Genomic DNA, 57,671 nt, shown 5'->3' with positions numbered 1-57,671 from the left:
AACGGCACGATTGAGCTGTCGCAGGCCACGGTTGACGCCCTGCGCATTGGCCTGCCGAAGGGATCGGTTTTTGGTCGCGGTGAGGGCCGCTATGAGGTGGTGATCGACAAGGGGTCTGCGCCAAGGCTGACACTGGAGAGCGATCTGGCCGGGCTTGGCCTGCGGATCCCGGCGCTGAGCTGGCGGCTGAGCGAGGCGGGCACCGGTCGGCTGCAACTGCGCGCGCTGCTGGGAGAGCCGCCGCAGGTGGAGGCGCTGTCGCTAGAGGGGGCGGGGTTGCAGGCCTCTGGCCGTGTCACGCTGGAACCGGGGGGTGGCCTTCGCCGGGCGCTGTTTGACCGGGTGGACTTGCGAGGCTGGTTCCGAGGGGCGGTTGAGCTGGTCGGGCGTGGCGCGCGGGCGCCAGGCATCAACATCCGCAGCGGTGTGCTTGATTTGCGCCGGATGCCGGATGGATCCGGCGGCAGTGGCAGCAGTGGTGGCTCCTCTGGCGGAACGGGGCCAATTACGCTGCAATTGGACCGAATGCAGGTCACCGACAGTATTGCGCTGACTGGTTTTCGCGGCCGGTTTTCCACCACCGGCGGGTTGAACGGTGATTTTACCGCAGCATTGAACGGACAGACCGGCGTCAGCGGTGTCGTGGTGCCAAAGGACGGCGGCTTTGCCACCCGGATCCAGTCAGAAGACGCAGGCGGGGTGTTCCGCGCGGCGGGCGTGCTGCGTCATGGCTCCGGCGGCACCTTTGATATGTCGCTGGTCCCGGCCCCCGGCGCGCCCGGTGAATATGACGGCCAGATCGAGGTGAAGAACACCCGCATCAAAGACGCGCCATCAATGGCGGCGCTGCTCAATGCGGTGAGCGTGGTCGGGCTGATCGATGCGCTGGCGGGGCAGGGCATTCTGTTCACCACGGTGGAAGCCAAGTTCCGGCTGGGCGCGACCCATCTGATTGTCCATGAGAGCAGCGCGGTGGGGCCGTCGATTGGTCTCTCCATGGATGGCAATTACGATCTGGAGCGCAGCGTGCTGAACATGCGGGGGGTGATTTCTCCGATCTATCTGCTCAATGCGGTTGGCCGGGTGTTCACCCGCAAGGGCGAGGGGCTGATTGGCTTTGCCTTCACGTTGAAGGGGGCGGCGGATGATCCGCGCGTACAGGTAAACCCGCTGTCGGGACTGGCACCGGGGATTTTCCGCGAGCTGTTCCGGGGTCCGGCGCCGCGCCTGCCGGGGGAGGAGCCGCCCAGCACCGTGGTGCCACGGGCTGAGCGGGAAAGGCCGCCCTATTCCGTCTCACCCGGCGAAGATCGTTAAGCGAGCTGCATCTTGGTCGGGGGCTGGTTTCGGCACGGCGTTTGGCGGTTTTCTGGACAAAACCTATTGGCCAAGTGCGGCGCAACAGCCTATATCGCAGCTTATGAAACTCAGTGATTTTGACTTCGATCTTCCCGATGACCGCATTGCCACCCGTCCGGCGGTGCCGCGCAGTTCCGCGCGGCTGCTGGTGGCGGAGGGCGACCGTATCAGCGATGCCCGCGTGGCCAATCTGGGCCAGTGGCTGCGGCCCGGCGACCGGCTGGTGCTGAATGACACCAAGGTGATCCCCGCGCGGCTCAGCGGGCTGCGTCACCGCGACACCGCACAGGGGCCGATGGCCGCCAAGGTGGAGGTGACACTGCTGGATCCGGGCGCCGATGGCAGCTGGGCGGCGCTGTTGAAGCCGCTGAAGAAGGTCAAGCTGGGCGAAGAGATCATTTTCTCCGACGCGCTGAGCGCGACATTGGAGCGGATTGAGGATGGGCAGGGGCATCTGGCGTTCAATCTGAGTGGGACCGATTTTGATGCCGCTCTGGCGGAGGCGGGGGCAATGCCGCTGCCGCCTTATATCGCGGCCAAACGGCCTGCAGATGAGCAGGATAAAACCGACTATCAGACGGTCTGGGCGCGCAACTCCGGCGCGGTTGCGGCCCCGACGGCATCCCTGCATTTTGACGACGCGCTGTTGGCGGAATTGCAGGCCAAGGGTGTCGAGATCAGCTATGTGACGCTGCATGTGGGCGCAGGGACCTTCCTGCCGGTGAAGGTGGAGGATGTGACCACCCACCGGATGCATGCCGAATGGGGCCGCGTCAGCGCCGAGGCGGCGGCGGAGATTGCCGCGACCAAGGCGGCAGGCGGGCGGGTGATCCCGGTTGGCACCACGGCGCTGCGTCTGATCGAAAGTGCGGCACAATCGGGTGCGATCCAGCCTTGGGAGGGGGATACGGATATCTTTATCTATCCCGGCTTCACCTTCCATGTGGTCGACGCGCTGATGACGAATTTCCACCTGCCGAAGTCGACGCTGCTGATGTTGGTATCGGCGCTGATGGGGCAGGACAGGATCAGGGCAATTTATGATCATGCCCTGGCAGAGGAATACCGGTTCTTTTCCTATGGCGATGCGTCGCTTTTGATCCCGCCGATGGCGGAGTTGTCACAGACCTGAGGCGCAATTTCAGCAAGAAGTGATTTTATCCGGTCTGACCTCTGGTCGGGTCGGGAACTGTCGTCACCGGGTCTGCCATCTGCACGCCCGGTTTTTGGGGTCGCGTGGTCATCAAACTGCCATGAGGCCCGGTCCATAACGGCGCGCGGCACTCGCGACGCCGATATTCATTTAAACAAGACCCCGGCGCGGGGCCGGAGCCGGATTGGCGCGCTCCGGAACAGACAAGCGAAGTAGGAGAGACGGGCAATGTGGCAGGTGCTGTCTAGCGCATGGGCGCTGCTGTTGGGCATGGGAATGCTGATGATCGGCAACGGTCTTCAGGGCACGCTCCTGGGTGTGCGCGGCGATATTGAGGGGTTCTCCACCCTTCAGATGTCCTTTGTCATGTCGGCCTATTTTGTTGGCTTTCTGGGCGGGTCGCGGCTGGCGCCGGAGATGATCCGCCGGGTGGGTCATGTGCGGGTCTTTGCGGCGCTGGCGTCGTTCATCTCCGCGGTGATGATCCTCTATCCTGCGGTCACCAACCCGGTGGCCTGGATGCTGGGCCGTGTGGTGATCGGCTTTTGCTTCTCCGGCGTGTATGTCACGGCCGAAAGCTGGCTCAACAACGCCTCCGACAATGCAAACCGGGGCAAGGCGCTGTCGCTCTATATGATCGTGCAGATGGTCGGCATTGTCAGCGCGCAGGCGCTGATGCTGGTGGGCGATCCGTCGGGCTATGAGACCTTCGTAATTGCTTCGGTGGTGGTTTCGGTGTCCTTCGCACCGATTCTGCTGTCGATTTCGCCGACGCCTGCCTTTGACCGAACCAAGCCGATGTCGTTGCGCCAGCTGATGGATGCCTCGCCCTTGGGCTGTGTTGGCATGTTCTTGCTGGGCGGTGTGTTCTCGGCCCAGTTCGGCATGAGCGCGGTCTATGCCGCCTCTGCGGGGCTGAGCCTGACGCAGATCTCGATCTTTGTTGCGACCTTCTACGTGGGGGCCGTGGTGATGCAATATCCGCTGGGCTGGATGTCGGACCGGATGGATCGCCGGGTGCTGATCCTGTTTGGTGCAGCGGTTGCCGGGGCTGCGGCCATCGGGGCGATGATACTTGGGACCGACTTCAATTTCCTGTTGGTCGCGGCCTTCCTGATCGGTGGCATGACCAACCCGCTCTACTCATTGCTGATCGCCCATACCAATGACTACCTCGACTATGACGATATGCCGGCGGCCTCTGGCGGGCTGGTGTTCATCAACGGTCTGGGGGCTGTGGCCGGGCCGCTGATCACTGGCTGGATGATGGGCGACAGTGTGTTCGGCGCGCCGGGGTTCTTCCTGTTCATGGCGGTGCTGCTGCTGCTGCTGGCGGTCTATGCCGGCTATCGCACGACTCAGCGTCCCGCCATTCCGACCGAAGAGACCGGGATCATGTCACCGATGGCGCCGACCGGGTCACCTGTTGTGGTTGAATTTGCCCAGGAATATGCAATCGAGACGGAAATCGAGGAGCAGGAAGCCGCCGCCGAAGCTGGGTGATTGCGCTAACTTGCGGGATTTGTGGTGAAATTTTCACGAAACTGTCGTGTATGACGCAAATCGTGACGCGCTTCCCCTTGTAAAATCTCTGCAAAAGCGTCTGAATTTCAGGACGGTATCTATGTGGAGGCAGACCTATGACAGGTCCTGAGGAGATCCTAGACTTCTGGCTCGTAAGCACGGGTGAGAAGGGCTGGTATATGCAGGATGACGCGCTGGATCAGGAGATCCGGCGCCGGTTCGAGACGACGTGGGAGGCCGCCTGCGAGGGCAAATGTGACCACTGGCGCAGCGGGCCGAAGGGGGTTCTGGCCTATATCATCCTGACCGACCAGTTCCCGCGCAATATGTTCCGGGGGGAGGCGCAGGCCTTTGCCACGGATACGTTGGCGCTGGCGGCGGCGAAATGTGCGATCAGCAAGTCCTGGGACATGAAGATCGACGAACCGCAGCGGCAGTTTTTCTACCTGCCGCTGATGCATTCGGAGAACCTGTGCGATCAGGAACGCTGTGTGCGGCTGATGCTGGAGCGGATGCCCAAGAACGGTGCCTCCAACCTGCTTCATGCGCGGGCCCACCGCGAGGTGATCCGGCAGTTTGGTCGCTTCCCTTATCGCAATGAGGCGCTGTCGCGCAGCAGCACGGCACCGGAAATGGATTACGTCATGGCTGGCGGCTATGGCAGCACCATGCGCAGTCTGCAGGCCGCAGGCTGAGGCAGTTGCCTTTCAGGCTTGCCTGAAACACGTCCTGACCTGACACTGGTTTTGCGCCGCGCCCCAAGGATCGGGGTGCGGCGTTGCTGTTTCTTGCATGGCGGCTATGAGCCTGCACTGGATGATTGCAGTGCAGCGAGAAATAGTTTAACGGTGAACTAGTTTTTGATCCAGCTTGGCGAGGAACCACCATGGCCGCAGAAACCTATGACGTGATCGTAATCGGCGCAGGGCCGGGGGGCTATGTGGCTGCCATCCGTGCCGCTCAGCTGGGGCTGAAGACCTGCATTGTCGAGCGTGAACATATGGGCGGCATCTGCCTGAACTGGGGCTGTATCCCGACCAAGGCGCTGTTGCGGTCGTCGGAAGTGTTTCACCTGATGGAGCGGGCCAAGGATTTCGGCCTGAAGGCCGAGAACATCGGCTATGATCTGGACGCGGTGGTGAAACGCTCGCGCGGGGTGGCGAAACAGCTGTCCTCCGGCATTGGCCACCTGATGAAGAAGAACAAGATCGCCGTTGTCATGGGCGAGGCGACGCTTCCGGCCAAGGGCAAAGTATCTGTGAAGACCGACAAGGGCACGCAGGAGCTGGCGGCGAAGAACATCGTGCTGGCCACCGGCGCCCGCGCGCGGGAATTGCCCGGGCTTGAGGCGGACGGCGATCTGGTCTGGACCTATAAGCATGCGCTGGATCCGGTGCGGATGCCGAAGAAGTTGCTGGTGATCGGATCGGGCGCCATCGGTATTGAATTTGCAAGTTTCTACAACACCCTGGGCGCTGATACGACTGTTGTCGAAGTCATGGACCGGGTGCTGCCGGTGGAAGATGCGGAGATTTCCGCCTTTGCCAAGAAGGCCTTTGTCAAACAGGGCATGAAGATCATGGAGAAAGCCATGGTCAAGCAGCTGGACCGCGGTAAGGGCAAAGTCACCGCCCATATCGAGGTCGGCGGCAAGGTCGAGAAACAGGAATTTGACACGGTGATTTCCGCCGTGGGCATCGTCGGCAACGTCGAGGGGCTGGGGCTGGAAGGTCTCGGCGTCAAAGTTGATCGCACCCATGTTGTCACGGATGAATTCTGCCGCACTGGCGTTGATGGGCTTTATGCGATTGGCGATATCGCCGGTGCGCCCTGGCTGGCGCATAAGGCCTCCCACGAGGGCGTCATGGTGGCGGAGTTGATCGCGGGCAAACACGCGCATGCCGTAAAGCCCGAGAGCATTGCCGGCTGCACCTATTGCCAGCCTCAGGTCGCCTCCGTCGGCTACACCGAGGCGAAGGCCAAGGAACTGGGCTATGACATCAAGGTCGGGCGCTTCCCCTTCATCGGCAACGGCAAGGCGATTGCCCTGGGTGAGGCCGAAGGCATGGTAAAGACCATCTTTGATGCCAAAACAGGTGAACTCTTGGGCGCCCATATGGTGGGGGCCGAGGTGACCGAGATGATTCAGGGCTATGTGGTCGGCCGCCAGCTGGAAACCACCGAGGAAGACCTGATGAACACCGTTTTCCCGCATCCGACGTTGAGCGAAATGATGCATGAGAGCGTGCTGGATGCCTTTGACCGGGTGATCCATATGTAAGCAGATCTTCTGATCTGTCTGATTAAGATCGTCAGGACGCCCGAGGCATCGCTTCGGGCGTTTTTACGTGCGGTTTTCAGGCTGAGGCGTTCAGCCCGTCTGGCGCTTCGCTATCAGGCGGGGTATGTCCTGCGCTTCGGCCGGTCCTGGCGGATTTCCTGCGCAATGCGCGATTGCAATGAGGGCAGCCTCCATGAACACACCCCATATCCATGAACCACAGACCCGCTGGGGTGTGGTAATGATCATTTGGGCCGCCGGTCTGGGCGCCGCGGCGCAATATGGCAAGATCGCGATTATTTTTGATCAGCTGGGCCTGCTATATCCGGGGGCCGGATCCTCGCTTAGCCTGGTGGTGACCATGGTTGGTGTGCTCGGCATTTTGCTTGGCGTGGTTGCGGGTGGGTTTGTCGCCTCCTTCGGGTATCGCCGCAGTCTTGTCTGGGCGCTGTGGATCGGGGCAGTGATGTCGGCGCTTCAGGCGCTGCATCTGCCCTATGGTCTGTTTCTGGCAACGCGGCTGATCGAAGGCCTGTCGCATCTGGGGATCGTGGTGGCCGCCCCAACGCTGATCCCGCAGATCTGTAGCCCGCGTCATCGGGGCACGGCACTGTCGATCTGGAGCACGTTCTTTGGTGTGTCCTTCGCGCTGCTGGTGTGGTTTGGCCTGCCGCTGGTCGCGGGGTTTGGCCTGTTGTCGCTGTTTGGCGCCCATGCGCTGATGATGGCAGGGCTGGCGCTGGTGCTGGGGCGGGTGTTGAAGACGGTGCAGGTGCCCCCCCGTTTGCCGCTGGCCAAGCTGGCGGATCTGCCGAAACTGCATCTGGAGATCTACCGCTCCCCGGCGAAAGTGGCCCCAGCGGCGGGCTGGCTGTTCTACACCACCTGTTTTGTCGCCTTGCTGACGGTGCTGCCGCCGCACCTGGATGCGGCCACGCGCGTGTGGGTGATCAGCGCCATGCCGCTGGTCAGCATCGCCACCTCAATGACACTGGGGGTCTGGCTGTTGCGTCGGATGGCGGCGGTGCGCGTGGTGCAGGCGGGGTTCCTGCTCGCGGCCGCTGGCACAATCTGGTTGCTGCTGACGCCCGGTCTGCCGCTGGCTTGCATGGCGCTGGCGGTGGCCTTCGGGCTGGTGCAGGGGGCGAGCTTTGCCTCGGTGCCGCAGCTGAACGCCGAGGCGGCGGAGCAGGCGCAGTCCAATGGCGCCATGAGCCAGGCTGGCAATCTGGGCAATGCGATCGGCACGCCGCTGATGGTGGCGGCAGTTGCCTTTGGCGGCTACCATGGGATGATGACCATGGCCCTGATGCTGTTCATCGGGGGCTTTGCCGTGCATGCGATGTTGGCCCGTCAGCGGAGGCAAACCGCAGCAATCTGAGCATGTTCGCGCTCCGTTCTCATTTTTCTATTGGAGACTCGCGATGCAGTCCCTATCTGTAGGGTCGGACACCGGCTGCAAGGGTGGCTGGCGTTGAATTTGGGGGCAGTATGGCTGAGTTGAAATCGATCGAAGTGCGCGGTGCGCGCGAGCACAATCTGAAAAACATCGACGTGGATATCCCGCGCGATCAGCTGGTGGTGATCACCGGCCTTTCCGGCTCGGGCAAGTCCAGCCTCGCATTTGACACCATCTATGCCGAAGGGCAGCGCCGTTATGTCGAGAGCTTGTCGGCCTATGCGCGCCAGTTCCTCGATATGATGGAAAAGCCGGATGTGGATCACATCAGCGGCCTGTCGCCTGCGATTTCGATTGAGCAGAAGACCACCTCGAAAAACCCGCGCTCCACCGTTGGCACGGTAACAGAGATCTATGACTATCTGCGGCTGCTGTTTGCCCGTGCTGGCACGCCCTATTCGCCTGCCACCGGGATGCCGATCGAGGCGCAGCAGGTGCAGGATATGGTCGACCGGATCATGACGCTGGAGGAGGGGACCCGTGGGTTCCTACTGGCGCCGATCGTGCGCGACCGCAAGGGCGAGTATCGCAAGGAGTTCCTGGAACTGCGCAAGCAGGGGTTCCAGCGGGTGAAGGTGGATGGCGAGTTCTACGAGTTGGACGAGCCGCCGACATTGGACAAGAAATTCCGCCATGACATCGATGTGGTGGTCGACCGTCTGGTGGTGCGTGAGGGGTTGGAGACCCGGCTGGCGGACAGTCTGCGCACCGCGCTGGATCTGGCGGATGGGATCGCCATTCTGGAAACGGCCCCCCGCGCGGCGGAGGGCGAAGAGGTGCCGGAATCCGAGCGGATCACCTTCTCAGAGAATTTTGCCTGCCCGGTCAGTGGTTTCACCATTCCTGAGATCGAACCGCGGTTGTTTTCCTTCAACGCGCCATTTGGCGCTTGCCCGGAATGTGATGGTCTGGGGGTCGAACTGTTCTTTGATGATCGGTTGGTTGTGCCAGATCAGAATCTGAAGATCTATGACGGGGCGCTGGCACCCTGGCGAAAGGGGAAATCGCCTTATTTCCTGCAAACCATCGAGGCGATTGCCAAACATTATCAGTTCGACAAGAACACCAAGTGGAAAGACCTGCCCAAGAAGGTGCAGCAGGTGTTCCTGCGTGGCTCCGGGGATGAGGAAATCAAATTCCGCTACGACGAAGGTGGCCGTGTCTATGAGGTGACCCGCGTCTTTGAAGGGGTCATTCCGAATATGGAACGGCGCTACCGCGAAACGGATTCAAGCTGGATCCGGGAAGAATTTGAACGCTATCAGAACAACCGCCCCTGTGGCAGCTGTGACGGCTACCGCCTGCGCGAAGAGGCCTTGGCGGTGAAGATCGCAGGGCTGCATGTGGGGCAGGTGGTGCAGATGTCGATCCGCGAGGCGCTGGCCTGGATCGAGGATGTGCCAAACCATCTGTCGGCGCAAAAGCAGGAGATCGCCCGCGCCATTGTGAAGGAAATCCGCGAGCGCCTGGGCTTTCTCAACAATGTGGGTCTGGAATATCTGACGCTGAGCCGCAATGCCGGGACCCTGTCCGGCGGTGAGAGCCAGCGAATCCGGCTGGCGTCGCAGATCGGCTCCGGCCTGACCGGCGTTCTCTACGTGCTGGATGAGCCTTCCATTGGATTGCACCAGCGTGACAATGATCGCCTGCTGGAGACGCTGAAAAACCTGCGCGATCAGGGCAATACGGTGATTGTCGTCGAACATGACGAGGACGCGATCCGCGAGGCGGATTACGTCTTTGACATTGGGCCGGGGGCCGGGGTGCATGGCGGGCAAGTCGTCAGCCACGGAACGCCCGATGTGATTGCCGCCGATGCCGGATCGATCACCGGGCAATATCTGTCAGGCAGCCGGGAAATCGCCATCCCTGCCGTGCGGCGCAAGGGGAATGGCAAATCGGTGAAGGTGGTCAAGGCCACCGGCAACAACCTCAAGAATGTCACGGCGGAGTTCCCGCTGGGCAAGTTCCTCTGTGTGTCTGGGGTGTCGGGCGGTGGCAAATCCACGCTGACCATTGAGACTCTGTTCAAAACCGCATCCATGCGCCTTAACGGCGCGCGTCAGACCCCGGCACCTTGCGAAACGATCAAGGGGCTGGAGCATCTGGACAAGGTGATCGACATCGACCAGCGGCCCATCGGCCGGACCCCCCGATCAAACCCGGCCACCTATACCGGCGCTTTCACCCCGATCCGCGAGTGGTTTGCCGGGCTGCCGGAGGCGAAGACACGGGGCTACAAACCGGGGCGGTTCTCCTTCAACGTGAAGGGCGGGCGCTGCGAGGCCTGTCAGGGTGATGGTGTCATCAAGATCGAGATGCACTTCCTGCCCGATGTCTATGTGGAATGCGAGACCTGTAAGGGCGCGCGCTACAATCGCGAGACGCTGGAAATCCAGTTTAAGGGCAAGTCGATCGCCGATGTGCTGGATATGACAGTGGAGGATGCGCAGCAATTTTTCCAGGCGGTGCCATCAATCCGGGACAAGATGGACGCGCTGATGCGGGTGGGCCTTGGCTATATCAAGGTGGGCCAGCAGGCGACCACCTTGTCGGGCGGTGAGGCGCAGCGGGTCAAACTGTCGAAAGAGCTGGCGAAACGCTCCACCGGGCGGACGCTCTATATTCTGGATGAACCGACGACCGGTCTGCATTTCGAAGACGTGCGTAAGCTTTTGGAAGTGCTGCATGAATTGGTCGAACAGGGCAACTCTGTTGTGGTGATCGAACATAATCTGGATGTGATCAAAACCGCCGACTGGATCATTGATATTGGCCCGGAAGGCGGCGACGGCGGCGGTGAGATCGTTGCCGCAGGCACGCCAGAGGATGTGGCCGCAGCAAAGGGCAGCCACACCGGTCACTACCTCAAAGAAATCCTCGACGCCCGCAGTCTCGCGGCGGAGTGATCCGCCGCAATGTTTGTGGTGTCCCGCGACAAATCTGACCCCAAAAAACGAAGCGCCGCCGACATTCTGTCAGCGGCGCTTTCCACAGAGCTGGATTGGGACGGCGCGACACCCGTGGAGGTGGGGAGAGCCTGCAACCGAGGATGTGCAGGCGGAAGATATCGCGACCCAAAGTCTTTAATCCAATTGGCGTGGAAGTCTTCTTTTCAGAAGTCAAACGAACCTGTGCAAATGCGACGAAATAGGTTAAACAGCTAGTGGTGTCTTATATTGAGAATTTACAGAGGTCCGCTTTTTCAATCACTTCCTTATTCCTCATTAATTCCGGTGTTAATTTCTACGCCTCAGTTCCATGCTGAAAATTCTTCAGCCGGTGACCAGACGCTGCCGGAGGGAAGGGGTGTTTGTCGCACCATAGTATGACAAACACAGATGTGTCGGTGGTTCGACGTCAGGTTTGCATATCGTTTTCCATGCGTCTAGGTGAAAGTTAACGAATTTTTGCGGTGTAAAATTGAAAATTTTAGATTTCTTAACAGCGCGCCTGGGATATTTGGGATCTGCTAACAGCAATTTTGAGATCCGTCGTTAAAAGTTTTAGAATGGTCTTTTCGGCATAAAGATTTCTGGCGGGTTTTTAATTTGAAACGGCAATGCACCGAAAAACGCCGCAGAACCAAGGCTGCGGCGTGGGTCTTTGCTGCAAAATCGCGGGCGATCTGTGCAGGCACCGCTGGCCGGTCCCCTGCGGTGGCGGCTACGCCGCAGTCTCTCGTCTCTGCTGAGCCTTTCCGCGATTGTTGGATCAATCGTGACGGCTGCGCGCCTCGAACCGGGGCAGCATGGCGCTGAAATCTTTGCCCGCGCCACCTTCTTCCTCGACAAACATGGAGTAGAGCGCCTGCGCCAATGCTCCCATGGGGGTGTCCGCATCCGCACTATGGGCGGCCTGCTGTGCCAGACGCAGATCCTTGAGCATCAGTTCTGCGGCAAAACCAGGCTGGTAGCCATTGTCAGCCGGGGAGTGCGGCCCGACGCCGGGGGCGGGGCAATAGGCGTTCATCGACCAGCTGTAACCCGAAGAGGTGGAGACCACATCAAACATCTTCTGCCGGTCGAGGCCAAGTTTGTCCGCCAAGGCAAAGGCTTCGCAGGTGCCGATCATGGTGATGCCGAGGATCATATTGTTGCAGATTTTCGCCGCCTGACCAGCGCCTGCGTCGCCACAATGCACAGCCTTCTGACCCATGATGTCAAACAACGGTTCCGCCGCCGCAAAGGCCGCAGTCGAGCCACCGGCCATAAAGGTGAGCGTGCCACCTGAGGCGCCGCCAATACCGCCGGAGACCGGTGCGTCGACAAACATCAGGTTGGCGGCCCCTGCCTGATCAGCCACCAAGCGGGCGCTGTCGACATCCACGGTGGAACAATCCACCAGCGTGGCGCCCGCGCTCATGGCGGGGATGACGTCATCCGCAACCGCGCGCAGGATCTGTCCATTGGGCAGCATGGTGATCACCACCTCAGCGTCGCTCGCGGCCTCTGCGGCGGAGGCGGCCATGGTCACCCCCTCGATGGAGACATCCGCCATGTCAAAACCAGTGACGCGATGGCCTGCCTTGGCAAGATTGGCCGCCATCGGGCCACCCATATTGCCAAGACCGATAAATCCGATGTTCATGTGTTCTCCTCCTCAAACTGCAGCGTCTGCGTCGCCAGCGGCATCAGCATCTGGCTGACCGCCGTGGCAGGCACCGTGCCGTCGGCATATTGCCATTTGGGCTGCCGGTCCTTGTCGATGATCTGGGCGCGGATGCCTTCCAGAAAGTCGCCTTTCTCCATCGCACGATGGGTGAAGCGGTATTCCAGTTCAAGCGCCTTGCGGATGCCCATATTGCCAAGGCGCAGCCGGTGCAGCAGCTCAACTGTGGCGGCCATCGACAGCGGGGCGTTGCGGCGCAGGGTTTTCAGCGTCTCATCGGCGAAGGTGCTGTTGTCCTGATCAAGTGTGGTCAGAATATCACCCAAAGTCTCCCCGGCGAAGCTGTGGTCGATGGTGTCGCGCAGCGCCTCCAGGCGGCCGTCGGGAACGGGTTCTGCGGCGTCCGCAAGCAGATCTGCGCGGCCTGAGTGTTCCAGTTCTGCAATCAGCTCGGGCCAGCGGGTTTCGGGGATGTAGTGGTCCGCAAAGCCTGCGTAAATCGCGTCCGCCGCAGACATACGCGCCCCTGTGAGGCCAAGGTATTCCCCCAGCCGCCCTGGCGCCAGGGCCAGCATCAAGGTACCGCCAACATCCGGGATAAGGCCGATGCCAACCTCGGGCATGGCGATCTTTGTGCTGTCGCCAACAACGCGATGGGTGCCGTGGCAGCCAAGACCAACACCGCCGCCCATGACAAACCCCTGCAGGAAGCTCACCACCGGTTTGGGGTATTCGAAGATCCGCGCATTCATCCGGTATTCATCGCGCCAGAACCGGCGACCATAGTCATAATCGCCACTGGTGCCGGTCTGGTACAGCTCGGCAATGTCACCGCCCGCACAGAAGGCTTTCTCGCCCTCGGCGTCCATCACCACCAGATCAACAGCGTCGTCCTTGGCCCAGGCCTTTAGCGCGGCGTCGACGGCCAAGCACATGTCATAGCTCAGCGCGTTAAGGGCCTTGCTGCGGGTGAGGGTGATCCGCCCGGCGCGGCCGGTGACGCGGATATCAATATCGCTCATGGCTGCCTCAGTGGTTTTCGGCCAGAAGATGGCGCGCGGTGATCACACGCATGATCTCATTGGTGCCCTCAAGGATCTGATGGACGCGCAGATCACGCACCAGTTTTTCGATCCCATAGTCCGCAAGATAGCCGTAACCACCATGCAGCTGCAGACATTGGTCGACCACTTTGGATCCGGCTTCGGTGACAAATTTCTTTGCCATGGCGCAGTGTTTGGACGCATCCGGCGCGCCCTGATCCAGTTTCCACGCCGCCTGACGTAGGAACACGCGGGCTGCCTGAAGTTCGATCTCCATATCCGCAAGGCGGAATTGCAGTCCCTGAAACTGATCAATGGATTTACCAAACGCCTTGCGCTCGGACATATATTGCAGCGTCATCGTCAGCGCCTGCTGGGCCGCGCCAAGGGAGCAGGAGGCGATGTTCAGACGTCCACCATCGAGACCTTTCATCGCGTAGGTGAAGCCTTTGCCCTCTTCTCCGACCAGATTGTCTGCGGGGATTTTGCAATCGTCGAATTGAACCTGGGCTGTGGGCTGGCTCTTCCAGCCCATTTTATCCTCGAGCCCGCCAAAACTGAGACCTTCGGTGCCATCCTCGACGTAGACTGTGGAGACACCTTTGGGGCCGTCCTCGCCGCTGCGGACCATGCAGACATAGGCGTCGGAATAGCCGCCGCCGGAAATGAACGCCTTGGTCCCGTTAAGGGTGTAGCCCTCGTTGGTTTTGGCGGCGCGGGTTTTCAGCGCGGCAGCATCAGAGCCGGAACCGGGTTCCGTGAGACAGTAGCTGAGCACGGTCTTCATCGACAGGATGTCCGGCATGATCCGCGCCTTCATCTCGTCACTGGCAAAACTGTCGAGCATCTTGGCGCACATATTGTGGATCGACAGGAAAGCGGCCACCGACGGGCAGGCCATCGACAGCGCTTCAAACACCAAGGTGGCATCCAGCCGCGACAGACCCGCGCCGCCGGTCTCCTCAGAGACATAAAGCGCGCCAAAGCCCAGCTCACCGATCTGCGGCCAGAGTGATTTCGGGATGGTGCCTTCAGCCTCCCACTGGCGGGCGAAGGGGGCGATATGCTCCTGTCCAAAGGCGAAAGCCATATCGAAAATGGCGGTCTGTTCCTCGGTCAATGCGAAATCCACAGTGTGTCCTCCCTCGTGTGAACGCAGCCCGGCCCGAATATGACCCGCCGGGGTCGTCATGAATTGAACGGTTGTTTATTTTTTAGCGACCCAAGTGCAGCAGGGCAAGCCGCAGCGGTGCAAAGCCGCTGTGCAGAAATGTCGGTTTATCCACAGTTCCGGCGGAAAAGTAAGGGCATTGCTGCAAGGAGTGCGGGTGACTGGGCAATGAACCGTTTCTTAGGCATTTTCTTTCAAACTGGCCGAAATTTGTCAAAAACCGTGGCGCATAGCAGTCACGGCGGATCAGCTGAGGGCAGACTCTCGATGAACAAGCCATTGCGCACCAAACATCTTTCAAAATCGGCGCGTCGCAAATTGGAGGCCGAGGCCGTATCTCCTGTGGTGCGGCTCAAGGCAGAGGCGGGCCAAGCCTTTGTCGAGGCGGATTATAAACGAGCGCGCGACTTGGCCTCGCAGGCGCTAATGTTTGAGCCGGACAATGCCACGCTGCATGCGGAGATTGCGTCAAGTTTCATGCAGGAAAAGAAATATGAACTCGCCCTGAAGCATTTGATGGGTGCGCTCAAGCTGGAACCCTTAAACCCAAAGTGGTTGAGCGCGATCGGAACCATCCTGTTTTTGATGGACAGGTTGGGCGATGCGGTGGGCTTCTTTGAGACGGTGTACCAACTGAACCCCGAAAATGCGATGAATGTTTCTCGGTTGGTACAGTCACAAATGAATCTGTGCGACTGGTCGGTCTATGACGATCAGAAAAACAAGCTGAGGATCCTAGACAATGATCCGGCCAATGGAGACCCATTCACTACACTGCTCTACGTTGACGACGGTGGCTTTCAGAAGAAACGAGTTGTTTCAAAGACAAAGAAGAAAGCGACGATCTCGGAGCGGAAGGTGACCCGCAAATTCGACCGCACGCCTGTGGCCGGTCGCAAAATCCGGGTGGGGTATTTCTCCTGTGATTTTTTCAATCACGCGACAATGTTTCTGATGGCGCGTCACTTTGAGCTGCACGACCGTGATAAATTCGAAATTTTTATCTACGACTACAGCGAAGAACCGGACAATGTGATGCGTCAGCGTGTGCTGCGCTCCGCTGACTGCTACCGGCAGATCCAAGCTCGGAAAGATGAGGACGTCGCTGTGTTGGCGCGTGAGGATGGTCTCGATATCGCCATTGATCTGAAAGGTTATACAAAAGACGCCCGCCCTGCGATCTTCGGGTTTCGCGTGGCACCGGTGCAGATTTCCTACCTGGGGTACCCGAGCACCACAGGCATGCCGACGATGGATTACTTTCTTGCTGACGCAATCACTGTCCCGAAAGAGGGGCGCCGTCATTTCTCCGAGAAGATACTCTATATGCCGAATTGTTATCAGGTGAATGACAACAGCCGGCAGTATCCCGAGACTCGGCCGACCCGGGCCGATATGGGGTTGCCGGAGGATGCGGTGGTGTTTTGCTCCTTTAACAATCACAACAAAGTTTCGCCGGTAGAATTTGATATTTGGATGGACCTGCTAAAGCAGGTGGACAACAGTGTACTGTGGTTCTTGGCTGCTTCCGATATCGTGCGCGCGAATATTCTCAAGGAAGCAGAGGCGCGGGGCGTCTTCGCGGATCGGATCGTTTTTGCCGGGCGCTGCAGCACCCCAGATCACGTAGCGCGACTGTCCTTGGCGGATATCTTCCTTGATACCTTTGCCTGTAATGCCCACACCACGGCGAGTGAGATGCTGTGGTCGGGTGTGCCTGTGGTCACGAAACCGGGGGAGCAATTCGCCGCACGTGTTGCAGCCAGCATTGTGTCGGCGGTTGGTTGCCCCGAGCTGATCGCCGAAACGGATGAGGAGTATCACGCATTGGCGTTGCGTCTGGCCACCCAGCCGGAAGAGCTTCAGGCGCTGCGTGAGAAGCTGAAGGCCAATATCGCGACGACACCGCTCTATAATACTGAACAATACGTTCGGGATTTCGAGGCGCTGATAGAAAAGGCGATCCTGCGGTATGACAACGGTTTGAAACCGGATCACCTGAGTCTCGCCGAGGGGAAGGTCTAGGCTCGGCAGAAACGCTGGCGCAATGTAACGAGACATCGGCTGTCTGGTGCTGGTCCGCGTGAGATCGAATGAGCTGGCTGACTGCAAGAAAAACGCGCCCCGGGGTGCCGGTGCGCGTTTGGTAGATCTGCAGCCGATTGGTTCCGGTTGCTCGAGGCTCGACCTAAGCCGTGACCTTGGCAGGAAATGGGCTCATTGCTGGCGCCACTCACACTACATTGGTGCAAGGGCTGCGGGGGTCTAGCTGCTGGGGTTCGTTAGCGCCTAGAGCAGGCGGACCTGGGTGCCGACCTCCACCATTTCATAGAGCGCTTCGACGTGCTGATTATAGAGGCCGATACAGCCGGAGCTGCTTTGGCGACCGATCTTGCGGGTGTCATGGGTACCGTGCACCAGATAAGCGGGCCAGCTGAGGTACATGGCGCGGGTGCCTAACGGGTTGCCGGGACCGCCATCCATCCGCAAAGGCAGCGAGGGGTCGCGTTCGCGCATTGAGGCTGTCGGGGTCCAGCTTGGGTTCTTGGCCTTGCGCACGACCTTGGTGTAACCGCGTTTGGTCAATTCCTCGGTCATTGGAACGGAGGAGGGGAACAAACGGTAAGTGACCCCATCGCCACCCCAGTAGTGCAGTGCGCGCGAGGTGATATCGGCCAGCATACAACCCACACCCAGCTCGTCAAAATGATCCTGCCAGGCCTGCTGCTGGAATGAGGAAATGTTGCGTTTGACGGGAATTTCTGTCTCGATCTTTGGCTCTTCCACCGGGAAGGCGTCGCTGGATTGCGCGCGAAGCAGGGTCGGGGTTGCCAATGTGGCGCCAAGCCCGGACAGGGCGGCACGGCGGGTCATGTGAAGTTTGCTCATGGTATCCTTCGGCGGTCTGCTCGGACGTTTGCCCCCAAATTAGGCATGGCGCGGCAATTTCCTAGGGGGCGGGCTACAATTTTTTGTCGGCCTCACAGGGTTGTGTAGAGCGAGGAGGCCTAAGCCAGCAAAATCCTGCCGCAGTTGGACCGGCGCAGAGGCATGGCGGTGCCGGGATGGCCGCGCCGGGCCTGGCCTGTGCCACTGGTGGTGATCAGCCGTAGAGCTGACGTGCTTGGGCGAAGGACAACAGGCGTTTGCTGTTTTCATCCCACAGATGCAGCCGGGCATTTGCAAGGCTTTCACGGATGGTCATCCGGTTGCCCTCGGCCAGTTCAGCATGGTCGCGCAGCACCTGGGGCAGGCGGTAAAACGGGATGCGGCTGTAGAGGTGATGCACATGGTGGATGCCAATATTGGCGCTGATCCATTGCAGCACCGGTGGCAGCACGTAATGTGAGCTGCCGTGCAGGGCCGCGTCATGCAGCTGCCAGTCGTCTTCCTGTTCCCACTGGGTGGTCTCGAACTGGTGCTGAACATAGAACAGCCACAGCCCGGCGGTGGCCGCAAGCAGGGTCGCCGGGACGAAGATCAGCAAAAGCGGCATCAGCCCGCCGAAATACCAGATCGCGGCCAGCGCAATCACGATGGTAAGATTGGTGCCCATCGCGCTGATCCAATAGCGAGCCTGTCCCATCAGACCATAGGGTATGCGGTTCTGCAGAAAAAACAGATAACCAGGCCCGATTGCAAACAGGGTGACCGGATGGCGGTAGAGGCGATACATCAGACGACCCCAACGGCTTTCGGCACGGTATTCTGCAACGGTCATGGTGTGAATATCACCCATGCCACGTTTGCCGAGGTTGCCATGGGTGCTGTGATGGATCGAATGGGTGCGGCGCCAGACGTCATAAGGCGTGAGGGTCAGAACACCGATGATGCGTCCAACCCAGTCGCTGAGCCGCCGATTGCTGAAGAACGAGCCATGGCCGCAATCATGCTGAATGGTAAAGAGCCGCAGAAGGAAGGCCGCGATCAAAACCGACAGGCCCAGCGTCAGCCAGTAGCTGACCGAGAGCGACCACCAGGCCAGCGCCCAGAGCAGCACAAAAGGCACAACGGTGACAGTCAATTCAAACAGGCTGCGCAGCATATTGGGCTCGCGGTATTGCGCGAGGATCTTGACCCAATCACGCGCCGTCTTCTCAGCCGCCTGCGGCCCGTTTTGCTTTTGGGACATACTTATCTGCCTGTCGTTTCACTGCCTCTGGCAGACCGGATAGACTACCGGTGGTATTGAGCAAGTAAAATCCGGGTCAATTGGGACGAAATAACGCGCAAGTGCGCAGAAATATGGGGAGTGCGGCGTGGCAACATCAATTGCGGGCACATACCATAAGAAAAGGCCCCGGCAGCACCGGAGCCTTGAGTTGCAAGCGGATTGATCTGAAAATCAGTCCATCGCCTTGAAGTTGAACTCGCCACCTTCTTTGATGCCCGAGGGCCAGCGGGAGGTCACGGTCTTGGTGCGGGTGTAGAACTTGAAGCTGTCCGGGCCGTGCTGGTTCAGGTCGCCAAACATGGATTTCTTCCAGCCGCCAAAGGTGTGATAGGCCAGCGGCACGGGGATTGGCACGTTGATACCGACCATGCCGATGTTGACGCGGGACGCGAAGTCGCGCGCGGTGTCGCCATCACGGGTAAAGATCGCGGTGCCGTTGCCGTATTCGTGGTCCATCGCCAGCTTCAGCGCGTCCTCATAGCTGTCTGCACGCACGGTGGACAGAACCGGGCCAAAGATCTCCTGCTTGTAGATGTCCATGTCCGGGGTGACATGGTCAAACAGATGTGCACCGACGAAGAAGCCATCCTCGTAGCCCTGCAGTTTGAAGTCGCGGTTATCAACCACCAGCGTCGCACCCTGATCCACACCGGACTGGATCAGGCCCAGGATCCGCTCTTTGGATGCAGCGGTCACAACCGGGCCGAGGTCGACGTCGTCGCCTGCGGTGTAGGGGCCGACTTTCAGCTTTTCGATGCGCGGGATCAGCTTCTCGATCAGCTTGTCGGCGGTTTCTTCACCGACGGGAACGGCCACGGAAATCGCCATGCAGCGTTCGCCAGCCGCGCCGAAACCAGCGCCAACCAAGGCGTCTGCGGCCTGGTCCAGATCGGCGTCAGGCATCACGATCATGTGGTTCTTGGCGCCACCGAAACACTGCGCGCGCTTGCCGTTGGCGGTGGCGCGGGAGTAGATGTACTGCGCAATCGGGGTGGAGCCGACAAAGGACACGCCCTGAATGATCTCGCTGTCCAGAATGGTGTCAACGGCTTCCTTGTCGCCGTTCACGACCTGGAACACACCTTCGGGCAGACCGGCCTCAACAAACAGCTCCGCCAGCATCAGCGGCACGGAGGGATCACGCTCAGACGGTTTCAGCACCACGGCGTTGCCGCAGGCCAGGGCCGGGCCGACATGCCACAGCGGCATCATGGCGGGGAAGTTGAAGGGCATGATGGAACCAACAACACCCAGGGGCTGGCGCATGGAATACATGTCGATGCCGGGGCCAGCGCTGTCGGTGAACTCGCCTTTCAGCATCTGCGGTGCGCCGATGCAATATTCGACCACTTCCAGACCGCGCTGCAAATCGCCCTTGGCATCCGGAATGGTCTTGCCGTGCTCGCGGGAGAGCGCCTCGGCCAGCTTGTCCATGTCGCGGTTCATCAGCGCGACCATTTTCATCATCACGCGGGCGCGTTTCTGCGGGTTGGTGGCGCCCCACGCGGACTGCGCTGCGGCGGCCTTTTCGATCGCGTCGGTGGTTTCCGCAGCGCTGGCCATCGGGCACTGATACTGCACCTCGCCGGTTGCGGGGTTGAAAACATCGTCAAACCGGCCCGAAGTGCCGGAGACCAGTTTGCCGTTGATAAAGTGGCCGAGCTCTTTCATCGGATCCTCCTCTGTTCATCTTGGCGATATCCTAGGCTTGCAAAAAACACTGGAAAAGAGGAAAGATCTCAAAGAGGCTTTGCAGGAACGCAAAGGTTAACAGAATGTTGACGGCAGGAGGAGGGAAAGCTCATGGATCCACAATGGGATGACATGCGGGTGTTCCTGGCAGTGGCGCGGGAGAGCAGCCTGTCGGGGGCGGGGCGGATCCTGAAAATGGACCCGGCCACAGTGGGTCGGCGGATCTCGCGCTTTGAAGAGGCGCTGGATACGCCACTGTTTGTGAAATCACCGCAGGGCTATGCGCTGAGCGCCGCCGGGGACCGTCTGTTGGGTCATGCAGAGGCGGCAGAACAGGCGATGCGCGCGGGGCAGGAGGCGCTGGTCGGTCCCAGCGACACACTGTCCGGGCAGATCCGTATCGGGGCACCGGATGGCAGTGCCAATTATCTGCTACCGCAGGTCTGCGCCAGGATCGGTGCTGAGAACCCGGATCTGGATATACAGATCGTTGCTCTGCCGCGGGTCATCAACCTCAGCCGTCGCGAGGCCGATATGGCGGTCACGGTCAGCGCGCCCACAGCAGGTCAGTTGCTGGTGCAAAAGATCACCGACTACAAACTGCACCTGGTGGGGTCGCGTCACTATCTGCGCGAGCATCCGCCGATCAAGACGCTGGAGGATCTGAAGCACCATAAGATGATCGGCTATATCCCCGATATGATCTTTGATCGCGAGTTGGATTACCTCAACAACCTCGGGGTCGAGCGGGTGGCGCTGGCCTCCAATTCGGTGTCAGTGCAGATCAAACTGGCGGCGGAGGGCACCGCGCTCTGCGTCGCACATGATTTCACGCTGCCGTCGCATCGGTCCCTGCGCAAAGTGCTGACTGACAAAATCAGCCTCAGCCGCAGTTTCTATCTGGTGCGTCATCAGGGCGATCAGCGCAGCGACCGGCTCAATCGCTTTGCGCAGGCGTTGTCAAAAGGCATACGCGACGAAGTGGTCCGGCTGGAAGGCTTGACTTGATGCCGCGATAGGGCAACCCTTGGTGGTACGCAAGAAAATTACAAAAAGGAGCGCCTATGCTGGTTCAATTGATTCTGAAGTCCAAGGCAAGCTCTGGGGTGGTTACCATTGCTCCTGAGGCAACGATATCCGAGGCAGCCAAACTGTTGGGCGAACATAAAATCGGGACCGTGCTGGTCTCCAGCGATGGCGAGACCGCCGAAGGGATCCTGTCTGAGCGCGATATCGTGCGGGAATTGGCCCGCAGTGGCTCCGGCTGTCTGAGCAAACCCACCAGTGAATATATGACCCGCAAGCTGGTCACCTGCACCAGCCAGTCCAATGTCGAGGATGTGTTGAAACAGATGACCGAGGGACGGTTCCGCCACATGCCGGTGGTGGAAGACGGCAAGCTGATCGGTCTGGTGTCGCTGGGCGATGTTGTGAAGGCACAGCTGGCTGAGGTTGCGATGGAGAAAGATGCCCTTGAGGGCATGATCATGGGGCACTGACCCCACGCTTCGACGGCGGCCAAAGCCTGTGTCGAAGCCCTGACGTCACGGCGCAGGAGCGGCTCGGTATTTCCACGCTCTTGCGCCCCGATGACAAAAATGTTTGCTTGCGCGCATCCAACCAGCAGGCAGGAGAGGCCCCATGCGTATTGGCTTGTATCCCGGCACATTCGATCCCATCACATTGGGGCATATAGATATTATCCGCCGGGCCAGCGCGCTGGTGGACAAGCTGGTGATCGGCGTTGCGATCAACCGCGACAAGGGGCCATTGTTTTCGCTGGAAGAGCGTGTCGCCATGATTGAGGCGGAATGTGCCAAGCTCAGCGAGCAGACCGGCACCGAGATTGTCGCCCATCCGTTTGAGAACCTGCTGATTGACTGTGCCCGCGACGTCGGCGCGCAGATCATCGTGCGGGGGCTGCGGGCGGTGGCTGATTTCGAATATGAATTCCAGATGGTCGGCATGAACCGGGCACTCGACAGTTCGGTCGAGACGGTGTTTCTGATGGCCGAAGCGCGGCATCAGGCGATCGCCTCAAAGCTGGTGAAGGAAATCGCGCGGCTGGGGGGGGATGTCTCGAAATTCGTGACGCCTCTGGTCGAAAGCGAGCTGCGCCGTCAATTGGCCAAGTAACGCGCGCCACATTGTTCGGATGCTAGGGCGGTCCCGTTTGGGGCCGTTTTTTGTTGTCTGTCCGAAAAATCAGCGCCAGAACGCAATCCAGTCGATCAGCTCAAACAGGCGTTTGCCCAGAAACACCATATGCTCGCTGCCATAAAGCGAGAGATCCACGGCAAGAGCGGTCAGGATCAGCAGCGCAAGAAAGAGGGCAACTTTGTTGGTCATGATCCTGGCTCAAAATAAGATACGCCCGGCCAGATATGCCTGACCGGGCGGTGTCTTACAAGTCGCAGCGCCTCCGGAGAACACGCTGTGCCGGCGCAGGGATTAACCCAGACGCCCCATCGCGACAGCCACATCCGCCATCCGGACGGAGAAGGCCCATTCATTGTCATACCAGGCCAGAACGCGGACCAGGCTGTTTTCCACCACGCGGGTCTGATCCGGGGCAAAGATCGAGCTGTGTTCTGTGTGATTGAAGTCAATCGACACCAGCGGCGCAGGCTCATAGCCGATCACGCGGGACATATGGCCCTTGGCGGCTTCGCTCATGATGGCGTTGATCTCGGTCACGCTGGTCTCTTTGCTGGCGCGGAAGGTCAGATCCACGGCGGAGACATTCGGCGTCGGCACGCGGATCGCGGATCCGTCCAGACGGCCCTTGAGGTTTGGCAGCACCTCACCCAGCGCCTTGGCCGCACCTGTGGTGGTGGGGATCATCGCCATTGCCGCGGCGCGGGCACGGTAGAGATCGTCGTGACGACGGTCCAGTGTTGGCTGATCCCCGGTGTAGGCGTGGATCGTGGTCATGATCCCGCTTTCAATGCCGACAGTTTCATCCAGCACCTTGGCGAGCGGGGCCAGACAGTTGGTGGTGCAGGAGCCGTTGGATATCATCCGGTCGCCAGCGCGCAGCTTGTCGTCATTGACGCCGAAAACGATGGTCTTATCGACATTTGTGCCGGGGGCAGACAGCAGTACCTTCTTGGCACCGCGCGCCAGATGCGCTTTGGCTTTCTCGCCGTCGTTGAATTTGCCGGTACATTCCAGCACGACGTCACAGCCAGACCAGTCCAGTTCATCCATATTGTAGGTGGAGAACATCTGCATGTCACCACGACCGAGGTTCATGGTGTTTTCACCCAAGGTCACCTCACCGGGGAAACGGCCATGCACGGAGTCGTATTTCAACAGATGTGCTGCGGTCTCCAACGGGCCGGTGGCATTCACCTTGACCACTTCGATATCGTCCCGGCCAGAGGCTGCGATATGCGCCAGGGTGCAGCGGCCGATGCGGCCAAACCCGTTGATCCCGACTTTGATGGTCATATGCGTATCTCCAAGCGAGCAAGAATTGTCCTCGCTATAGCGACCATTCCCTCGGGTCAAAAGCTTAAAAATGGCATTATTCCAGACTGTTAGCGCAAAACTTGACTGGTTGCGGTAACGGAAATGACTGATTGCGATAACGGTTTTACCCGTCGGTGCGGGTGGCAGATGAAGACAGCATCAAAGGTCCGGCGGGAACAAACGGGCGGCTCAACGGCTTGTACCTGATAGGCGATAGGATAGGGTGGGCCAAAATGCGCGCGACTAGAAAAAGGATCCCGGTATGAGCGGTTTGTTGGCTTTGCTCGATGATGTGGCAGGCATTGCAAAGGTGGCTGCGGCGTCAGTGGATGACGTGGCAGCAGCGGCGGGGAAGGCCGGGGCCAAAACGGCGGGCGTGATCATCGACGATGCGGCGGTGACACCGAAGTATCTGCAAGGCTTTGCCCCGGCGCGCGAATTGCCGATCATCTGGCGCATCACCCGCGGCTCGCTGTTCAACAAACTGATCCTGCTGATGCCGGTCGCCATGTTGCTGGCCAATTTCGCGCCCTGGCTGATCACGCCGCTGCTGATGCTAGGCGGATCCTATTTGTGTTTTGAGGGCGCCGAGAAGATTTTTCACGTGCTGTTCCCGCACGCAAGCCATGCGGTCCACGAAGATATGAGCGTCAAGGACCCCGGTCATCTGGAAGAGCAGAAGATCAAGGGCGCCATTAAGACCGATTTTATCCTGTCCGCTGAGATCATGACCATCGCGCTGGCTGCCATCGAGGCGCCGAATGTCTGGATGCAGGCGGCAACACTGGCCGTGGTCGCTATTGGGGTGACGCTGGCGGTCTACGGCTCAGTCGCGGTGATCGTGAAGATGGACGACGTGGGCCTGTATCTGGCGGGCAACGCACCAACGCCCATCGGGCGTGGGCTGGGCCGTGGGCTGGTGAAATTCATGCCGGTGCTGATGTGGATCCTGTCGGTGGTCGGCACCGCCGCGATGCTCTGGGTTGGCGGCTCCATCATCATTCACGGGCTGGAGGTTCTGGGCTTTGGCTGGCTGGGCCATCACATCCATGACTGGGCCTATGCGATGGGCCACGCGGTGCCTGCCGCCTGGGCGGGCTTTGCCGAGTGGAGCGCCAAGGCCACAATGGACGGCGTGTTCGGACTGGCCTGGGGGCTGGCTCTGATCCCACTGGCGACGAAGGTTGTGGGGCCGGTGATTGCGGCGATTTCGGGGAAGAAAGCTGCGCACTGATCGCCTACCGGTGACTGGAATGATGTCTGTTGTGAGCCCAGAGTTCCGAATGCTACACGCTGGTCTAGCGTCAGCTGATGGCAGGTGGAAGATTAGTCCGCCTGTTGCTTAGAGAGTTATGAAAGGCGTTCTCCATGAAAGTTGCAATTGTTTTCGGGGTCTTGGTTGGCTTTGTATCAACCGCAGTCTTTGCCGAAGGAATCCGCTGGAAGCCGGAAACGCTAACGCCCGGTGACTACATTAGTATCGACCAAAGCCAGAGCGGTCTTATACATCACGTTTTTCGTGGGAAGGCCGGTCGGTCATATGTATTGGAAAGTTATCGCGGCTCTACGCCATCTGGAAAGCCGGTATTCACTACCTACTTGGATAAAGACGGAAATCAAGTTCGCTGGGTCAGACAGGATGGGTTCGAATTGAGATTTCGCCCTCACGACTGCACGCGAACTCTGGGGCGATGCCAATACACTCAAACTGCTACCGATGGGAAAAGGGAAACTCGCTTAAGAATAACAGAGGCTACGAGAATGGGCTTTAAATTCTCTGAGTATAGCTCTGATGGAAAGCGGCTGTTTTTTGGTCAAATTACCTTAGACGAGCACGGCAATGCAGGGAACGGGAGGTTAGACGGCAACCAAGGCAAACAGCGGTTTCGTTTGGTCGGGAAGGTCTATCAATAGTTCTTTTTGCCCTTGGTTGAGAAGGGTGCAGTGCAAAGGCTGACGTTAACCGCAATCTAGGCGAATTCCGCACCGTCCGCACCGTCCCCACAGCAGCCATTTCACAACAAAAAAAGGGCACCCGGTTGGGTGCCCTTCCTCTTTTTGCGTTGTAGCTAGACTTAACCCAGCAGTTCTTTCACCTTCGCAACGGTGTTCTCTGCAGTGATGCCGAACTTTTCGAACAGCTCACCTGCGGGGGCGGAGGCGCCGAAGCTGTCCATGCCCACGAATGCGGCTTTCTTTTCCTGGCCGCGTTCACCCATCAGCAGACGATCCCAGCCGCCGGCGCGCATGGCGGCTTCAATACCGACGCGGACGGGGCCTGCGGGCAGGACCTTGCGGCGGTAGGCTTCGTCCTGCTCTGCGAACAGTTCCATGCAGGGCATGGAGACCACACGGGTGCCGATGCCGTCGGCTTCCAGCTTGGCCTTGGCGTCCATCGCGACGGAGACCTCAGAACCGGTAGCGATCAGAATGACCTGACGCTTGCCCTCAGCTTCGGCCAGAACATAGCCGCCCTTGGCTGTGAGATTGCTGAGCTTGTGCTCGGTCCGCACGGTTGGCAGGTTCTGACGGGTCAGGGTCATCACCGAGGGGGTGTCCTTGGAGGTGAGGGCGATTTCCCAGGCCTCTGCGGTTTCCACGGTGTCGGCGGGACGGAACACATAGGTGTTCGGGGTCGCGCGACAGATCGCCAGATGCTCCACCGGCTGGTGGGTCGGGCCATCTTCGCCAACGCCGATGGAGTCATGGGTCATGACAAAGACGGTCGGGATCTTCATCAGGGCCGCCAGACGCATCGCGGGGCGGGCATAGTCGGTGAAGCAGAAGAAGGTGCCGCCATAGGGGCGCATGCCACCGTGCAGCGCCATGCCGTTCATCGCGGAGGCCATGCCGTGCTCACGGATGCCCCAGTAGACGTAACGGCCCTTGCGATTGTCGGTGTCAAAGATGCCGAGATCGCCGGTCTTGGTGTTGTTGGAACCGGTGAGATCCGCAGAGCCGCCCACGGTTTCCGGCATGATCGGGTTGATCACTTCCAGCGCCATCTCGGAGGATTTCCGGGTGGCCACCTTGGGCTGGGTTTCGGAGACCTGCTTCTTCAGCGCCTTGACGGTGGCGGAGAGTTTCTTGGGCGCGTCCAGCGCATAGGCACGGTTGAAGCGATCCTGCTTTTGCTGGGAGGCTTCTGCAAAGCGGGCTTCCCAGGCTTCGCGTTCGGATGCGCCGCGCCGGCCGATGGCTTCCCACTGGGATTTGACGTCTGCGGGCACATCAAACGGGCCGGTGGTCCAGCCATAGGCCGCCTTGGCGTCCCGCATCTGGTCGGCGTCGGTCAGCGCGCCGTGACCCTTGGAGGTGTCCTGTGCGGCGTGACCCAGCGCGATATGCGTCTTGCAGGCGATCATCGACGGTTTCTTCGACTTCTTCGCCGCGGTGAGCGCCTCGTCGATGGCCTTGGGGTCGTGGCCGTCGATTTCGATGACCTGCCAGCCCGATGCCTTGAAGCGCTGCACCTGATTGGTGCGGTCGCTGAGTTCAACGGTGCCGTCGATGGTGATGTTGTTGTTGTCCCAAAGCACGATCAGCTTGCCCAGGGAATGACGACCGGCGAGGCCGATGGCCTCCTGGCTGATGCCTTCCATCAGGCAGCCGTCGCCCGCGATCACATAGGTGTGGTGATCGACCAGCTTGCGGCCATACTGCGCGCGCTGCATTTCTTCTGCCATGGCAAAGCCGACGGCATTGGCGATGCCCTGACCCAGCGGGCCCGTGGTGGTTTCCACCGCATCAATCAGGAAATTCTCGGGGTGGCCGGCGGTCAGCGCGCCCATCTGGCGGAAGTTCTTCACCTGATCCAACGTCACCTGCGCGTCACCCATGAGATAGAGCAGCGAGTAGATCAGCATGGAGCCGTGACCGGCGGACAGGATAAACCGGTCGCGGTCGGGCCACTGGGGATTGGCCACATCGAACTTCATGTGTTTTTCAAACAGGACGGTGGCGACATCGGCCATGCCAATCGGCATGCCGGAATGGCCCGAATTTGCCGCAGCAACGGCATCAAGGGTCAGGGCACGGATGGCCGCGGCCTTGGTCCAATGTTCGGGGTTTGCGTTGCGCAGGGCTGTCAGATCCACTGGATTTTTCCTCTGGGTTTTCGGCAGACTGAGCGCTCAATAGCAGTGATATGGCAAAGATCAAGCGTTTGCGCGGCTTCCTGCGCGAAGTTGACGCTGCAAGTGGTTGAAAGCAAACAGGGGGTAATTTATCCCTGCATGAACTAAGCTGGATGTGCAGCGTCAGATCCGCCTTGATTCGCGCCCTGGATGCAAAACAGGCCGCCGAACGGGGGTGAGAGCGCTGCATATGGGACCGGCGGACAAGACCGGCAGACACTCACGGGGTCGTAAAGGGGCAGGCATGGAGCAGATCGAAGAATTGCAGGGTCGGATCCTGGCGGCAATGGACCGGATTGGCAGCGGTGCTGCGGCGTTGCAGGCCAATGCGCGCGCCTCGGCGGAGGCCCATGTTCAGGCCCAGGCAGAGGCCCAGTCCAAGACGGATGCAGCGCAGAATGACCTCAGCCGCGCGCTGGAAGAGGAAAAACTCGCCAATGCCCAGCTGGAAGAGCGGCTGAAAGTGCTGCGGGCCAAGCTGGAAGAGGCCGAGGCCAACGCCGCCCCGGCGCCCGGCGCCGATATCGGCGAGCTGGCCGCGCTGCAATCCGAGGTGGAGTTGCTGCGCAATGAGCTGAGCAACACCAGCGAGAAAGACGCGCTGAAGGCAGAAGTGGCGCGGCTGAAACAGGAAATGGAAGTGCAGGGCAATGAGGCGGCCACCGCCCGCGAAACCCTTCAGGATGAGCTGGACGAGGCGCAGGCCTCGCTGGCGCGACTGCAGGAAGAGCTGGCCGAACAACCGGACGATCTGGGGGCGGCAGTCGACACCGCCGCGCTGGAGGCTGAGGCGGAGGCATTGCGGCGCCAACTGGAGGCCGCACAATCCGACGCCGCGCGCGCGACAGCCGCGCTTGCGGAACGTCCCGCAGGCCCGAGTGCTGAGGACATCGCCCAGCAGAATGAAACGCTGCTGCGTCTGGATGCGACGTTGCAAGAGCTGCGGCAGAGTAATGATCAGCTGCGCGCCTCCAACGCGGCCCTGCGGGCGGCGAATGCAGCGGGCATTGGTGACGCGGCGCTGATCAACGCGGCGCTGCAGGCCGATATCGATGCACTGACGGCCGCACGGGCCAGCGATCAGGCTGAGGTCAATGCGGTGCTGGCCAAGCTGGAACCGCTGTTGAGAGCGGAGCAGACCGTCGCTGCAGCGGTTGAGACGCCGGTTGCGGATACCGCAGTCATGTCCGCCGCGCCAACGCCAGCTGCGCCGCCACCGCTCACCGCCCAGCCTATGCCCGAAGGAGAGGAAATCTGATGCCCGAAGTCACTATTCATATCGGGGGTCGCGGTTTTGAGGTCTCCTGCCAGGAGGGCGAAGAGAGCTATCTGCATTCCGCCGCCAAAATGCTGGATGATGAGGCGCAGGTGCTGTCCGACCAGATCGGGCGGATGCCTGAGGCACGGATGCTGTTGATGGCGGGGCTGATGCTGGCGGATAAAACCGCCGCGGTTGAGGACCGCATCAAGGAGGTCGAGGCTGAGCTGGCGGAGCGCAATGCCGAATTGGCGGAGCTGCGCGCAGCACCGGCACCGGAGCCGGAACGGATTGAGGTGCCTGTTGTGCCGCCACTGGTGACCGAGACGTTGGCGGAGCTGGCCGCGCGGACCGAAGCGCTGGCGCAGGAGCTGGAAGAGCAAACCGCAGCAAGCTAACTGGTCCGGCTAGAGAATTGTTACATGAAATAGTCACCGCAAGCCTCTGGGTTTGCGGTGATTTTTACATGGACGGCTTTATCGTCCAGACATGAATTCGAGCAGCAGCGTGCCGAGCAGCTGGGCAAGGGCGGTCTCTGCCGCGTCCTTTCCGACAATGTCCGCAACAGCCCGGCGATATGTCGACAATGCAAGCTGCATCGCCTCATCTGCGGCGATCTCCTCGGCGGATTTACCGCGCAAATAGTCGAAAATCAGCGCCATTTCCCGGGCAAAACCCGGCCGCAGCAGATCCGTCAGCTGTGCCAGTTTCTGCGCCTCGGTTGTATCCGGTGCGAGGGCCAGGGAGGTAAACGTGCCCATCACCTGATGCGTGCAGGCCAGAAACAGCGCCTCCTTGGTCGGGAAATAGTGATAGAGCGCGCTTTTCGACAGCCCCAGATGCGCGGCAATTTTGCGCATACTACTGCCAGCATAGCCATGGTGTGAAAAATACTCTGCCGCGCGGCGGGCAAGATCCTGGCTGTGGGCGTCGTGGTCAACAATCTTCGGCATTATTTCGTCCATATGGTCGAAATAGAATTGACAGAGCCCAGACGAACTGTCCAATAGTTTTTGCAGACCAGTTGGACGAAATAACCCGCCAGATCCGGAGTGCGGTCGCGGCGGAAATTACGAAGGGACATTCGAATGAGCAGCAACTATGGCGGTGTTGACCGCTCCCATGGGCGGTCGTTGCGCAGCAAACTGTGTTTTGCAGCCCTGCATGCGGGATCGGTGTCGATCTGCCTCTGGCTGGCCTCTGGCGGGCTGGACTGGCCGGATCCCATGCGCGCGAAACTGCTGGCCGGGGCAGCTGCGCTATATTTTCTGCGCCATCTGGTGACGCTGTTTGTCCTGCTCCAGCGGAAGGTCGATCTGTCTGAGGGGCTGGGGCTGGCGGCGTTTATGGCCGCTTTCGAAATTGGCTTTCTGCTGTTGGGTGCAGGGCTGATCTCCGGCGCGGCGGCGCCGTTTGGTTCATGGGATATTCTGGGCGGCGTGCTATTGCTGATCGGATCCGCGGTGAACACCGGATCGGAGCTGCAGCGGTGGCAGTGGAAAAAGCAGCCAGAGAGCAAGGGGCATTGTTACACCGGTGGGTTGTTTGCCTATGCGATGCATGTGAACTACCTCGGCGACAGCATTCTGTTCACCGGATGGGCCATCCTGACAGCGTCGCTTTGGGCGGGAGTTGTGCCAATGCTGATGACAAGCATGTTCATTTTCTACCATATTCCGGCGCTGGACCGGTATCTGGCGGATCGCTACGGGGCGGAGTTTCGCGCCTATGCTGCGCGGACGGCGAAATTCCTGCCCTTCGTCTACTGAGGTGGCGCAGTCGCAGAGCGCTTTCATGACGAAAAAAGCCTGCCACGCAGACCGTGGCAGGCTTTGTCATTGTGTTGCTGAGCCGAACGCGTCGGATCGGATGCTGCAGGATTAGCCGTTGGCTTCGCGGATCTTGTCAGCGGCGTCTTTGTCGAAGGTGACGCCGTTTTGTTCAAACATTCCGTCCAGTTCGCCCGAGAGGGTCATCTCGGTGATGATGTCGCAACCGCCCACAAACTCACCTTTGACATAAAGCTGCGGGATGGTCGGCCAATCGGAATAATCCTTGATGCCGGCGCGCAGTTCCTCATCAGCCAGCACATTCACATCGGTGTAGTCGACGCCGATGTAATTCAGAACGCCAGCCACGCGTGAGGAGAAGCCACACTGCGGCATATCCTTGGTGCCCTTCATGAAGAGCACGACATCGCTGGCTTTGACGGTTTCGTCGATGCGGGTTTTTACGTCGGTCATATTGCGTTTCCTTTTGGCGGATGGGCCGATGGTCCGTTGGCCGTCATATAGGCACGAAGCGGGGGATTGCCAATCGGCGCCGGGAATTTCGGGTGGCGCTGTTACTTTTTGCCTTTGGGTACAAAGAAGCGGGCATAGGCGTCCGGATCCTTGGGCACCTTCCAGGTCCGCATTGAACCGCCCCCCATGCCCGACTGATAGTCAGAGCGTAAGGTGTGGTAATCCGGATCTGTTTCATCCTCTTCAATCGGCGCGCGGCGCTGGCCAATCAGCGCGACAAGCGCGGTCATGACAACAATTCCGAGGATCAGAAGGGACATGAACAGCGACATGGCAGGTTACTCGGGCACCTTTGTGGTCAGGGCGAGAGCGTGCAGCTCCCCATTGGCGCCATCCATCTTGCCCTTCAGCGCGGCATAGACCGCGCGCTGCTGCTGGACACGGTTCTTGCCGCGAAAGCTCTCGTCGATGACCATCGCGGACATATGCACACCGTCATGGCCGCCAACCTGAATTTCCGCATCTGGAAAACTCTCGCGCAGCAGGTCTTCGATTTCTTGGGCTTGCATCGGCATTGGGGGGATGTCCTTATTTCTAGCTTATGGAAAATGTAGGGTGCTGCAGGGACCTCTGCAAGGCGGATTAGCTGCGGGGCACCACATAGGGGGCAAGGCGCGGCACGAACTCAGGAACCTGCGCCAAGGCGTCCTGCACCTCCGGTTCCTCGAAGTCCCAGATCGAGGTGCCATCGCGCACGGCAAGGGTCTCGCTCAGGCGAGTCAGCTCCGCCTGCAGCGCGTCGGGGAGTGTCAGGGCTGCGGCCTCCTGCAGGATCAGCAGCGCCTCATGGATGGGGCGCAGGACACGCAGGGCATGGGTCATATGCGGCAGGAGGTCAGGATCGTCGCGCCATGTCTCGCCCTGAAACAGCACCTCGGTCACCCGCTGCCCGGCGCCAGCGCAGGAATAGGCGATACAGCCGCCAAATCCACGGGTGTCCAGATCGGCATGGATGGTGCAGTTGAAACAGGAGGGCGAGAGGTTGGGGCAGGGGTGGTCCGTCTCCTTCAGGATCGCAAAATCCTCGTCTTCCTCAAACGGGTAGGCCACACAACAAAGCGCAGCGCAGCGGCTGCAATCTGCTGTCAGCGCGGGGAAGTCGATCTGTGCTGACTGGCCGGGCAGGGGCATTGGGTCACCTGAGAGAGGTCAAAAAAAGGGGTGGGATGACGCCGCCATCCCACCCGGTTTTCGAGTGCTGAGGACTATGCCCCAACGCTGGCTGCCCTTAGGCCACAGCAGCGGCAAAACTCGAGCGGAAGACGTCGGCCAGTTCGGCCAGAGGCGCCTCTGAGCCGCCGATCTTCACCATGTCGCCGCCGAATTTGCCGACGCTGGTGACCGTGACACCGGCCTGACCCGCCGCCATCATCAGTGCCTCGGCCTGATCGAAGTTGCAGGCCACCAGATAGCGCGCCTGATCCTCACCAAACACGGTCGGGGTGTCGCCCGCGTCGATCTGCACGCCGACACCGGCGCCTTCGGCCAGTTCAAAGGCTGCCATGGCCAGACCGCCGTCACCAAGGTCGGTACAGGCTTTGATCAGCTCGCGGTTGGCGCGGATGAATTCGCCGTTGCGCTTCTCCGCCGCCAGATCCACCGCCGGTGCATCGCCGTCCTCGCGGTTGAACACCTCGGCCAGCAGTGCCGATTGGCCAAGATGGCCGATGGTGTCACCGATCAGGAGGGCGATGTGACCGTCACGAACTTCGCCGGTGATGGCTTCTTCGCCCGCAGCGATCAGGCCAACCGCGCCAATGGTGGGCGTGGGCAGGATGCCCTGACCGTCGGTTTCATTGTAGAGCGATACATTGCCGGACACGATCGGCATATCGAGGGCTGCAACAGCTTCGCCGATACCTTTGATGGCGCCAACAAACTGACCCATGATTTCGGGCTTCTCAGGGTTGCCGAAGTTCAGGTTGTCGGTTGTTGCCAAGGGCGTGGCGCCGACAGCTGTCAGGTTGCGATAAGCCTCGGCCACCGCCTGTTTGCCGCCCTCGAACGGGTTTGCCATGACGTAGCGCGGAGTCACGTCGGAGGTGAAGGCCAGCTGTTTGTCGGTGCCATGCACCCGCACGATACCGGAGCCTGCGCCGGGGCGGCGGGCGGTGTCGCCCATAACCGTGGTGTCATATTGCTCATAGACCCACTGTTTGCCGGCATAGTTCGGGCTGGAGATCAGCGCCTTCAGGCCGTCAATTGGGTCAATGGTGGGCACATCCGCGTCGGTGAGCGGCTCAGGCGCGGGCGTCTCCACCCAGGGGCGGTCGTATTCAGGCGCGGTGGAGGCCAGTTTCGACAGAACCAGATCTGCCTTTACCTCACCATTGTGCAGGATCAGGAAGCGATCTTCGGCGATGGTCTCGCCCACGATGGCGAAATCAAGGTCCCATTTCTCAAACACGGCGCGGGCTTCGGCTTCCAGTTCGGGCTTCAGCACCATCAGCATGCGTTCCTGAGATTCCGACAGCATCATTTCATAGGCCGTCATGTTCTCTTCGCGCTGCGGCACGTCTTCAAGGTTCAGCTTGACGCCCAGCTTGCCCTTGTCGCCCATTTCCACGGCAGAACAGGTGAGGCCCGCGGCGCCCATGTCCTGAATAGAGATCACCGCGCCGGTCTGCATCAGCTCCAGTGTGGCTTCCATCAGGCGTTTTTCGGTGAAGGGGTCGCCAACCTGAACGGTGGGGCGCTTTTCCTCAATGGTGTCGTCAAATTCCGCCGATGCCATGGTGGCTCCGCCAACGCCGTCACGACCAGTTTTGGCGCCAAGGTACACAACCGGCATACCGACACCGGAGGCGGCGGAGTAGAAAATGCTGTCAGTTTTGGCGAGGCCGGCTGCAAAGGCGTTCACGAGACAGTTGCCATTGTAAGCGGGATGGAAGCGCACTTCGCCGCCAACACAAGGCACGCCGAAGCAGTTGCCATAACCGCCGATGCCCTCAACCACACCGTTGACCAGCTGGCGGGTTTTGTGATGGGACGGCTCGCCGAAGGACAGCGCATTCATCGAAGCGATGGGCCGCGCGCCCATGGTGAAGACGTCGCGCAGAATGCCACCAACCCCGGTCGCCGCACCCTGGTAGGGCTCGATGTAGGAGGGGTGGTTGTGGCTTTCCATTTTGAAGACAACGGCATCGCCGTCGCCGATATCCACAATCCCTGCGTTTTCACCGGGGCCACAGATCACCTGCGGGCCGTCGGTCGGCAGGGTGCGGAGCCATTTTTTGGAGGATTTGTAAGAACAGTGCTCATTCCACATGGCCGAGAAAATGCCCAGCTCCGTGAATGTTGGCTCCCGCCCGATGATTTCGAGGATCAGATCGTATTCCTCGGGCTTCAACCCGTGGTTGGCAATCAGTTCAGGCGTGATGGCGGGTTCTTGCATCCGTGTAACGTCCCCAATGGCTGCGATTGCGCGCCTTTTAGGGCAAGGAGGGCCAAGGGGGAAGGAAAAAGCGCAAGGCGGCTGCTGGCGCTTTGGTGCGCTGCGTTGCTGAAGGTGGTCAGATATGGAAAAGGGCCAGAGCCTCGGTGGCTCTGACCCAAATCTGATCCCCGGCCCCGCGCAATGCGGGGGCGATCACTGTCTGACTGTGCCGCTTAGTTCAAGACGGAGCCATCAGTGAGCTTGTCAGGGTTCTCGTTGGCGTAGGTTTCCAGCATGGTCCGCAGCTCACCAGTGGTCTGACCCATGCGCAGCACGCCGTCGGTTTCCCACATGCCATCAAGGTTGAAGCGCAGGCCGCTCAGCTTGTCGGAGAAACTGTCGCGGAACTCGACCAGGATTTTACGATCGGGGCCCGGCTCGGTGCCGACCTCGACAACCTTGCCCAGGAATACGCCGTTTACGTCAACCACGGGCGCGCCCATGAATTCGACGTTTTCCTCAAGGAATGTCTCGCCCGCATCATTCGGGGTGGCGTTTTCGGTCAGCACTTCAGCGCTGGCAGCACCGGTCATGGCGATCAGGGCGGCGATAGAGGTCATGCGAAGCATTGTTGCTCTCCTTCAAGTCAGATGCGTTGGTGTCTTGTGTTCTGGCTACCCAACGGGGTGCCCCTGCCAAAGGTTCCTGATTTTTTCGAAATCGGGTGGATTTCCATGCGAGCGTTAACCAGATGCTCATTGTTCAACCCCCTGATGGGGCTGAACAAACCGGGGTCATGATGAGGTGGGCATTGACCTGTTGTGTGGACCGGGCTGCAGCGGCTTTCCTGCCGATCTGGACGATATTTATACGGAGAGGGGCGATAAATCCGGCACTGGCGCTGAAATGTGCAGCAGTTGGGTGAATACCGCGCGCAAGTACCGACCAAGACCGGATGAGCCGGTTGACGGGGGTAAGGCGGGCTGTGACGTTGCAGGCGCCGATGTCGCCAGAGCTGCCGGGGCTTAGAGTGAGTATGGGCCAAAAAAAAGGCCGAGCACTAAGCTCGGCCGAAGTCCAACAGGGAGGTATGAAGGGCGACAGTGTCGCTGCCTTCGAGAGTTGATTTAGGGGTGCAATGCGCCCCGATCAAGGGCAATCAGACTTGGAAAATGGCAAGGCCGCCATGCATTTTTTGCATGGCTCGCCAGAAGTCATATTTTGCCCAGTTCTTTCATATGCTTGCGATGTGCAATAATCTCATTCTGGACGAAATCCCGGAATGCGGAAATCCGCCGGGAATGGCGCAATTCTTCCGGGTAGGCGAGGTAGACCGGCACGTCGCTGGTGTCCTCATCCTGCAGGACTGGCACCAGATCGGGAAAGTCCTCAGTCACGTAATCGGGCAGCACCCCGATGCCCAGATCATGAATGACGCCCTGCAACACACCAAAGTAGTTGTTCACGGTCAGCAGCGATGACGGGTTATGGGTCATTAGTTTCTGTACCAGCACAGCGGCTGAGCCAACCTGAGCGGAACGGGGGTTTTGGCAGATCAGCCGGTGATCGACGATATCTTCGGCCTGGTCCGGCGCGCCGTTGCGTTCAACATAGCCGCGCGAGGCATAGAGCTTCATCTGCACGGTCATCAGCCGCTTGCGGATCAGATCAGCCTGGCTGGGTTCCTTCATGCGGATGGCCACATCAGCCTCGCGCATGGGCAGGTCCAGCACGCGTTCCTCCAGCATCAAATCAATCTTCAGATCCGGGTATTGCTCATAAAGCTTGGTCAGGCGCGGCGCCAGCCACAGGGTGCCAAAGCCGAAGGTAGTGGTGACGCGCAGCTCGCCAAAAACCTCTTCCTCGCTGTCGCGAATACGGGCCGAGGCGGCCTCAAGCCGTTTTGACATCGACTTGGTGGCGTCAAACAGCAGCTCTCCCTGTTCGGTGAGAATCAACCCCCGCGCGTGGCGGTGAAACAGGGTTGAGCTGAGGCTCTCTTCCAATGCGCGAATCTGCCGACTGACCGCCGACTGCGACAAGTTCAGCTTGTCGCCCGCATGGGTCAGACTGCCTGCGTCCGCCACCGCGTGAAATATTCTAAGCTTATCCCAATCCATACCCGTCACTTTCGATGCCTCTGTCGTAGCCTATATGAAATGTATCGAAACTTTCAATTTGATAGGGCGGTCAGAAACATATTCCGGCAAAAAACAGTATACAGGTCAGCAATTGTGACCTAATATGACGCCAAGAAGTGCAAGCTAATCGAGGTTGGGGAGGCCCAGGATGAGCACGCAGAAAATTTCTCTGAACGACAAATTTGACCTGACAAAATCGCAGGTGATGCTGAACGGCACACAGGCGCTGGTGCGTCTTATGCTGATGCAGAAATACCGGGATAAGGCAGCGGGGCTGAATACGGCCGGTCTGGTCACTGGCTATCGCGGATCGCCCCTTGGCGCGGTTGATATTCAGATGAAGCGGGCGGAAAAGCATCTGACCGCCAGCGATGTCACCTTCCAGTATGGTTTGAACGAGGATCTGGCCGTGACCGCCCTGTGGGGTGCGCAGCAGGCTGAGGTCCGCGGCGAGGGCAAATACGACGGTGTGTTTGGCCTCTGGTACGGCAAGGGGCCGGGTGTTGACCGCTCTGGCGATGCGATCCGGCACGCCAATATGGCGGGCTCGTCCAAATATGGCGGTGTCCTGGTTGCCATGGGCGATGACCACACCGGCGAAAGCTCCACCGTGTTGCACCAGTCGGAATGGTCGCTGATGGATTGCTACCTGCCCATCGTCAGCCCCGCTGGCGTGCAGGAAATCCTGGACTACGGTGCCTATGGTCTGGCGCTCAGCCGGTTTTCCGGTTTGTGGGTCGGCCTGAAGACGATGAAAGACACGATTGAGGTCACCTCGGTCGTTGATGGCGATCCGGATCGGATGAAGCTGGTCACGCCAGAGTTTGACATGCCGGCAGATGGGCTGAACATCCGTCTGGATGATGACCGGTTCCGGCAGGAAAACCGGATCATAGACTACAAGCGCTTTGCGGCGGAGGCCTTCAGCCACGCCAACAAGATGGACAAGCGCATGTGGGGCAAACCCGGTGCCAAGATCGGTTTTGTCGCGGCGGGCAAGAACTGGCTGGATCTGGTCCATGCCATGTCGCTGCTGAACATCGATGAAACCATGGCCGAACGGCTGGGCATCACCACCTATAAGGTCGGCCAGACCTGGCCGCTGGATATGAAGGGCTTCAACGACTGGGCCGAGGGGCTGGACCTGATCGTGGTGGTCGAAGAAAAGCGCAAGCTGATCGAAATTCAGATCAAGGAAGCCATCTTTGATGACCGTCAGGGCCGCCGTGTCTATGGCTGGTACAAAGGCGGCGCCGGGGCCATGCACCGCGAGGAGCTGTTCCCGACCAAATACGCGCTCGACCCGATCATGATCGCCGAGAAATTAGGCCAGATCCTGATCGAGGAGGGGCGCGAAACGGAGGCGATCCGCGCCGGGCTGACCGCGCTGGATGATGCCAAACGCGCCGACAATGCCGAAGAAATCGCCGCCCGTCTGCCTTATTTCTGCTCAGGCTGTCCACATAACTCCTCAACCAAGCTGCCGGACGGCAGCCGCGCCTATGCGGGGATCGGCTGTCACTTCATGGTGCAGTGGATGGACCGCGAAACCACCGGCTTTACCCACATGGGCGGCGAGGGTGTGAACTGGGTCGGCGAGGCGCCATTCTCCACCCGCAAGCACGTGTTCCAGAACCTTGGAGACGGCACCTACAACCACTCCGGTGTGCAGGCGATCCGGGCGGCGCTGGCCGAGGGGACGAATATCACCTTCAAGATCCTCTACAATGATGCTGTCGCCATGACGGGCGGACAGGAGGCCGAGGGCGGGCTGACCGCACATCAGATCGCGCATGAGCTGACAGCGATGGGCGTGAAGACCATCGCCGTGGTCTATGACGAGAAAGAAGATGTCGACACCAAGCTGTTCCCGGCGGGCATGCGGATGCACGAGCGGGCTGAGCTGATGGTGGTGCAGAAGGAAATGGAGACAGTCGAAGGCGTTTCCGCCATCATCTATATCCAGACCTGTGCCGCCGAGAAACGTCGCCGCCGCAAGAAGGGCCAGTTCCCCGATCCCGATCAGCGCGTGTTCATCAACCCCGACGTTTGCGAGGGCTGCGGGGATTGTGGGGTGCAGTCCAACTGTGTCTCTATCGTGCCAAAGGAGACTGAGCTGGGCCGCAAGCGGGCGATTGACCAGTCGTCCTGCAACAAGGATTTCAGCTGCGTCAAAGGTTTCTGCCCGTCGTTCCTGACCATTGAGGGCGCAAAAATCCGTAAGGAGCCAACCGCCGCTCTGGATCTGCCGGACCTGCCCAGACCGGAACTGCCCGCGATTGATGGCACTCATAATGTGGTGATCACCGGGGTTGGTGGCACCGGTGTTGTCACCATCGGCGCGGTGCTGGCACAGGCGGCGCAGATCGATGGCAAGGGCGCTGGCATGATGGAAATGGCCGGCCTCGCCCAGAAGGGCGGCGCGGTGCATATCCACTGCCGCATTGCCAACAAGCCCGAAGACATCAGCGCCATCCGCGTCGCCACTGGCGAATGTGACGCGCTGATCGGGGGTGACCTGGTGGTGTCGGCTGGCGCAAAGACCATCGGTCTGATGAAAACCGGCAAGACCGGCGCGGTGGTGAACAGCCATGAGATCATCACCGGCGATTTCACCCGCGACACGGATTTCCAGCTGCCCACCGACCGGTTGCAGGTGGCACTTGAGGCGCGGTTGCGGGATCGACTGGATCTGTTTGATGCCTCCGATCTGGCACGCGCCAGCATGGGAGATTCGATTTTCTCCAATATGATGATCTTTGGCGCAGCCTGGCAGCGCGGTCTGCTGCCAATCACGCTTGAGGCCATACAGGAGGCGATCACCCTCAACGGGGCCGCGGTAGAGCGCAATTTGCGCGCCTTTGACATCGGTCGCTGGGCGGTGCTTTATCCGCAGGATGCCGCGCGCCTTGCGGAACCCAATGTTGTCGACCTGCCCAAGTCGCTGGAGGAGAAGATCGCCTTCCGCAAGGGGCATCTGACCGACTATCAGAGCCCCCGTCTGGCCAAACGCTATGGCAAGATGCTGGACGGCATTTCCGACAAGGCGCTGAAGGAAGCGGTCGCCAAGGGCTATCACAAGCTGCTGGCGTATAAGGACGAATACGAGGTTGCGCGCCTGTTGCTGTCCAGCCGGGAGAAGGCCGAGGCGGAGTTTGAGGGCGATCTGAAGATTTCCTACAACCTCGCGCCGCCGATGCTGACCGGCAAGGATCCTGACGGCCGCCCCAAGAAGCGTAAATTCGGCCCCGGTCTGGAACGTGGGCTGCGTCTGCTGGCGAAGTTCAAAGGCCTGCGCGGCACGCCGCTGGATGTGTTTGGCTACACCGCTGAACGCAAGATGGAGCGGGCGTTGATTGCGCAGTATGAGGCCGACATGAAGGAATGGCTGCCCAAGGCCAGCCCCGAAATCATGGCGCCGCTGATTGCGCTGGCGGAATTGCCGCTGGAGATCCGGGGCTTTGGTCCGGTGAAACAGGCCAACGAAGCCAAGGCGGCAAAACGCCGCGAGGAGCTGCTGGCCGCATTGCGTCATGGCGGCACCGAGTTGAAGACCGCCGCAGAGTAATCGACTGCAGCCGCCTCGGGCGCAGCCTCTAAAACACCAAAGAACGCTCCGGCTTGCCGGGGCGTTTTCTTTTTTGTCCATCGCGTAGGACCAGAAAGACACAGGATGGCGGGCGGGCTGTCGTGTCGCTGTTACCTCGGTTGTGCAAACCGGGATACCGGCTTTATAGCCGAACGCGGCAGCAGGCTGCCCCTACGTAAGACCGCGACTGAGATCACGAGGCCCATCCCATGTTTCCCACCCGCAGCACGCATGGCAACATGAAAACCCAGCCATCCGGGACTGTCTCCCGGCGAGAGGCGATGCGCAGCGCGCGCGATCTCTCCTATGCGCATTCCGCTCAGACCAGGCCCGGGCAGGCGATGATCCGGATGATGGAGAACGCCACTGGGCGTTTGCAACTGATAAAACGCGCCGAAGGCTATGAGACCGATGTCGCTGCCGGGCAGAGCTTCTGGAGCGTGATGCGCGCGCGTTATGGATTGCAATTGGAGGTGGTGCGCGGCACGCTCTCTCATATCCCACAGGATCAGCCTGTGGTGGTGATCGCCAATCACCCTTATGGCATTCTCGACGGGCTGATGCTGGGGCATATCCTGTCCGAGGCGCGCGGTGACTTCCGTATTCTAGCCCATCAGGTGTTTCGCAAGGCTGATGATCTGTCCCGCGTCATCCTGCCGATTGATTTTGCCGAAACCAAAGCGGCGCTGAAAACCAATCTTGAGACGCGTAAGGCGGCTTTGGAGTATCTCGGACAAGGGGGCGCCATCGGGATTTTCCCCGGTGGCACGGTCTCCACCGCCGCGCGGCCTTTTTTGCGGCCAAAGGTGCCGCCGATGGACCCGATGTGGCGCGGCTTTACCGCGCGGATGATTGCCAAATCCCGCGCGGTTGTGGTGCCTATCTACTTTGACGGGCATACCTCCCGGCTGTTCCAGATGGCCAGCCATTTGCATCCCACATTGCGTATGGGGCTGTTAATCAAGGAGTTTCGCAAACGCGTCGATACGCCCGTGCGCGTGTCTATTGGGACTCCGATCGGACGCGATGTGCTGGACCCGCTGGCAAGTGACGCAAAAGCAATGATGGATTTCCTGCGCAAAGCCACGTATGAGCTGTCACCAACGCCACTCAAATCCTATGACTACGGGTATGAGTTTGAGGAGAAACATCGCGCCTGAGCGCACAGCGAGAGAGACAGATGGCTGTAGGTATCTTTGATTCCGGCCTTGGCGGGCTGACCGTGCTGAATGCCGTGCAGGAGCGGCTCCCGGATGTGGACTTCCTCTACTATGCGGATAGCGCGCATGCGCCTTATGGTGTGCGCGATGCCGAAGATATTTATCAGCTGACCAAAGCGGCGGTTGAGGATATGTGGTCCAAGGGCTGCAATCTTGTGGTCCTGGCCTGCAACACCGCGTCGGCGGCAGCGCTGCGGCGGATGCAGGAAGCCGGTGTCCCCGAAGGCAAGCGGGTGCTGGGCGTCTTTGTGCCGCTCATTGAGGCGCTGACAGAACGGCAATGGGGCGACAACTCCCCGCCGCGCGAGGTGGAAACCAAACATGTCGCGCTTTTTGCGACCCCGGCGACCGTTGCCAGCCGGGCGTTCCAGCGTGAGCTGGCGTTTCGCGCCATTGGCGTCGATGTGGAGGCGCAGGCCTGTGGCGGTGTGGTGGATGCTATCGAAGATGGTGACATGATCCTCGCCGAAGCCTTGGTGCGCAGCCATGTGGATGCGCTGAAACGCAAAATGCCAGAGCCGCAGGCCGCGATCCTTGGCTGCACCCATTACCCGCTGATGGAAGAGATCTTTCAGGCCGCACTGGGCAGGGATGTGCAGGTGTTCAGTCAGGGCAGATTGGTCGCCGACAGTCTGGCGGATTACCTTGACCGTCACCCCCAGATGGTGGGTCAGGGGCAGGGTGGGTTTTACACCACCGGTATGCCTGCCCGCGTCAGTGACCGCGCGACGCAGTTCTTGCGACGAGAGATGATCTTTCAGGCCGCTTAAGCGCAAACGCCCCGGAACACTGCTAAATGCTTGTTCCAGGTCAAAGTGCTTGAGGCTCTGCCCCTTTATTTCTCTCCGCAGACGGCTGCGGAACCGACATATCACATCGAAAGACGAGGTCTGACATGACCCATAAAGTAGCTATTCTTGGCGCCTCCGGTTACACCGGCGCTGAACTGGTGCGGCTGATTGCCCAGCACCCTACGATTGAGATTGCGGCTCTCTCTGCGGAGCGTAAGGCCGGAATGACCATGGCCGAGGTGTTCCCGCACCTGCGCCATCTGGAGCTGCCCCGGCTTTGCAAGATCGGTGAAATCGACTTTTCTGGCATCGACCTGTGTTTCTGCGCCCTGCCGCATAAGACCAGCCAGGAGGTGATCGCCGCCCTACCGCAGGATCTGAAGATCGTCGACCTGTCCGCGGACTTCCGGCTGCGCGACCCTGCGGAATACGAGAAATGGTACGGCAACCCCCACGCCGCGCTGGCGCAACAGGAAGAGGCGGTTTACGGCCTGACCGAGTTTCACCGGGAAGAGATCAAATCCGCGCGTCTGGTGGCAGGCACCGGTTGTAATGCCGCCACGGGCCAGTTTGCCCTGCGGCCGCTGATCGCGGCCGGGGTGATTGACTTGGATGACATCATTCTGGATCTGAAATGCGCGGTCTCAGGCGCCGGTCGCAGTCTGAAGGAAAACCTTCTGCATGCGGAGCTGAGCGAAGGCTACCACGGTTATGCGGTTGGCGGCACCCATCGGCACTTGGGTGAATTTGATCAGGAGTTCAGCAAGATCGCAGGCCGCCCGGTCAAGGTGCAGTTTACCCCGCATCTGGTGCCCGCCAATCGCGGCATTCTGGCGACCGTCTATGTCAAAGGGGACGCGCAGGCGATCCATGACACCTTTGCCAAGGCTTATGCGGATGAGCCGTTTATTGAGCTGCTGCCCATCGGAGAAGCGCCCTCGACCCGGCATATCCGTGGCTCCAACTTCTGCCACATCGGGGTAGCGGCGGACCGGATTGAAGGCCGCACGATTGTCATCGCGGCGCTGGATAACCTGACAAAAGGTAGCAGCGGTCAGGCCTTGCAGAATGCCAACCTGATGTTAGGTGAGGAGGAGACAACCGGGCTGATGATGGCGCCGCTGTTCCCCTAACGACCCAACGGTCTGGCGCAACATGCGCCGGACCCACACCCAAAGAGGCCGCGATGAAGTCACTGAAAAAACAGCGCCGCATCCAGATCATCGCGCTGACCACCGTGGCACTTGTGGTCGCCACGGCGCTTATTGGCTATGCCATGCGGGACGGGATCAACTTCTTCCGCTCCCCCAGCCAGGTGATTGCTGAGCCGCCTGAGGCCAGCGAGGTGTTTCGCATCGGTGGTCTGGTGGAAGAAGGCAGCATCATACGCGGTCAGGGCGAGACACTGAGCTTTGTGGTGACAGACGGCGGCGCCTCTGTGCCGGTGACCTATACGGGCGTTCTGCCCGATCTCTTCTCCGAAAACCAAGGTATGGTCGGCACCGGTCGCTACATCAACGGCACCTTTGAAGCGTCTGAAATTCTTGCCAAACATGATGAAACCTACATGCCGAAAGAGGTGATGGACGCGCTGAAAGAGCAGGGCGTCTATCAGGAGCCGGAAACCTAAATTCCCTCTGCCCGAGGGCGCAGCCCAAGGGTGTTGCGCGCTCAGCGCGCGCTCAGGTCCGGGTGCGCTCATTTTTGACTGTCATGCTGATGTCCCACTCCAATTGAAGGGACTGACCCATGCAAGACATCAAGGCCATCGCTCAGGAAATCGTTGCCCGCGAAGGCGGTTATGTTGACGACCCGGATGATCCGGGTGGGGCTACCAAACATGGCGTGACATTGGGTACGCTACAGCGTCTTGGCATGGATTTGACTCGCGATGGCCGTATCGACAAGGCTGATGTGGCCGCCGTCAGCCAGGTGCAGGCGGTGGACCTTTATATCCGGCACTATTTCAACAAACCGCGCATCGCAGCCCTGCCGGAGATGCTGCATCCTTCGGTCTTTGACATGTATGTCAACGCCGGGGCCAATGCGGTGCGGATCCTGCAACGACTGCTGGTGCAGATGGGATATGAGCTGGCAGTGGATGGGCGGATTGGTCCCAAAACCGCCGGGGCCGCCCGGGCTGCGGCCAAGATTGGCCGGGTGGCGCTGCGTGATGCCTATGGCGTGGCCCGGCGCAACTATTACTTCCGCATCGCCGATCGCCGCCCTGCCAGCCGCAAATACGCCCGCACCCGCAAGGGCGGCAAAGGGGGCTGGATCCTGCGGGCCGAAAGCTTCATCTCGCCGCAATACCATCTGAGCGAGGCGGAATTTCAGGCGCGGGTGGCGGCATGGGGCTGATTGCGGATGTGCTGCGGGGCCTGTTCGGGCGGGAGCGCAATGTGGTTGCCGAAACGCTGGAGGTGTTTCGCGAAAACGCAGAAGCTGGCGCGGTAAGGGATCACACCGGCCGGGCCGATGCGCTGGCGCAATTCGCAGCGGAATTCGCCCGCAGTCAGGCCGGGCACGGCCCCGTTAGTCGGTTTGATCGCTGGATGGATGGCGTGAACCGCCTGCCACGGCCCTTGCTGGCGTTGTCGACGCTGGCGCTGCTTGGCTCAGCCATGGTGGACCCGCTGTGGTTCGCCGCCCGCATGCAGGGGCTGGCACTGGTGCCAGAACCGCTCTGGTGGCTGCTTGGGGTCATTGTCTCGTTTTATTTCGGCGCGCGTCAGCAGCTGAAAAGCCAAGGCTTCCAGCGTGAGATTGCCGCCAGCCTGGCACAGGCCCCCGCGGTGGCGGCAAATGTGTCCCGGATCAATGAATTGCGGGCGACCGAGCCTGCGGCCCCCGCGATGTCTGATCCCTCCGAAAGGGACGATCACCACGGTGTAAATGAAAGTAAAGAAACGGAAAATCCAGCGTTGACTAAATGGATAGAGCTATCCAAGGCAGCCAAATGAAGGATTGGCGCGGGTTGCCTTCAGGCGCGTGCGGACAGGGGCACGGGCGGGAACACTGCGGCGTGAGGACGCGCCGATTGCGATTGGCGGCCTTGCCGGATCGCCCTATAGATAGGCTATGATTACAGAACTCGGTCACTTCGCCCTTATCCTCGCTTTTGTGATTGCCATCGTACAGATGGTGGTGCCGCTGGTTGGCGCTCATTTCCGATGGCCCGGCTGGATGTCGGTTGCGGAACCTGCGGCACAGGCGCAGTTCTTCTTCACAGGCTTTGCCTTTTTGGCGCTGATGTGGGCGTTCGTTACCTCCGACTTCTCGCTGCGGCTGGTTGCGCTCAACAGTCATTCCGCCAAGCCGATGCTCTATAAAATCTCTGGCACCTGGGGCAACCATGAAGGCTCAATGCTCTTGTGGGTGCTGATTGTCAGCCTGTTCGGGGCGGTGGCCTCGGTATATGGAAACGGCCTGCCGCCAACGCTGAAGGCGCGGGTGCTGGCGGTTCAGGCGGCGATTGGTGTCGCGTTCTTTGCCTTCATTCTGTTTACCTCCAACCCGTTTCTGCGCCTTGCAGTGCCGCCGTTTGACGGGCAGGGGCTGAACCCGTTGTTGCAGGATCCGGGCCTCGCCTTTCATCCGCCGTTCCTCTACCTCGGCTATGTCGGGTTGAGCATGGCGTTTTCCTTTGCGGTGGCGGCCCTGATTGAAGGCCGTGTCGATGCGGCCTGGGGGCGCTGGGTGCGGCCTTGGACGTTGGCGGCCTGGATCTTCCTCACCATCGGCATCGCGCTGGGGTCCTGGTGGGCCTACTACGAGTTGGGCTGGGGCGGGTTCTGGTTCTGGGATCCGGTTGAGAACGCGTCCTTCATGCCCTGGTTGCTGGCGGCGGCGCTGCTGCATTCCGCCATTGTGGTTGAGAAACGCGAGGCGTTGAAAAGCTGGACCATCCTGCTGGCGATCCTGGCCTTTGGCTTCTCCCTGATCGGCACCTTTATCGTGCGCTCGGGACTGCTGACCTCGGTCCATGCCTTTGCCAGTGATCCGGAACGGGGCGTGTTTATCCTGTATATTCTGGCGTTTTTCACCGGTGGCGCGCTGCTGCTGTTTGCGCTGCGCGCACAGGCGATGCAGGCCAAAGGCGTCTTTGGTCTGGTGAGCCGCGAAACCGCACTGGTGGCCAATAATATCCTTCTGGCGGTGAGCTGCTTTGTCGTTTTCTTCGGCACGCTCTGGCCGGTGGTGGCGGAGATGGCCTTTGACCGCAAGCTGAGCGTCGGTCCGCCGTTCTTCAATGCGGCCTTCACCCCCTTCATGGTGGTGCTGGGTGCGATCCTGCCGGTGGGCGCGATGCTGCCGTGGAAACGCGGTCTTTTGGGGCGCACGGCCTGGCGCCTGCGCTTTGTCTTTGCGCTGGCTGTCGCACTTGGCGTGCTGGCCTGGGCGATGCAGACCGGTCGCTCCGGGCTGGGGCCGATTGGGCTGTTTATCGGTGTCTGGGTGGTTGTTGGCGCTTTTGCGGATCTTTGGCTGCGGGGCAGTGCGACCGGGCGTTGGCAGCGTCTGTTGCGCCTGCCGCGCGCCGACTGGGGCAAGGCGCTGGCCCATGCGGGTCTGGGCGTCACGATCTTTGCCATTGCCGGGCTGACCGCCTGGCAGGATGAGGATATTCGGATTGCCGAGCTGAACCGGCCCTTCAACGTCGGGGCCTATACGCTGGAGTTGCAGAATGTGCGCCGTGTTCAAGGGCCCAACTACCTCAGCACGATGGCAGATATCGAAGTGACCCGTGCTGGTCGGTTTGTGGCGCTGCTGAACCCGGAAAAGCGGGACTACCCGGTCTCGCGCATGCCCACCACCGAAGCCGCAATCGACTACCGGTTCCTGCGCGATCTTTATGTGGTGATCGGCGACCAGCAGGCCAATGGCGGCTGGACGGTGCGGACCTATATCAAACCATTGGCCAATTGGATCTGGGGCGGCTGCCTTCTCATGTCGCTTGGTGGGCTGCTGAGCCTGACAGATCGGCGGTTCCGCGTTGCGGCCGGCGCGCGCCGTCGCCCGCGTGAAGGAGTGCCAGCGGAATGAGACATGTGTTTCTTGCCCGGCTGTTGCTGTCGTTGACGCTGCTGGCCCCGATGGTGGTGACCAGCACCCCGGCGCTGGCGGTTGAACCCGACGAAATTCTGGAAGATCCGGTGCTGGAAGGCCGCGCGCGTGAGCTGTCCAAGGACCTGCGCTGTCTGGTGTGTCGCAACGAGAATATCGACGAAAGCAACGCCGATCTGGCCCGTGATCTGCGCCTTCTGGTGCGCGAACGCCTGGTTGCAGGCGACAGCAATGATGAGGCGATGGATTTCATCGTGGAGCGTTACGGCGAATATGTTCTGCTCAGCCCCCGGGCAAGTGGCGCAAACTGGCTGCTCTATGCGGCTGGTCCCCTGATGCTGGTGCTGGCGCTGATACTGGCCGGGGGTTATATCCGCACCCGCAGCCGCACCCCAAGCGCGGAGGATCCCGGCGCAGAGGGGCTCAGCGCGCAGGAGCGGGCACAACTGGATCGTATTCTGAAAGACTGACCGTTCGATATCGGTGGTTTTCGATGCCACGTACCGCGGATCGCTTGGGCCACAACCCTTCCGGCACCTGGCGACAGGGGCGCACCGTTTGGGTGGTTTTGCCGCGCGAGGTTACGCGGCGTTTGCCTTTTCCTGCGGGCTTGCATAGGCAAGTCTGCGAAAAACCTTTAACCACGAGGCCCTTTGATGGATTACCAGGAAATTCTGTTCTCGCTGGAAGACGGCTTGGCCGTTGTGACGCTGAACCGCCCCGCCAAGATGAACGCCTTGACCGGTCTGACGCGGGCGGAAATCACCCATGCGATGCAGCGTGCCGGAAAAGAGGCCCGTGCCGTAGTGCTGACCGGCTCCGGCGTGTCGTTCTGTTCGGGTCAGGATCTGTCCGATGCGGCAAGCCAGGGCAAGCTGGATCTGGAGCGCACCCTGCGCGATGAATACACCCCGATGCTGGAGGCAATCTACAACTGCCCGGTGCCGACCATCGCTGCGGTCAATGGCCCGGCGGCGGGCGCGGGCGCCAATCTGGCGCTGGCCGCAGATGTGGTGATCGCAACGGAGAGCGCCTATTTCATGCAGGCCTTTGCCCGCATTGGCCTGATGCCCGATGCCGGTGGCACCTGGTTCATGCCGCGCCAGATGGGAATGGCAAAGGCGATGGGGGCTGCGCTGTTTGCCGATAAGATCACTGCCAAACAGGCGAGCGACTGGGGCATGATCTGGGAGGCCATTCCGGATGCCGAATTCGACGCCCATTGGCGCGCCCGTGCGGCCTATCTGGCCTCTGGTCCGACCCGTGCCTTTGGCGCGATCAAGACGGCAATCCGCGATGGCTATGGCAACAGCCTGCCGGAGCAACTGTCCGAAGAGGCGCATCTGCAAGGTCAATGTGGCAAGACCCGCGATTTCATGGAAGGGGTTACCGCCTTCATGGAAAAACGCCCGGCGAAATTCGAAGGTCGCTGAGGCGCTACGATCCGAGTCTGACTCTCGAACAGTACAAATGAAAAAACCCGCCCTTCCGCAATGCGGTAGGGCGGGTTTTTTGCTGCGTTCGTGGGGGCCAGATCAATCGACCCACCGCAGCGGAGTAATTTATCAGCCGCTGCGGGCGACCAGCGCAACATGCTCGGCCAGGTTGAAGGTGGTACCGGCATTGATCAGACGCACCACTTCTTCGCCATTGGCCACCAGGAAGGCATCGGTGCCGCCATCGTCATTGGCGCGGGTGACCACGTCCAGCTCCGGCTCTTCCTCGTCTTCATCGTAGTAGTAAATCACGCGGTCATCATCGGCGGTGAAATCGGTGATGGTGGCCTGCTCGTCTTCGGTCATCCATGCACCGGTTTCAAAGCTGTCGCTGCCGCTGCCACCGGTCACCGTGTCGTTGAGGCCAAAGACCACCGCGTCATCGCCTGCCCCTGCATTGATGGTGTCGCCTTCGCTATCCTGATCGTTGGTGTAGTCATAGTTCAGCAGAGTGTTTACCTCTTCAACACTTGCGGGGGGCGGGATGCGGCCCTGGACCATATCCTCGTAGGCACCTTCGTCCAGAATTCCAGCCGCGAGTATAATGTCATCGCCCTGACCGCCAACCAGATGATCCGCGCCGCGCGCATCATTAAGGATGTCATCCCCCGCATTGCCGCGCATAAAGTCATCACCGTTGCCGCCGATCATCCTGTCCTCGCCGTCTCCACCGAAGATATTGTCATCCGCCGAGCCGCCATCCAGCGTATCATCGCCGGCGCCACCTTCGATGGTGTCAGGACCACCACGGGCGTCGATATTGTCGTCCCCAGCGCCGCCAAGCAGGTTTTCGCTGCCGGTTGTGCCAAACAGCAGATCCGCGCCGTCAGTGCCTTCGACAACGGTTTCATTGTTGTCTTCGTTACCGCTTTCGTTGGCGCCAGACTCGGCGCTATCGGAATCATCGGAGTCATTGATGATCACGCCAGCCAGCAGGCCAACCCCAAGCAATGTCATGAGCATAAGCACGGTGCGTCTCCCGTTAAGGTTTAATTAGCAATTAGCGACGTGCCTATTCAGGAGGTGGAATTCCGTCAATCGAAACCGGCCGTAATTGAGTAAAATGCGATCAAACAGGTTAACCAGGTTTCCGGATTGGAAACATCGACTGCCTATCCTTTTGATTGTCGCACTAGCCGAAAGACGTAGACCTGCAATCAAAAGATGTATCACTGATAAGGGGATGCAGACCTGTCGCTCCCTCATCGTATCGGCTGAGGTCACGAAAAAACCCTGCCTCCGAAAAGGCAGGGTTTGCAATTTTCTATCACCGATGATGCGATGACGCAGCCTGCGTTTAGCGGCTTTCGATATCGATGTAGTCGCGGGCGGTTTCGCCGAGGTAGAGCTGACGCGGGCGACCGATTTTGTTCTGTGGATCCGCGATCATTTCTTTCCACTGCGAAATCCAGCCGACGGTGCGCGACAGCGCGAAGATCGGTGTGAACATCGAGGTCGGGAAACCCATGGCCTCAAGGATGATGCCGGAATAGAAATCCACGTTCGGGAACAGTTTCTTCTCGATGAAATATTCATCGTTGAGCGCGGTCCGCTCCAGTTCCTTGGCGACCTGCAGGAGCGGGTTGTTTTCAACACCCAAAAGTTCCAGCACCTCGTCGGCGGATTGCTTCAGCACCTTGGCGCGCGGATCGGTGTTCTTGTAGACCCGGTGGCCAAAGCCCATCAGACGGAACGGATCGTTCTTGTCCTTGGCGCGTTCAATGAACTCAGGGATGCGGTCGACGGAACCGATTTCCTTGAGCATCTCCAGACAAGCCTGGTTGGCACCACCATGAGCCGGCCCCCAGAGACAAGCGATGCCCGCCGCAATACAGGCGAACGGGTTGGCACCGGATGAGGACGCCAGACGCACGGTGGAGGTTGAGGCGTTCTGTTCGTGGTCTGCATGCAGGATGAAGATCCGGTCCATCGCACGGGCAAGGATCGGGTCGACATGGTATTCTTCTGCCGGAACGGAGAAACACATGTGCAGGAAGTTCGCCGCGTAATCCAGATCGTTGCGCGGATACACAAAGGGCTGGCCGATGGAATATTTGTAAGCCATGGCAGCAATGGTGGGCAGTTTTGCGATCAAACGGATCGCAGCCACTTCGCGCTGCCAGGGATCATTGATGTCGGTGGAGTCGTGGTAGAAGGCCGACATGGCACCGACCACACCCACAAGGGTCGCCATCGGGTGCGCGTCCCGGCGGAAGCCGCGGAAGAAGTTGTGCATCTGCTCGTGCACCATGGTGTGACGGGTCACACGGGTCTCGAAATCTTCCAGCTGAGCCGCGGTCGGCAGTTCACCATAAAGCAGCAGATAGCAGACTTCGAGGTGGTGCGATTTGGATGCCAGCTGGTCAATCGGGTAACCACGGTGCAGCAGTTCGCCCTTGCCACCGTCGATATAGGTGATGGTGCTGTCGCAGCTCGCAGTGGAGGTAAAGCCGGGATCATAGGTAAACACACCGGCCTGGCCATAGAGCTTGCGGATATCCAGAACATCGGGCCCGGTCGTCGGCGAGAAAATGGGAAGCTCGTAAGTTTCGCCATTCAGGCTGAGCTGGGCGGTTTTTTTTGTATCGGTCATAGATGTCCCTTCCTGATACAGGCACGAAAGCGGGGGAGACCCCCGCCTTGTGCAGGCAGCACCTGCACGGCAATCGCGCAGGTGAGGTCATAGCGGTACCGACTTACCCAGCGGTTAACTACAGGGTCAGCCAGCAACGTCGGAGAGTCGGGCCAGTGTTTCGTCCCGGCCCAGAATCAGCATCATGTCGAAAACTGAAGGGGTTACCGCACGACCAGCCAGCGCGGCCCGCAAGGGACCCGCCAGTTTGCCGAACTTGGTATCCTGTGCTTCTGCAAATGCGTTCAGAAGCGCCTCCAGATCGTCTCGGGACCAGCTAGCATTTTGCAGCTGCGGCGTCAATTCACTCAGTATACCGTCGGATACAGATGCGAGGGCCTTAGCGGCCTTCTGATCGGGTTCAATCGGCCGCGAGGTCAGAATAAAATGAGCTTTTTCAAGCAGCTCTGGGAATGTCTTGGCGCGATCCTTGAGGCAATACATCGCACGTTCAAGATCGTTTGACTGAACGTCATTTAACTGTGGCTTGTCAGCTGCCGCCAGATAGGCCTGAAGCTCATTCCGCAGTGCAGCATCATCGCTGATGGCGATATGCTGACCGCAAAGGTTTTCCAGCTTCTTGGTATCAAACCGCGCCGGGCTTTTGCCGATGCCGTCAAGGTCGAACCAATCGCGCGCCTGCGCATCGGTAAAGAACTCATCATCGCCATGGCTCCAGCCCAGACGGGCCAGGTAGTTGCGCATGCCCGCAGCCGGATAGCCCATCGCCTGATATTCCTGCGCGCCCAAGGCACCATGGCGTTTGGAGAGTTTTTTGCCATCGGGGCCGTGGATCAGCGGGATATGCGCCCAAACCGGCACATCCCAGCCCATCGCCTCGTAGATCATCATCTGACGCGCGGCGTTATTGAGGTGGTCATCGCCTCGGATCACATGGGTCACGCCCATATCGTGATCGTCCACCACAACGGCCAGCATATAAACAGGGGTCCCGTCTGAACGCAGCAGGATCATATCATCGAGCTGGTCATTCTTGATCGTAACATCGCCCTGAACCTCATCGCGGATCACTGTGGTGCCGTCCTGCGGAGCCTTGATGCGGATCACGTAAGGCGCGTTCGGATGATCGGCCTCTGCCGCATCGCGCCAAGGCGAACGGTAGAGGGTCGATTTTCCCTCGGCCTTCGCCTGATCACGGAAGGCTGCGATTTCTTCTTGAGTTGCAAAACACTTATAAGCCTTGCCCGCCTTAAGCAGCTCACGGGCGACAGCGGCGTGACGTTCGGCCCCTTCGAATTGGCTGACCACCTCACCATCATGATCAAGGCCGAGCCAGGCCATGCCCTGCAGGATTGCGGCCGTCGCCTCCGGATTGGAGCGCTCGCGGTCGGTGTCTTCGATCCGCAACAGGAACTTGCCGCCGCGGCCACGGGCATAAAGCCAGTTGAACAGCGCGGTGCGGGCGCCGCCGATATGCAGATAGCCTGTGGGCGAGGGGGCGAAACGGGTGACGACCGGTTTGGACATGGGGGTGATTTACCTTTTGGAAACCATGGAAGGGCTAGTTTTGTCGCCTGTCTACCGAGCCAGAAGGCAAGGAGCAAGCATGCGCGCCCTGGGCGTCCTTGATGGTCTGCTGCAATCCCAGCGCGGGGATCTCTTTCCCTGGGTGCCGGTCTTGTTCGGGATTGGCATTGGTCTGTTTTTCTCACTCAGGGTTGAGCCGGGGCTGGCGCATTATCTTTGGGGCGCCGGGATGGGCTGCGCCGCGCTGGCGATGCTGTGGCGCGGCGACTGCCAGGATGCTGTGGTCTTTCTGGGCTGGATACTGCTGCTTGTCGCCCTCGGGTTTGCCACCGCCGGGTTGCGCGCCCATGCGGTTGGCGCGCCTGTGCTTCAGTACCGCAGCTATGGCGCGGTGGAGGGGCGGGTGATTGCCATCGACCGCTCTGCCCGTGATCGGCTGCGGATCACGCTGGACCAGCCTTATCTCGACCGCATCTCGCCAGATCAGACCCCTGCACGGGTGCGGCTGTCGTTGCCGGACGGGGCGCGGGTGCCGCGCATCGGCGACCGGGTGATGACCACGGCCCATCTGATGCCGCCACAGGGTCCGGTTGAACCGCATGGGTTTGATTTCCGGCGACATGCTTGGTTTCAACAGCTTGGCGCGGTGGGCTACACCCGTGTGCCGGTGCTGATCGTGAGCCACGGCCCGCGTGATCTGCCGGTTGAGCAGTTGCGCCAGCGGCTCTCCACCGGCATCCGTTCGCAGATGCCGGTGGCGACCGGCGGCTTTGCCTCGGCCATAACCACGGGCGATCGTTCGGCGATCCCCCGCGCGGCGCTGGAGGCGTTGCGGGCCAGTAACCTAGCTCATTTGTTGGCAATTTCCGGGCTGCATATGGGACTGCTGGCTGGTGTTGTCTTTGGCGGGCTGCGGCTGTTGTTGGCGCTTGCGCCAGCCATTGCGCAGCGTCTCGACACCAAAAAAGTGGCGGCGGTTGGCGCCTTGCTTACGGCCAGCGCCTATCTGTTGCTGTCTGGGATGCAGGTGGCCAGCACGCGGGCCTATATCATGGTGGCGATGATGTTGGGGGCGGTGCTGCTGGACCGGCGGGCGCTGTCGCTGCGCGCGGTGGCGCTGGCAGCAATGGTGATCCTGCTCATGCGTCCGGAAAGCCTGCTCAGCCCCGGATTTCAGATGAGTTTTGCAGCCACAACCGCCTTGATCGTGATCTTTGGCGGCCTGCGAGACCGGCTGACCCCGCGTAGTCCGCGCTGGCTGCGGATGGCGGCGGGTATTGTGCTGTCCTCGCTGATTGCGGGACTTGCAACCGCGCCATTTGGGGCCGCGCATTTCAACATGATTTCACATTACGGGTTGTTGGCCAATGTCCTGGCGGTGCCGGTGATGGGGGCACTGGTGGTGCCCGCTGCAGTTCTCGCGCTTTGCCTCGCACCAGTGGGGGCGGCGTGGGCTGGCCTTGCGCTGATGGATCTGGGGATCAGCTGGATCCTGTTTGTTGCCAATTGGGTTGCCGCTCTTGATGGCGCGCAGGGGGCGGTGACGATGCCGCCAGCATCGGTGCTGCCACTGGTGGCTTTTGGGGGGCTGTTGCTTGGCCTTTGGCGGGGGCGGTTGCGCCTTCTTGGTGTGCCGGTGCTGATTGGGGGGGCGTTGATCTGGTATGGCAGCCCGCGCCCTGAGGTTCTGGTGGCGCCCAATGGCGGCATCGTCGGGGTCCTGACGGCGGAGGGCCGGGCCCTGTCGCGTGCAAAGGGGCATGGCTATGCGGTGGAGCGGTGGGCAGAAAATGACGGAAGTTTGCAGACACAGAAGGAGGGCGCGCAATTATGGCCACTGATTGCCGGGCCGGAGGCGTCCGGTAAATCGGTCACCGCATATCTGGCGGCGACGGATCAACGGCTGACCCATGTGATCGGCAAGGCAGCGGCCGAGGCAATGACCGAATGTACAGCCGGTGAGGTGATCATCAGCGCCAAATCAGTGGCGCCGATCGGGGCCTGTCTGGTGTTTGACGCAGATGCGCTGAATCGTCTGGGCAGCGTTCAGATGGATGCGGAGGGGCGCTGGATTTCGGTGCGAGATGTGGTGGGCACGCGTCTGTGGAGCCGCAATCCGGCTACATCACGATCAAGTCCATAACAACAATCCAATGATGTTTGGTGCTGACACTGACCGATGTTAACCATGATTTTGGTCGGTGATCATCCGGGCCTTGGCTCACTCAGCCTGCCGCTGACAGGGCGGCAACTACAGGATTGGTGTTTTAGACTGCACTCGCGTGGTGTCAGGATTCAGCGTCTGGCCAGTCTATGCTCGCTCAGCACCTAGGGCGCCAAGCGACGCAGACCAACCACAAGTGAGAGAGCGGCCAAAACAAAGGCTGCGTCTCGTTAGGCCTATGTCGCGCGACCTCATATCGTAGTGCCCCTCGCACACTGTTCGTCACGCAGGGCTCTTAACCTCATCAATGTGCCTGTCCCAGGATGCCGCACTTCCGCCTAGGACACTGGGGGGGCCCGTGATGTCGATCAGTAGGTGCGGATGAGGCCGACGAGGCGGCCTTGCACCTTCACCTGATCCTGCGGGTAGCGGCGGGTTTCATAGGCGGGGTTGGCGGCCTCCAGCGCGATGGTGCTGCCCTTGCGATAGATGCGTTTCAGCGTGGCTTCTTGCCCCTCTACCAGGGCCACCACCACGTCGCCGTTGTCTGCCACCGCTGTTTCCCGGATCACGACGATATCGCCATCGTTGATCCCAGCCTCGATCATGGAGTCGCCGCGCACCTCCAATGCAAAATGCTGCCCTTGCGCCGAGAGCATGGAGGCGGGAACAGCGACCTGATGAGAGACCTGATTGATGGCCTCAATCGGGACACCGGCGGCGATGCGTCCCATCACCGGCAGCTCCATCGCAGCGATCACTGCAGGCGCCGATACCTGATTTGCAGGGCTCGGGGCAGGAGGTGCCACCTCCGTCGTCTGAGCGGTTTTGCCAAGGCTGTCCGGCAGGCGAATAATCTCAATCGCGCGGGCCCGATGGGCGAGACGGCGAATGAAGCCGCGCTCCTCCAGCGCGGTGATCAGCCGGTGGATGCCGGATTTGGACCGCAAATCCAGCGCCACCTTCATCTCATCAAAGCTGGGCGGGACGCCATCCTTCTGCAGGCGTGTGTGGATGAAATCCAGCAAATCCAATTGCTTCTTCGTCAGCATGACATCCCTCTCAACCGCTCGATGTTTCTCTTTGTTCTACGCATGTTCCCGTTTTGTGTCAACGGGTCCTTGCGTAAAACCTGTCATATCCAGAGGAATTGACGATGAATTGTTGGCAAAGTGAAAGTGGAGTGCCCTGTCAGATCACAATATAGGCGAGCGGTTCCCCCTTGCCTCGGGGGGGATCATGCGGGGGACGAATGGCGAGGGCGTTGGCCTCGGCCAGAAGGGTCAGCCGAGCGCTGTCCTGATCATCGAAGACATGCAGATCGCCGCCGCTCAACCTGGCGCGCATATAATGTGTCCGTGGGCCGTTTGCAGGCAGGTCATGAGCCAGATTTGCCGTCACTGGCTGCTGATCCCGAGGTGACAAACCTTGCATCACGCGCAGCATGGGCAACAGGAAGACATGCCCGCAAACCATTGCAGATACGGGATTTCCCGGAAGGCCCACCATAGCGGAGCGGCCCAGCGTTCCAGCCATCAGCGGCTTTCCCGGACGCATCGCAACCTTGTAGAACGCGCGCGACATGCCAAGCTCTTCGGTCACCCCGGCGACCAGATCGTGATCCCCAATCGAGGCCCCGCCAATGGTGACGATCAGGTCGGCGTCCTGCGCCAGTTCCAGCGCCATGCGCAGGCTGCTTTCGGTGTCGCGGGCGATGGGCAAAATCCGGGGCTCAGCACCTGCAGCGCTCAGCATGGCGTCCAGCCCAAAGGTGTTGGAGGCGATGATCTGATCTGGGCCGGGGCTTTCGCCGGGCAGGACCAGCTCATCCCCGGTGGAGATCAGCGCCACTGTTGGTTTGCGGTGCACGGGCACCTCGGCGATGTTCATCGCCGCGAGCAGGGCGATATCCGCCGGTGTCAGGATGCGTGGCGCATCAACAGTGGTGCCGATTTGAAAATCGCCACCTTTGGCGCGGATGTTGTGGCCAGGTCCGGGATGCTCCGTGATGGTCAGCAAGGATCCGGTAACACTGGTATCCTCTTGTATAACAACGAAATTTGCACCTT

Annotated in this window: 49 protein-coding genes (2 of these 49 running past the window's edge); 27 read left to right on the top strand and 22 right to left on the bottom strand. The window is 60.2% G+C overall.

Annotation, left to right across the window (positions count from 1 at the left end; genetic code table 11):
- The 7 genes from phaeop14_RS08165 to uvrA all read left to right on the top strand — a co-directional run.
- On the top strand, nt 1-1,317 hold the 3' end of the coding sequence (locus phaeop14_RS08165) for a YhdP family protein (protein ID WP_096789245.1). Its footprint begins 2,418 nt before the window's first position; the window shows 1,317 of its 3,735 coding nt (coding positions 2,419-3,735); its start codon lies beyond the left edge, outside the window; the stop codon is at nt 1,315-1,317.
- 103 nt (nt 1,318-1,420) lie between these two features.
- Nucleotides 1,421-2,491, top strand: coding sequence for a tRNA preQ1(34) S-adenosylmethionine ribosyltransferase-isomerase QueA (gene queA, locus phaeop14_RS08160; protein ID WP_096789244.1), 1,071 nt, complete (start codon nt 1,421-1,423; stop codon nt 2,489-2,491).
- Nucleotides 2,492-2,740: 249 nt separating this feature from the next.
- Nucleotides 2,741-4,015 (top strand): MFS transporter, encoded by a 1,275-nt coding sequence (locus phaeop14_RS08155; RefSeq protein ID WP_040169351.1) that lies wholly within the window; start codon nt 2,741-2,743, stop codon nt 4,013-4,015.
- 137 nt (nt 4,016-4,152) lie between these two features.
- Nucleotides 4,153-4,731 (top strand): DUF924 family protein, encoded by a 579-nt coding sequence (locus tag phaeop14_RS08150; RefSeq protein WP_014874837.1) that lies wholly within the window; start codon nt 4,153-4,155, stop codon nt 4,729-4,731.
- 191 nt (nt 4,732-4,922) lie between these two features.
- A complete protein-coding gene (gene lpdA, locus phaeop14_RS08145) occupies nt 4,923-6,317 on the top strand; it encodes a dihydrolipoyl dehydrogenase (protein ID WP_040169350.1) in 1,395 nt (464 codons plus the stop codon).
- Nucleotides 6,318-6,510: 193 nt separating this feature from the next.
- Nucleotides 6,511-7,698 (top strand): MFS transporter, encoded by a 1,188-nt coding sequence (locus phaeop14_RS08140; protein ID WP_040178643.1) that lies wholly within the window; start codon nt 6,511-6,513, stop codon nt 7,696-7,698.
- 110 nt (nt 7,699-7,808) lie between these two features.
- Nucleotides 7,809-10,685: an excinuclease ABC subunit UvrA gene (uvrA, locus tag phaeop14_RS08135; RefSeq protein WP_040178642.1), complete on the top strand. Its 2,877-nt coding sequence runs from the start codon at nt 7,809-7,811 to the stop codon at nt 10,683-10,685.
- A gap of 805 nt (nt 10,686-11,490) precedes the next feature.
- On the opposite strand, the gene mmsB is transcribed toward uvrA, so the two are convergent.
- Genes mmsB through phaeop14_RS08120 form a run of 3 tightly spaced genes read right to left on the bottom strand, consistent with a single transcriptional unit; the run spans nt 11,491 to nt 14,562 of the window.
- On the bottom strand, nt 11,491-12,366 hold the full coding sequence (gene mmsB, locus phaeop14_RS08130) for a 3-hydroxyisobutyrate dehydrogenase (RefSeq protein WP_040178641.1): 876 nt from the start codon (nt 12,364-12,366) through the stop codon (nt 11,491-11,493).
- Nucleotides 12,363-13,409, bottom strand: a complete 1,047-nt coding sequence (locus phaeop14_RS08125) for an enoyl-CoA hydratase/isomerase family protein (protein ID WP_040178640.1) — start codon at nt 13,407-13,409, stop codon at nt 12,363-12,365. Before phaeop14_RS08125 ends, mmsB begins: the two co-directional genes overlap by 4 nt.
- 7 nt (nt 13,410-13,416) lie before the next feature.
- A complete protein-coding gene (locus tag phaeop14_RS08120) occupies nt 13,417-14,562 on the bottom strand; it encodes an acyl-CoA dehydrogenase family protein (RefSeq protein ID WP_040169341.1) in 1,146 nt (381 codons plus the stop codon).
- Nucleotides 14,563-14,601: 39 nt separating this feature from the next.
- On the opposite strand from phaeop14_RS08120, the gene phaeop14_RS08115 reads away from it, so the two are divergent.
- Complete coding sequence (locus tag phaeop14_RS08115; RefSeq protein WP_244905820.1) at nt 14,602-16,626, top strand: O-linked N-acetylglucosamine transferase, SPINDLY family protein; 2,025 nt, start codon at nt 14,602-14,604, stop codon at nt 16,624-16,626.
- Nucleotides 16,627-16,890: 264 nt separating this feature from the next.
- Here the strand turns inward: phaeop14_RS08115 and phaeop14_RS08110 are convergent, their stop codons facing one another.
- The 3 genes from phaeop14_RS08110 to phaeop14_RS08100 all read right to left on the bottom strand — a co-directional run bounded on the left by phaeop14_RS08110 (nt 16,891) and on the right by phaeop14_RS08100 (nt 20,446).
- Nucleotides 16,891-17,490, bottom strand: coding sequence for a L,D-transpeptidase (locus tag phaeop14_RS08110; protein ID WP_040169337.1), 600 nt, complete (start codon nt 17,488-17,490; stop codon nt 16,891-16,893).
- Between the two features lie 214 nt (nt 17,491-17,704).
- Nucleotides 17,705-18,733 (bottom strand): fatty acid desaturase, encoded by a 1,029-nt coding sequence (locus phaeop14_RS08105; protein WP_040169335.1) that lies wholly within the window; start codon nt 18,731-18,733, stop codon nt 17,705-17,707.
- A 213-nt stretch (nt 18,734-18,946) separates the two neighbouring features.
- Nucleotides 18,947-20,446, bottom strand: a complete 1,500-nt coding sequence (locus phaeop14_RS08100; RefSeq protein ID WP_096789242.1) for a CoA-acylating methylmalonate-semialdehyde dehydrogenase — start codon at nt 20,444-20,446, stop codon at nt 18,947-18,949.
- 132 nt (nt 20,447-20,578) lie between these two features.
- Here phaeop14_RS08100 and phaeop14_RS08095 point away from each other — a divergent pair, with 132 nt between their 5' ends.
- The 3 genes from phaeop14_RS08095 (at nt 20,579) to coaD (ending at nt 22,603) form a co-directional block, all read left to right on the top strand.
- Nucleotides 20,579-21,475: a LysR family transcriptional regulator gene (locus phaeop14_RS08095; protein ID WP_040178639.1), complete on the top strand. Its 897-nt coding sequence runs from the start codon at nt 20,579-20,581 to the stop codon at nt 21,473-21,475.
- Nucleotides 21,476-21,531: 56 nt separating this feature from the next.
- A complete protein-coding gene (locus tag phaeop14_RS08090; protein ID WP_040169329.1) occupies nt 21,532-21,966 on the top strand; it encodes a CBS domain-containing protein in 435 nt (144 codons plus the stop codon).
- Nucleotides 21,967-22,108: 142 nt separating this feature from the next.
- Nucleotides 22,109-22,603 carry a pantetheine-phosphate adenylyltransferase gene (gene coaD / locus phaeop14_RS08085; RefSeq protein ID WP_014874824.1) on the top strand — a complete coding sequence of 165 codons (495 nt, stop codon included), beginning with the start codon at nt 22,109-22,111 and terminating at the stop codon, nt 22,601-22,603.
- 69 nt (nt 22,604-22,672) lie between these two features.
- Here coaD and phaeop14_RS19740 read toward each other — a convergent pair whose 3' ends face one another.
- Entirely contained in the window at nt 22,673-22,816 is a 144-nt protein-coding gene (locus tag phaeop14_RS19740) for a hypothetical protein (RefSeq protein ID WP_167385675.1), read from the bottom strand.
- Between the two features lie 102 nt (nt 22,817-22,918).
- Entirely contained in the window at nt 22,919-23,920 is a 1,002-nt protein-coding gene (gap, locus tag phaeop14_RS08080) for a type I glyceraldehyde-3-phosphate dehydrogenase (protein ID WP_040169326.1), read from the bottom strand.
- Nucleotides 23,921-24,203: 283 nt separating this feature from the next.
- Between gap and phaeop14_RS08075 the strand changes: the two genes are divergently transcribed.
- A complete protein-coding gene (locus phaeop14_RS08075) occupies nt 24,204-25,175 on the top strand; it encodes a DUF808 domain-containing protein (protein WP_096789241.1) in 972 nt (323 codons plus the stop codon).
- A 134-nt stretch (nt 25,176-25,309) separates the two neighbouring features.
- Entirely contained in the window at nt 25,310-25,855 is a 546-nt protein-coding gene (locus tag phaeop14_RS08070; RefSeq protein ID WP_096789240.1) for a hypothetical protein, read from the top strand.
- Between the two features lie 161 nt (nt 25,856-26,016).
- Here the strand turns inward: phaeop14_RS08070 and tkt are convergent, their stop codons facing one another.
- Nucleotides 26,017-28,038 (bottom strand): transketolase, encoded by a 2,022-nt coding sequence (gene tkt, locus phaeop14_RS08065; RefSeq protein WP_096789239.1) that lies wholly within the window; start codon nt 28,036-28,038, stop codon nt 26,017-26,019.
- A 283-nt stretch (nt 28,039-28,321) separates the two neighbouring features.
- Between tkt and phaeop14_RS08060 the strand changes: the two genes are divergently transcribed.
- Both phaeop14_RS08060 and phaeop14_RS08055 read left to right on the top strand, forming a co-directional pair.
- Nucleotides 28,322-29,335 carry a coiled-coil domain-containing protein gene (locus phaeop14_RS08060; RefSeq protein WP_096789238.1) on the top strand — a complete coding sequence of 338 codons (1,014 nt, stop codon included), beginning with the start codon at nt 28,322-28,324 and terminating at the stop codon, nt 29,333-29,335.
- On the top strand, nt 29,335-29,733 hold the full coding sequence (locus tag phaeop14_RS08055; RefSeq protein WP_024097064.1) for a cell division protein ZapA: 399 nt from the start codon (nt 29,335-29,337) through the stop codon (nt 29,731-29,733). The genes phaeop14_RS08060 and phaeop14_RS08055 overlap by 1 nt, the downstream gene beginning before the upstream one ends.
- Before the next feature lie 78 nt (nt 29,734-29,811).
- Here the strand turns inward: phaeop14_RS08055 and phaeop14_RS08050 are convergent, their stop codons facing one another.
- Nucleotides 29,812-30,288 (bottom strand): TetR/AcrR family transcriptional regulator, encoded by a 477-nt coding sequence (locus phaeop14_RS08050; RefSeq protein WP_040178635.1) that lies wholly within the window; start codon nt 30,286-30,288, stop codon nt 29,812-29,814.
- 135 nt (nt 30,289-30,423) lie between these two features.
- Here phaeop14_RS08050 and phaeop14_RS08045 point away from each other — a divergent pair, with 135 nt between their 5' ends.
- The gene (locus tag phaeop14_RS08045; protein WP_096789237.1) at nt 30,424-31,104 is read left to right on the top strand and encodes a DUF1295 domain-containing protein; all 681 of its coding nucleotides are present in this window, start codon (nt 30,424-30,426) and stop codon (nt 31,102-31,104) included.
- Nucleotides 31,105-31,215: 111 nt separating this feature from the next.
- Here phaeop14_RS08045 and grxD read toward each other — a convergent pair whose 3' ends face one another.
- From grxD to phaeop14_RS08010, 7 genes are all read right to left on the bottom strand, one after another.
- Nucleotides 31,216-31,578 carry a Grx4 family monothiol glutaredoxin gene (grxD, locus tag phaeop14_RS08040; protein ID WP_040178633.1) on the bottom strand — a complete coding sequence of 121 codons (363 nt, stop codon included), beginning with the start codon at nt 31,576-31,578 and terminating at the stop codon, nt 31,216-31,218.
- A gap of 101 nt (nt 31,579-31,679) precedes the next feature.
- Nucleotides 31,680-31,898 carry a hypothetical protein gene (locus tag phaeop14_RS08035; protein ID WP_241770490.1) on the bottom strand — a complete coding sequence of 73 codons (219 nt, stop codon included), beginning with the start codon at nt 31,896-31,898 and terminating at the stop codon, nt 31,680-31,682.
- Between the two features lie 18 nt (nt 31,899-31,916).
- Nucleotides 31,917-32,153 carry a BolA/IbaG family iron-sulfur metabolism protein gene (locus phaeop14_RS08030; RefSeq protein ID WP_096789236.1) on the bottom strand — a complete coding sequence of 79 codons (237 nt, stop codon included), beginning with the start codon at nt 32,151-32,153 and terminating at the stop codon, nt 31,917-31,919.
- A gap of 67 nt (nt 32,154-32,220) precedes the next feature.
- Nucleotides 32,221-32,769, bottom strand: coding sequence for a hypothetical protein (locus tag phaeop14_RS08025; RefSeq protein ID WP_096789235.1), 549 nt, complete (start codon nt 32,767-32,769; stop codon nt 32,221-32,223).
- 97 nt (nt 32,770-32,866) lie between these two features.
- Complete coding sequence (purL, locus tag phaeop14_RS08020; RefSeq protein WP_040178632.1) at nt 32,867-35,032, bottom strand: phosphoribosylformylglycinamidine synthase subunit PurL; 2,166 nt, start codon at nt 35,030-35,032, stop codon at nt 32,867-32,869.
- Between the two features lie 215 nt (nt 35,033-35,247).
- On the bottom strand, nt 35,248-35,643 hold the full coding sequence (locus phaeop14_RS08015; protein WP_096789234.1) for a CBS domain-containing protein: 396 nt from the start codon (nt 35,641-35,643) through the stop codon (nt 35,248-35,250).
- 585 nt (nt 35,644-36,228) lie between these two features.
- A complete protein-coding gene (locus phaeop14_RS08010) occupies nt 36,229-37,134 on the bottom strand; it encodes a LysR family transcriptional regulator (RefSeq protein WP_040178630.1) in 906 nt (301 codons plus the stop codon).
- Nucleotides 37,135-37,303: 169 nt separating this feature from the next.
- Here phaeop14_RS08010 and phaeop14_RS08005 point away from each other — a divergent pair, with 169 nt between their 5' ends.
- From phaeop14_RS08005 to phaeop14_RS07960, 10 genes are all read left to right on the top strand, one after another.
- Nucleotides 37,304-40,723: an indolepyruvate ferredoxin oxidoreductase family protein gene (locus phaeop14_RS08005; RefSeq protein ID WP_096789233.1), complete on the top strand. Its 3,420-nt coding sequence runs from the start codon at nt 37,304-37,306 to the stop codon at nt 40,721-40,723.
- 260 nt (nt 40,724-40,983) lie between these two features.
- Nucleotides 40,984-41,904, top strand: a complete 921-nt coding sequence (locus tag phaeop14_RS08000) for a lysophospholipid acyltransferase family protein (protein ID WP_096790259.1) — start codon at nt 40,984-40,986, stop codon at nt 41,902-41,904.
- A gap of 20 nt (nt 41,905-41,924) precedes the next feature.
- Complete coding sequence (locus phaeop14_RS07995; protein WP_096789232.1) at nt 41,925-42,734, top strand: glutamate racemase; 810 nt, start codon at nt 41,925-41,927, stop codon at nt 42,732-42,734.
- Nucleotides 42,735-42,859: 125 nt separating this feature from the next.
- Nucleotides 42,860-43,888, top strand: a complete 1,029-nt coding sequence (argC, locus tag phaeop14_RS07990; RefSeq protein ID WP_096789231.1) for an N-acetyl-gamma-glutamyl-phosphate reductase — start codon at nt 42,860-42,862, stop codon at nt 43,886-43,888.
- Between the two features lie 53 nt (nt 43,889-43,941).
- Nucleotides 43,942-44,385 carry a cytochrome c maturation protein CcmE gene (ccmE, locus tag phaeop14_RS07985; RefSeq protein ID WP_096789230.1) on the top strand — a complete coding sequence of 148 codons (444 nt, stop codon included), beginning with the start codon at nt 43,942-43,944 and terminating at the stop codon, nt 44,383-44,385.
- A 119-nt stretch (nt 44,386-44,504) separates the two neighbouring features.
- On the top strand, nt 44,505-45,116 hold the full coding sequence (locus phaeop14_RS07980) for a holin-associated N-acetylmuramidase (RefSeq protein WP_096789229.1): 612 nt from the start codon (nt 44,505-44,507) through the stop codon (nt 45,114-45,116).
- Nucleotides 45,107-45,718, top strand: a complete 612-nt coding sequence (locus phaeop14_RS07975) for a holin family protein (RefSeq protein WP_096789228.1) — start codon at nt 45,107-45,109, stop codon at nt 45,716-45,718. Before phaeop14_RS07980 ends, phaeop14_RS07975 begins: the two co-directional genes overlap by 10 nt.
- 118 nt (nt 45,719-45,836) lie before the next feature.
- Nucleotides 45,837-47,801, top strand: a complete 1,965-nt coding sequence (locus tag phaeop14_RS07970) for a heme lyase CcmF/NrfE family subunit (RefSeq protein WP_096789227.1) — start codon at nt 45,837-45,839, stop codon at nt 47,799-47,801.
- A complete protein-coding gene (locus tag phaeop14_RS07965) occupies nt 47,798-48,292 on the top strand; it encodes a cytochrome c-type biogenesis protein (protein ID WP_096789226.1) in 495 nt (164 codons plus the stop codon). Before phaeop14_RS07970 ends, phaeop14_RS07965 begins: the two co-directional genes overlap by 4 nt.
- A 186-nt stretch (nt 48,293-48,478) precedes the next feature.
- On the top strand, nt 48,479-49,255 hold the full coding sequence (locus phaeop14_RS07960) for an enoyl-CoA hydratase-related protein (RefSeq protein WP_040169291.1): 777 nt from the start codon (nt 48,479-48,481) through the stop codon (nt 49,253-49,255).
- Nucleotides 49,256-49,387: 132 nt separating this feature from the next.
- Here the strand turns inward: phaeop14_RS07960 and phaeop14_RS07955 are convergent, their stop codons facing one another.
- The 3 genes from phaeop14_RS07955 to gltX form a co-directional block, all read right to left on the bottom strand.
- On the bottom strand, nt 49,388-50,281 hold the full coding sequence (locus phaeop14_RS07955; protein ID WP_244905824.1) for a calcium-binding protein: 894 nt from the start codon (nt 50,279-50,281) through the stop codon (nt 49,388-49,390).
- A 334-nt stretch (nt 50,282-50,615) separates the two neighbouring features.
- On the bottom strand, nt 50,616-51,911 hold the full coding sequence (gltA, locus tag phaeop14_RS07950; protein ID WP_014874797.1) for a citrate synthase: 1,296 nt from the start codon (nt 51,909-51,911) through the stop codon (nt 50,616-50,618).
- 126 nt (nt 51,912-52,037) lie between these two features.
- Nucleotides 52,038-53,438: a glutamate--tRNA ligase gene (gene gltX / locus phaeop14_RS07945; RefSeq protein WP_096789224.1), complete on the bottom strand. Its 1,401-nt coding sequence runs from the start codon at nt 53,436-53,438 to the stop codon at nt 52,038-52,040.
- A 79-nt stretch (nt 53,439-53,517) separates the two neighbouring features.
- Between gltX and phaeop14_RS07940 the strand changes: the two genes are divergently transcribed.
- Nucleotides 53,518-55,581 (top strand): ComEC/Rec2 family competence protein, encoded by a 2,064-nt coding sequence (locus tag phaeop14_RS07940; RefSeq protein WP_096789223.1) that lies wholly within the window; start codon nt 53,518-53,520, stop codon nt 55,579-55,581.
- Between the two features lie 389 nt (nt 55,582-55,970).
- Here the strand turns inward: phaeop14_RS07940 and lexA are convergent, their stop codons facing one another.
- A complete protein-coding gene (gene lexA / locus phaeop14_RS07935) occupies nt 55,971-56,654 on the bottom strand; it encodes a transcriptional repressor LexA (protein ID WP_096789222.1) in 684 nt (227 codons plus the stop codon).
- A gap of 139 nt (nt 56,655-56,793) precedes the next feature.
- Nucleotides 56,794-57,671 carry the 3' portion of a molybdopterin molybdotransferase MoeA gene (locus phaeop14_RS07930; RefSeq protein WP_096789221.1) on the bottom strand. The gene runs 295 nt beyond the window's last position, so only the last 878 of its 1,173 coding nucleotides appear in the window; its start codon lies beyond the right edge, outside the window; the stop codon is at nt 56,794-56,796.

The sequence above is a fragment of the Phaeobacter piscinae genome (assembly GCF_002407245.1).
Classification (GTDB): domain Bacteria; phylum Pseudomonadota; class Alphaproteobacteria; order Rhodobacterales; family Rhodobacteraceae; genus Phaeobacter; species Phaeobacter piscinae.
The sequence above is the reverse complement of the archived record's forward strand: the minus strand, read 5'-3'. Positions and strand labels throughout refer to the sequence as shown.

Coding starts and splice junctions, on each gene's coding strand:
- queA (WP_096789244.1), top strand. CDS start 1,421: ATGAAACTCAGTGATTTTGACTTCGATCTTCCCGATGACCGCATTGCC.
- phaeop14_RS08155 (WP_040169351.1), top strand. CDS start 2,741: ATGTGGCAGGTGCTGTCTAGCGCATGGGCGCTGCTGTTGGGCATGGGA.
- phaeop14_RS08150 (WP_014874837.1), top strand. CDS start 4,153: ATGACAGGTCCTGAGGAGATCCTAGACTTCTGGCTCGTAAGCACGGGT.
- lpdA (WP_040169350.1), top strand. CDS start 4,923: ATGGCCGCAGAAACCTATGACGTGATCGTAATCGGCGCAGGGCCGGGG.
- phaeop14_RS08140 (WP_040178643.1), top strand. CDS start 6,511: ATGAACACACCCCATATCCATGAACCACAGACCCGCTGGGGTGTGGTA.
- uvrA (WP_040178642.1), top strand. CDS start 7,809: ATGGCTGAGTTGAAATCGATCGAAGTGCGCGGTGCGCGCGAGCACAAT.
- mmsB (WP_040178641.1), bottom strand. CDS start 12,366: ATGAACATCGGATTTATCGGTCTTGGCAATATGGGTGGCCCGATGGCG.
- phaeop14_RS08125 (WP_040178640.1), bottom strand. CDS start 13,409: ATGAGCGATATTGATATCCGCGTCACCGGCCGCGCCGGGCGGATCACC.
- phaeop14_RS08115 (WP_244905820.1), top strand. CDS start 14,602: ATGACCCGCCGGGGTCGTCATGAATTGAACGGTTGTTTATTTTTTAGC.
- phaeop14_RS08110 (WP_040169337.1), bottom strand. CDS start 17,490: ATGAGCAAACTTCACATGACCCGCCGTGCCGCCCTGTCCGGGCTTGGC.
- phaeop14_RS08105 (WP_040169335.1), bottom strand. CDS start 18,733: ATGTCCCAAAAGCAAAACGGGCCGCAGGCGGCTGAGAAGACGGCGCGT.
- phaeop14_RS08100 (WP_096789242.1), bottom strand. CDS start 20,446: ATGAAAGAGCTCGGCCACTTTATCAACGGCAAACTGGTCTCCGGCACT.
- phaeop14_RS08095 (WP_040178639.1), top strand. CDS start 20,579: ATGGATCCACAATGGGATGACATGCGGGTGTTCCTGGCAGTGGCGCGG.
- phaeop14_RS08090 (WP_040169329.1), top strand. CDS start 21,532: ATGCTGGTTCAATTGATTCTGAAGTCCAAGGCAAGCTCTGGGGTGGTT.
- coaD (WP_014874824.1), top strand. CDS start 22,109: ATGCGTATTGGCTTGTATCCCGGCACATTCGATCCCATCACATTGGGG.
- phaeop14_RS19740 (WP_167385675.1), bottom strand. CDS start 22,816: ATGACCAACAAAGTTGCCCTCTTTCTTGCGCTGCTGATCCTGACCGCT.
- gap (WP_040169326.1), bottom strand. CDS start 23,920: ATGACCATCAAAGTCGGGATCAACGGGTTTGGCCGCATCGGCCGCTGC.
- phaeop14_RS08075 (WP_096789241.1), top strand. CDS start 24,204: ATGAGCGGTTTGTTGGCTTTGCTCGATGATGTGGCAGGCATTGCAAAG.
- phaeop14_RS08070 (WP_096789240.1), top strand. CDS start 25,310: ATGAAAGTTGCAATTGTTTTCGGGGTCTTGGTTGGCTTTGTATCAACC.
- phaeop14_RS08060 (WP_096789238.1), top strand. CDS start 28,322: ATGGAGCAGATCGAAGAATTGCAGGGTCGGATCCTGGCGGCAATGGAC.
- phaeop14_RS08055 (WP_024097064.1), top strand. CDS start 29,335: ATGCCCGAAGTCACTATTCATATCGGGGGTCGCGGTTTTGAGGTCTCC.
- phaeop14_RS08050 (WP_040178635.1), bottom strand. CDS start 30,288: ATGCCGAAGATTGTTGACCACGACGCCCACAGCCAGGATCTTGCCCGC.
- phaeop14_RS08045 (WP_096789237.1), top strand. CDS start 30,424: ATGAGCAGCAACTATGGCGGTGTTGACCGCTCCCATGGGCGGTCGTTG.
- grxD (WP_040178633.1), bottom strand. CDS start 31,578: ATGACCGACGTAAAAACCCGCATCGACGAAACCGTCAAAGCCAGCGAT.
- phaeop14_RS08035 (WP_241770490.1), bottom strand. CDS start 31,898: ATGTCCCTTCTGATCCTCGGAATTGTTGTCATGACCGCGCTTGTCGCG.
- phaeop14_RS08030 (WP_096789236.1), bottom strand. CDS start 32,153: ATGCCGATGCAAGCCCAAGAAATCGAAGACCTGCTGCGCGAGAGTTTT.
- phaeop14_RS08025 (WP_096789235.1), bottom strand. CDS start 32,769: ATGCCCCTGCCCGGCCAGTCAGCACAGATCGACTTCCCCGCGCTGACA.
- purL (WP_040178632.1), bottom strand. CDS start 35,032: ATGCAAGAACCCGCCATCACGCCTGAACTGATTGCCAACCACGGGTTG.
- phaeop14_RS08015 (WP_096789234.1), bottom strand. CDS start 35,643: ATGCTTCGCATGACCTCTATCGCCGCCCTGATCGCCATGACCGGTGCT.
- phaeop14_RS08010 (WP_040178630.1), bottom strand. CDS start 37,134: ATGGATTGGGATAAGCTTAGAATATTTCACGCGGTGGCGGACGCAGGC.
- phaeop14_RS08005 (WP_096789233.1), top strand. CDS start 37,304: ATGAGCACGCAGAAAATTTCTCTGAACGACAAATTTGACCTGACAAAA.
- phaeop14_RS08000 (WP_096790259.1), top strand. CDS start 40,984: ATGAAAACCCAGCCATCCGGGACTGTCTCCCGGCGAGAGGCGATGCGC.
- phaeop14_RS07995 (WP_096789232.1), top strand. CDS start 41,925: ATGGCTGTAGGTATCTTTGATTCCGGCCTTGGCGGGCTGACCGTGCTG.
- argC (WP_096789231.1), top strand. CDS start 42,860: ATGACCCATAAAGTAGCTATTCTTGGCGCCTCCGGTTACACCGGCGCT.
- ccmE (WP_096789230.1), top strand. CDS start 43,942: ATGAAGTCACTGAAAAAACAGCGCCGCATCCAGATCATCGCGCTGACC.
- phaeop14_RS07980 (WP_096789229.1), top strand. CDS start 44,505: ATGCAAGACATCAAGGCCATCGCTCAGGAAATCGTTGCCCGCGAAGGC.
- phaeop14_RS07975 (WP_096789228.1), top strand. CDS start 45,107: ATGGGGCTGATTGCGGATGTGCTGCGGGGCCTGTTCGGGCGGGAGCGC.
- phaeop14_RS07970 (WP_096789227.1), top strand. CDS start 45,837: ATGATTACAGAACTCGGTCACTTCGCCCTTATCCTCGCTTTTGTGATT.
- phaeop14_RS07965 (WP_096789226.1), top strand. CDS start 47,798: ATGAGACATGTGTTTCTTGCCCGGCTGTTGCTGTCGTTGACGCTGCTG.
- phaeop14_RS07960 (WP_040169291.1), top strand. CDS start 48,479: ATGGATTACCAGGAAATTCTGTTCTCGCTGGAAGACGGCTTGGCCGTT.
- phaeop14_RS07955 (WP_244905824.1), bottom strand. CDS start 50,281: ATGCTCATGACATTGCTTGGGGTTGGCCTGCTGGCTGGCGTGATCATC.
- gltA (WP_014874797.1), bottom strand. CDS start 51,911: ATGACCGATACAAAAAAAACCGCCCAGCTCAGCCTGAATGGCGAAACT.
- gltX (WP_096789224.1), bottom strand. CDS start 53,438: ATGTCCAAACCGGTCGTCACCCGTTTCGCCCCCTCGCCCACAGGCTAT.
- phaeop14_RS07940 (WP_096789223.1), top strand. CDS start 53,518: ATGCGCGCCCTGGGCGTCCTTGATGGTCTGCTGCAATCCCAGCGCGGG.
- lexA (WP_096789222.1), bottom strand. CDS start 56,654: ATGCTGACGAAGAAGCAATTGGATTTGCTGGATTTCATCCACACACGC.